This window comes from Nostoc sp. (genome assembly GCF_036917635.1).
Taxonomy (GTDB): domain Bacteria; phylum Cyanobacteriota; class Cyanobacteriia; order Cyanobacteriales; family Nostocaceae; genus Nostoc.
The window spans coordinates 1-57,671 of sequence record NZ_JBALCW010000012.1 but is presented as its reverse complement, the minus strand read 5'-3'; the positions used below and the strand labels follow the sequence as shown (position 1 = coordinate 57,671).

The 57,671-nt window shown below is 41.5% G+C and carries 48 protein-coding genes and 1 pseudogene (1 of these 49 running past the window's edge); 19 read left to right on the top strand and 30 right to left on the bottom strand.

The window, feature by feature from the left end; genetic code table 11:
• Window positions 1-2,088 carry the 3' portion of a U32 family peptidase gene (locus V7K32_RS02760; RefSeq protein ID WP_334990129.1) on the top strand. 558 nt of this gene lie to the left of the window's left edge, so only the last 2,088 of its 2,646 coding nucleotides appear in the window; its start codon lies off the left edge, out of view; the stop codon is at window positions 2,086-2,088.
• 135 nt (window positions 2,089-2,223) lie between these two features.
• Here V7K32_RS02760 and V7K32_RS02755 read toward each other — a convergent pair whose 3' ends face one another.
• Window positions 2,224-2,601: a hypothetical protein gene (locus V7K32_RS02755; protein ID WP_334990127.1), complete on the bottom strand. Its 378-nt coding sequence runs from the start codon at window positions 2,599-2,601 to the stop codon at window positions 2,224-2,226.
• A 127-nt stretch (window positions 2,602-2,728) separates the two neighbouring features.
• Between V7K32_RS02755 and V7K32_RS02750 the strand changes: the two genes are divergently transcribed.
• A complete protein-coding gene (locus V7K32_RS02750) occupies window positions 2,729-2,908 on the top strand; it encodes a hypothetical protein (protein ID WP_334990125.1) in 180 nt (59 codons plus the stop codon).
• Window positions 2,909-2,939: 31 nt separating this feature from the next.
• On the opposite strand, the gene V7K32_RS02745 is transcribed toward V7K32_RS02750, so the two are convergent.
• Both V7K32_RS02745 and V7K32_RS02740 read right to left on the bottom strand, forming a co-directional pair.
• Window positions 2,940-3,557, bottom strand: a complete 618-nt coding sequence (locus V7K32_RS02745) for a Uma2 family endonuclease (RefSeq protein WP_334990123.1) — start codon at window positions 3,555-3,557, stop codon at window positions 2,940-2,942.
• 280 nt (window positions 3,558-3,837) lie between these two features.
• Entirely contained in the window at window positions 3,838-4,737 is a 900-nt protein-coding gene (locus tag V7K32_RS02740; RefSeq protein WP_334990122.1) for a LysR substrate-binding domain-containing protein, read from the bottom strand.
• Between the two features lie 134 nt (window positions 4,738-4,871).
• Here V7K32_RS02740 and V7K32_RS02735 point away from each other — a divergent pair, with 134 nt between their 5' ends.
• A complete protein-coding gene (locus V7K32_RS02735) occupies window positions 4,872-5,648 on the top strand; it encodes a methyltransferase domain-containing protein (protein ID WP_334990120.1) in 777 nt (258 codons plus the stop codon).
• 61 nt (window positions 5,649-5,709) lie between these two features.
• Entirely contained in the window at window positions 5,710-6,255 is a 546-nt protein-coding gene (locus tag V7K32_RS02730) for a hypothetical protein (protein WP_334990118.1), read from the top strand.
• 89 nt (window positions 6,256-6,344) lie between these two features.
• Here V7K32_RS02730 and V7K32_RS02725 read toward each other — a convergent pair whose 3' ends face one another.
• On the bottom strand, window positions 6,345-7,526 hold the full coding sequence (locus V7K32_RS02725; RefSeq protein ID WP_334990117.1) for an extracellular solute-binding protein: 1,182 nt from the start codon (window positions 7,524-7,526) through the stop codon (window positions 6,345-6,347).
• Window positions 7,527-7,882: 356 nt separating this feature from the next.
• Between V7K32_RS02725 and V7K32_RS02720 the strand changes: the two genes are divergently transcribed.
• A complete protein-coding gene (locus V7K32_RS02720) occupies window positions 7,883-8,254 on the top strand; it encodes a hypothetical protein (RefSeq protein WP_334990115.1) in 372 nt (123 codons plus the stop codon).
• Between the two features lies 1 nt (window position 8,255).
• On the opposite strand, the pseudogene V7K32_RS02715 reads toward V7K32_RS02720, so the two are convergent.
• Window positions 8,256-9,227, bottom strand: a pseudogene (locus V7K32_RS02715) (RNA-guided endonuclease InsQ/TnpB family protein); the annotation flags it as partial.
• Window positions 9,228-9,695: 468 nt separating this feature from the next.
• Here V7K32_RS02715 and tnpA point away from each other — a divergent pair.
• Entirely contained in the window at window positions 9,696-10,118 is a 423-nt protein-coding gene (gene tnpA / locus V7K32_RS02710) for an IS200/IS605 family transposase (protein ID WP_334990113.1), read from the top strand.
• Window positions 10,119-10,303: 185 nt separating this feature from the next.
• On the opposite strand, the gene V7K32_RS02705 is transcribed toward tnpA, so the two are convergent.
• The 3 genes from V7K32_RS02705 to V7K32_RS02695 all read right to left on the bottom strand — a co-directional run bounded on the left by V7K32_RS02705 (window position 10,304) and on the right by V7K32_RS02695 (window position 13,058).
• Complete coding sequence (locus tag V7K32_RS02705; protein WP_334990111.1) at window positions 10,304-11,533, bottom strand: nicotinate-nucleotide--dimethylbenzimidazole phosphoribosyltransferase; 1,230 nt, start codon at window positions 11,531-11,533, stop codon at window positions 10,304-10,306.
• A 69-nt stretch (window positions 11,534-11,602) separates the two neighbouring features.
• Window positions 11,603-12,343, bottom strand: coding sequence for a DUF2232 domain-containing protein (locus tag V7K32_RS02700; RefSeq protein ID WP_334990110.1), 741 nt, complete (start codon window positions 12,341-12,343; stop codon window positions 11,603-11,605).
• A 13-nt stretch (window positions 12,344-12,356) separates the two neighbouring features.
• On the bottom strand, window positions 12,357-13,058 hold the full coding sequence (locus V7K32_RS02695) for a Crp/Fnr family transcriptional regulator (RefSeq protein WP_334990108.1): 702 nt from the start codon (window positions 13,056-13,058) through the stop codon (window positions 12,357-12,359).
• Between the two features lie 540 nt (window positions 13,059-13,598).
• Here V7K32_RS02695 and V7K32_RS02690 point away from each other — a divergent pair.
• A complete protein-coding gene (locus V7K32_RS02690; protein ID WP_334990106.1) occupies window positions 13,599-17,717 on the top strand; it encodes a hypothetical protein in 4,119 nt (1,372 codons plus the stop codon).
• A gap of 315 nt (window positions 17,718-18,032) precedes the next feature.
• A complete protein-coding gene (locus V7K32_RS02685; RefSeq protein WP_334990104.1) occupies window positions 18,033-18,686 on the top strand; it encodes a sugar transferase in 654 nt (217 codons plus the stop codon).
• Between the two features lie 55 nt (window positions 18,687-18,741).
• Here the strand turns inward: V7K32_RS02685 and V7K32_RS02680 are convergent, their stop codons facing one another.
• From V7K32_RS02680 to V7K32_RS02650, 7 genes are all read right to left on the bottom strand, one after another.
• The gene (locus tag V7K32_RS02680; RefSeq protein WP_334990103.1) at window positions 18,742-19,578 is read right to left on the bottom strand and encodes a carbohydrate ABC transporter permease; all 837 of its coding nucleotides are present in this window, start codon (window positions 19,576-19,578) and stop codon (window positions 18,742-18,744) included.
• Window positions 19,579-19,664: 86 nt separating this feature from the next.
• The gene (locus V7K32_RS02675) at window positions 19,665-19,925 is read right to left on the bottom strand and encodes a hypothetical protein (RefSeq protein WP_334990102.1); all 261 of its coding nucleotides are present in this window, start codon (window positions 19,923-19,925) and stop codon (window positions 19,665-19,667) included.
• 126 nt (window positions 19,926-20,051) lie between these two features.
• Window positions 20,052-20,627 (bottom strand): 5-formyltetrahydrofolate cyclo-ligase, encoded by a 576-nt coding sequence (locus V7K32_RS02670; RefSeq protein WP_334990101.1) that lies wholly within the window; start codon window positions 20,625-20,627, stop codon window positions 20,052-20,054.
• Between the two features lie 73 nt (window positions 20,628-20,700).
• Window positions 20,701-21,645: a GDP-L-fucose synthase family protein gene (locus V7K32_RS02665; RefSeq protein WP_334990099.1), complete on the bottom strand. Its 945-nt coding sequence runs from the start codon at window positions 21,643-21,645 to the stop codon at window positions 20,701-20,703.
• A 24-nt stretch (window positions 21,646-21,669) separates the two neighbouring features.
• Complete coding sequence (gmd, locus tag V7K32_RS02660) at window positions 21,670-22,749, bottom strand: GDP-mannose 4,6-dehydratase (protein WP_334990097.1); 1,080 nt, start codon at window positions 22,747-22,749, stop codon at window positions 21,670-21,672.
• Window positions 22,750-23,635: 886 nt separating this feature from the next.
• Window positions 23,636-24,394 (bottom strand): sugar transferase, encoded by a 759-nt coding sequence (locus V7K32_RS02655; RefSeq protein ID WP_334990390.1) that lies wholly within the window; start codon window positions 24,392-24,394, stop codon window positions 23,636-23,638.
• Between the two features lie 111 nt (window positions 24,395-24,505).
• A complete protein-coding gene (locus tag V7K32_RS02650) occupies window positions 24,506-25,648 on the bottom strand; it encodes a glycosyltransferase (protein ID WP_334990095.1) in 1,143 nt (380 codons plus the stop codon).
• 117 nt (window positions 25,649-25,765) lie between these two features.
• On the opposite strand from V7K32_RS02650, the gene V7K32_RS02645 reads away from it, so the two are divergent.
• From V7K32_RS02645 to V7K32_RS02635, 3 genes are all read left to right on the top strand, one after another.
• Window positions 25,766-25,945, top strand: a complete 180-nt coding sequence (locus V7K32_RS02645; protein ID WP_334990093.1) for a hypothetical protein — start codon at window positions 25,766-25,768, stop codon at window positions 25,943-25,945.
• Window positions 25,946-25,973: 28 nt separating this feature from the next.
• Entirely contained in the window at window positions 25,974-26,915 is a 942-nt protein-coding gene (locus tag V7K32_RS02640; protein WP_334990091.1) for an NAD-dependent epimerase/dehydratase family protein, read from the top strand.
• A 610-nt stretch (window positions 26,916-27,525) separates the two neighbouring features.
• Window positions 27,526-28,404 (top strand): SMP-30/gluconolactonase/LRE family protein, encoded by an 879-nt coding sequence (locus V7K32_RS02635; protein WP_334990089.1) that lies wholly within the window; start codon window positions 27,526-27,528, stop codon window positions 28,402-28,404.
• Window positions 28,405-28,808: 404 nt separating this feature from the next.
• Here the strand turns inward: V7K32_RS02635 and V7K32_RS02630 are convergent, their stop codons facing one another.
• Window positions 28,809-30,998, bottom strand: a complete 2,190-nt coding sequence (locus V7K32_RS02630) for a DEAD/DEAH box helicase (protein WP_334990087.1) — start codon at window positions 30,996-30,998, stop codon at window positions 28,809-28,811.
• A 390-nt stretch (window positions 30,999-31,388) separates the two neighbouring features.
• Between V7K32_RS02630 and V7K32_RS02625 the strand changes: the two genes are divergently transcribed.
• Window positions 31,389-31,826: a DoxX family protein gene (locus V7K32_RS02625; RefSeq protein ID WP_334990085.1), complete on the top strand. Its 438-nt coding sequence runs from the start codon at window positions 31,389-31,391 to the stop codon at window positions 31,824-31,826.
• Window positions 31,827-32,221: 395 nt separating this feature from the next.
• Here the strand turns inward: V7K32_RS02625 and V7K32_RS02620 are convergent, their stop codons facing one another.
• Together V7K32_RS02620 and V7K32_RS02615 are read right to left on the bottom strand one after the other, a co-directional pair.
• Complete coding sequence (locus tag V7K32_RS02620) at window positions 32,222-33,844, bottom strand: nSTAND1 domain-containing NTPase (protein WP_334990083.1); 1,623 nt, start codon at window positions 33,842-33,844, stop codon at window positions 32,222-32,224.
• 11 nt (window positions 33,845-33,855) lie between these two features.
• Window positions 33,856-33,996, bottom strand: coding sequence for a hypothetical protein (locus V7K32_RS02615; RefSeq protein WP_334990081.1), 141 nt, complete (start codon window positions 33,994-33,996; stop codon window positions 33,856-33,858).
• 90 nt (window positions 33,997-34,086) lie between these two features.
• Between V7K32_RS02615 and V7K32_RS02610 the strand changes: the two genes are divergently transcribed.
• From V7K32_RS02610 to V7K32_RS02595, 4 genes are all read left to right on the top strand, one after another.
• Window positions 34,087-34,488: a CU044_2847 family protein gene (locus tag V7K32_RS02610; protein WP_334990079.1), complete on the top strand. Its 402-nt coding sequence runs from the start codon at window positions 34,087-34,089 to the stop codon at window positions 34,486-34,488.
• Entirely contained in the window at window positions 34,485-35,195 is a 711-nt protein-coding gene (locus V7K32_RS02605; protein ID WP_334990077.1) for a TIGR04283 family arsenosugar biosynthesis glycosyltransferase, read from the top strand. The genes V7K32_RS02610 and V7K32_RS02605 overlap by 4 nt, the downstream gene beginning before the upstream one ends.
• 76 nt (window positions 35,196-35,271) lie before the next feature.
• The gene (locus tag V7K32_RS02600; protein WP_334990075.1) at window positions 35,272-36,045 is read left to right on the top strand and encodes a TVP38/TMEM64 family protein; all 774 of its coding nucleotides are present in this window, start codon (window positions 35,272-35,274) and stop codon (window positions 36,043-36,045) included.
• Between the two features lie 486 nt (window positions 36,046-36,531).
• Entirely contained in the window at window positions 36,532-38,082 is a 1,551-nt protein-coding gene (locus tag V7K32_RS02595; RefSeq protein ID WP_334990073.1) for a mercuric reductase, read from the top strand.
• Between the two features lie 199 nt (window positions 38,083-38,281).
• Here the strand turns inward: V7K32_RS02595 and V7K32_RS02590 are convergent, their stop codons facing one another.
• From V7K32_RS02590 to V7K32_RS02580, 3 genes are all read right to left on the bottom strand, one after another.
• A complete protein-coding gene (locus V7K32_RS02590; RefSeq protein WP_334990071.1) occupies window positions 38,282-41,320 on the bottom strand; it encodes a PA14 domain-containing protein in 3,039 nt (1,012 codons plus the stop codon).
• Window positions 41,321-43,358: 2,038 nt separating this feature from the next.
• A complete protein-coding gene (locus V7K32_RS02585; protein ID WP_334990069.1) occupies window positions 43,359-43,616 on the bottom strand; it encodes a hypothetical protein in 258 nt (85 codons plus the stop codon).
• A 265-nt stretch (window positions 43,617-43,881) separates the two neighbouring features.
• A complete protein-coding gene (locus V7K32_RS02580) occupies window positions 43,882-44,763 on the bottom strand; it encodes an SDR family oxidoreductase (RefSeq protein ID WP_334990067.1) in 882 nt (293 codons plus the stop codon).
• Between the two features lie 680 nt (window positions 44,764-45,443).
• Here V7K32_RS02580 and V7K32_RS02575 point away from each other — a divergent pair.
• On the top strand, window positions 45,444-47,045 hold the full coding sequence (locus tag V7K32_RS02575) for a peptide ligase PGM1-related protein (protein WP_334990065.1): 1,602 nt from the start codon (window positions 45,444-45,446) through the stop codon (window positions 47,043-47,045).
• Window positions 47,046-47,411: 366 nt separating this feature from the next.
• Here the strand turns inward: V7K32_RS02575 and V7K32_RS02570 are convergent, their stop codons facing one another.
• A complete protein-coding gene (locus tag V7K32_RS02570) occupies window positions 47,412-48,857 on the bottom strand; it encodes an alpha-L-fucosidase (protein WP_334990063.1) in 1,446 nt (481 codons plus the stop codon).
• 223 nt (window positions 48,858-49,080) lie between these two features.
• On the opposite strand from V7K32_RS02570, the gene V7K32_RS02565 reads away from it, so the two are divergent.
• Entirely contained in the window at window positions 49,081-49,746 is a 666-nt protein-coding gene (locus tag V7K32_RS02565; protein ID WP_334990061.1) for a GUN4 domain-containing protein, read from the top strand.
• Here the strand turns inward: V7K32_RS02565 and V7K32_RS02560 are convergent.
• Entirely contained in the window at window positions 49,743-50,546 is an 804-nt protein-coding gene (locus V7K32_RS02560; RefSeq protein WP_334990059.1) for an SAM hydrolase/SAM-dependent halogenase family protein, read from the bottom strand. The genes V7K32_RS02565 and V7K32_RS02560 overlap by 4 nt on opposite strands.
• Window positions 50,547-50,657: 111 nt before the next feature.
• Here V7K32_RS02560 and pirA point away from each other — a divergent pair, with 111 nt between their 5' ends.
• On the top strand, window positions 50,658-50,813 hold the full coding sequence (gene pirA, locus V7K32_RS02555) for an arginine synthesis PII-interacting regulator PirA (protein ID WP_194198623.1): 156 nt from the start codon (window positions 50,658-50,660) through the stop codon (window positions 50,811-50,813).
• A gap of 561 nt (window positions 50,814-51,374) precedes the next feature.
• Here pirA and V7K32_RS02550 read toward each other — a convergent pair.
• From V7K32_RS02550 to V7K32_RS02520, 7 genes are all read right to left on the bottom strand, one after another.
• A complete protein-coding gene (locus tag V7K32_RS02550) occupies window positions 51,375-52,124 on the bottom strand; it encodes a Uma2 family endonuclease (protein WP_334990056.1) in 750 nt (249 codons plus the stop codon).
• Between the two features lie 55 nt (window positions 52,125-52,179).
• Window positions 52,180-52,842 carry a restriction endonuclease gene (locus V7K32_RS02545; RefSeq protein ID WP_334990054.1) on the bottom strand — a complete coding sequence of 221 codons (663 nt, stop codon included), beginning with the start codon at window positions 52,840-52,842 and terminating at the stop codon, window positions 52,180-52,182.
• Between the two features lie 3 nt (window positions 52,843-52,845).
• Entirely contained in the window at window positions 52,846-54,018 is a 1,173-nt protein-coding gene (locus tag V7K32_RS02540; RefSeq protein ID WP_334990052.1) for a DNA cytosine methyltransferase, read from the bottom strand.
• 4 nt (window positions 54,019-54,022) lie between these two features.
• Window positions 54,023-54,466: a GNAT family N-acetyltransferase gene (locus V7K32_RS02535; RefSeq protein ID WP_334990050.1), complete on the bottom strand. Its 444-nt coding sequence runs from the start codon at window positions 54,464-54,466 to the stop codon at window positions 54,023-54,025.
• Between the two features lie 98 nt (window positions 54,467-54,564).
• Window positions 54,565-56,352 carry an aspartate--tRNA ligase gene (gene aspS / locus V7K32_RS02530; RefSeq protein ID WP_334990048.1) on the bottom strand — a complete coding sequence of 596 codons (1,788 nt, stop codon included), beginning with the start codon at window positions 56,350-56,352 and terminating at the stop codon, window positions 54,565-54,567.
• A 292-nt stretch (window positions 56,353-56,644) separates the two neighbouring features.
• Window positions 56,645-57,118 carry a DUF29 domain-containing protein gene (locus V7K32_RS02525; protein WP_334990046.1) on the bottom strand — a complete coding sequence of 158 codons (474 nt, stop codon included), beginning with the start codon at window positions 57,116-57,118 and terminating at the stop codon, window positions 56,645-56,647.
• 324 nt (window positions 57,119-57,442) lie between these two features.
• The coding region (locus tag V7K32_RS02520; protein WP_334990044.1) for a hypothetical protein at window positions 57,443-57,671 on the bottom strand (229 nt) is incomplete at its 5' end.

The window sequence follows — 57,671 nt, the reverse complement described above, 5'->3', positions numbered from 1 at the left end:
GTTCACGGTGCTTTGTGTGTGGCATATTCCGGTCAGTGTTTGACTAGCGAGGCTTTAGGGGGACGTTCTGCCAATCGAGGCGAATGCGCCCAAGCTTGCCGGATGCCCTATGATTTAATTGCTGATGGGCAAGTTGTAAATTTAAAAGAACGCAAATATTTACTTAGTCCTCAAGACTTAGCAGGGTTAGATGTTCTCCCAGATTTGGTGAAATCAGGAGTAACCTGTCTCAAAATTGAAGGTCGCCTGAAAGCCCCGGAGTATGTAGCTAATGTCACTCGTGTTTATCGGCAAGCCTTGGATAGGGTGATGATAGACTTGGAAAGACCTAACCCCCTAACCCCCTTCCCTCCGTTCGCGCAGCGTCTCGAAGAGAGGGAAGGGGGGATAAAAGCTCCCCTCTCCGACGCGGAGAGGGGCTGGGGGAGAGGTCAGTTAGATCAAGAACACTACAACCTAGAAATGGCATTTTCTCGCGGACTCTACACGGGTTGGTTTGGTGGGATTAATAATCAAGAACTGGTTCACGCCCGCTTTGGTAAAAAACGCGGGGTTTATTTAGGTGAAGTTACCCGCATTCACAACGAACAGGTGACAGTTAAATTGGAAGCACCTGTTAAAGCAGGAGATGGAATTGTGTTTGATTGCGGTCATCCAGAGGCGAAGGAAGAAGGCGGCCGGGTTTATGGGGTGGTGTCCAAGGGTAAAGAAGCCATGTTGTCCTTTGGACGAAATGACTTGAATCTGCGGCGAGTGCATATAGGCGATCGCATTTGGAAAACCAATGATCCAGAATTAGATAAGCAACTACGTCAAAGTTTTGCTGGCGAAAACCCTCAATTTCAGCGTCCCATTGACATTGAAGTTTATGGAGAAGTAGGTGAGATGTTGATGGCGATCGCTCGCGATCAACTCGGTAATATTGTACAGATACAGTCAGCAATTCCACTAGTTGAAGCGCATACCAAACCCCTAAATACCGACCGTTTACAAGAACAATTCGGGCGTTTGGGTAACACACCTTTCTGTATGGGAACACTAACCAACCACCTCAGCGATACCATCATGCTACCCGTAAGTGAATTAAACCGGATGCGGCGGGAAATCGTAGCACAGTTGGAAGAATTGCGAAGTCAACCCAAACGTTGGCAATTACGTCCTGATGCCTCCTTCCAAGACTTACTCCCCTCATCCCCCTCATCCCCCTCATCCCCCTCACTCATCGTCTTAGTACGAAACCTCAAGCAACTCCAAGCCGCCCTCAAAGCTGGTGTTGAAACACTTTATTGTGAATTTGAAGACCCCCGCGCCTACCAAGAAGCCGTGCAACTGGTACGCAACTCTTGTACAGACGCGATTCATCGCGTCTCCCCAAACCCCACAATTTGGGTTGCACCACCGCGAATTACTAAACCCGGAGAAAACTGGATTTTGCAGCAAATACGTGCCTGTGAAGCAGATGGCTATTTGATACGGAACTATGACCAACTGCAATTCTTTGCCGCAGACCGTTGTATTGCAGATTTCTCGCTCAACGTTGCTAATCCCTTAACAGCAGACTACTTTCAGCAACACTTTAGTTTAGAAAGACTGACGGCATCCTATGACCTAAATATTAGCCAACTCCAAGACCTCCTCACCAGTTGCCCACCACAGTGGTTTGAGGTGACAATCCATCAACATATGCCGATGTTTCACATGGAACACTGTGTATTTTGTGCCTTTCTATCAACAGGTACAGACTACACAAACTGTGGCCGACCTTGTGAAAAGCAGGAAGTTAAATTAAAAGACCGTGTAGGTAGCGAACACGTCCTTAAAGCAGATGTAGGCTGTCGCAATACTGTGTTTAACGGCACTGCCCAAACCGGAGCCGAGTACGTACAGCGTCTCATAGATTTGGGATTACGTCACTTCCGCATCGAATTTGTCAATGAAACGCCAGAACAAGTGAGTAAAACAATACATTGTTATACTCAATTATTGCAAGGTGAGATTACAGGTTCCCAATTATGGCGAGAGTTGAAATTGCAAAATCAGCTAGGCGTGACTCGTGGCCCGATGGGAGTATCAACGCTGCGATCATAATTGATTTTCTGACACAAATAACACAATATCAATACTTTTGGCTTCTTATTCCTTAAAAATGCTCAGGATACATAAAAAAATGGCTTACAAGCTGTGATGCCGTAAACCAAGTGATTACTACTGTAAATAATCCCTCTATTCCCCTAGTAGTTCTATGACCTCTTCAAGCTTGAGTTTTGCCTTGTATAGGTTGAGTAATTTTTCCTGTTCCCAACGTTGAGGTGCTTGATACCGTTTGCCCTCCATCGTCAGCTTAATTAGCGCTGCTTGTTCATCAGTGGGTGAATTCATCTGATCGAGTGCGATCATAATATCCTGATAAACTTCAAAGGATAGTTGTCTCAATCCCTTTCCCTCTTGCAGTTGGGTAAGTGCGATCGCAGGGAATGCCATTAAAGATGTAATCCAGCTAATCTTGTATCCTGCATTCCCAGTAGGCTTTAACCCATATCGCCTACACAAGTCTCTCAACTCAGCAATAGTTTTAATTTCAAGTTCTGACCGTGTGAACATAAAATAGAGTTACCCATTTTCTAAAAGTGGTATCGGTGGTGTACTGTTTTGCTGACTATTATCACCACCGATTTAACTTTATTTCGCTGTTAACACCGTATCAAGCTTTATTTACACTTCTCAACAAATGCCCAATCCTAGAGGTAATCCTCAAAATTTTGACAATCAACCAAGTAAGGAGTTGACCGAACAATTAAACTTTCGTGTTACTAAGGAAATGAAAGAAGAGGTCAAAGCACAAGACGATCCACCACAATTTTGTAGAGAAGCTATTCAAGAGGCACTAGACAAGCAAAAAAGGAAGTAGTCTAGCTACTTCTGTCTATAATCCTGAGATGTTAATTTTCTATTCGCCCAGCTTGAAAAATCTGTTCGGCGGTCAAATTTAATTCTGGGAATGTCGGGGATATGATGCGGTCATTTCCTCGAAACAGGTTAACTTGATACTCACCATCCACTAAATAGTAAACAGAAATAGTCGGTTGTTTGGGATTACCTATGTACCTTCTACCGCCTAAAGCTAAATAATCAACAATCCAGTATTCAGGAATGCCAAAAGTTTCGTAGTCAACCAGCTTGTGTGCATAATCATCCTTCCAATTAGTGCTGACGACTTCAATAACTAAGGGAACCGACGCAGCTTGAGTAACCGTTGATGACTTTTTCCACATCGGTTCTGCTGAAAGATTCTTTTGATTTATCACTATCACATCAGGGGAATAACCTGATTCTTTGTCAGGAATCTTAACTAGTGCTTGCTTGGGTATAATGTATGGGAGTTTTAATCGTTTAAACTGTAAAGTTATTTCACCAGCTAAAAAACCATTAATCTCTTCATGATCTCCTACTGGCTGCATTTCAACAATTGCTCCGTCGTGTAGTTCATAACATCCACCATCTGGCTTCCAATTGAGGAATTCTTCAAAAGCGATCGTTTTTGGTAAGGCTTGAAGCATCACACTTACTCCTGATGATGATTTAGAGTTTAGCAAATTACATGATGTCCGCATAATTAGTTATGATTCCCACAGTCATTGCATCCCAGCCCCTCCCCTTGGCAAGGGGAGGGGAGACCAAGTGTAACTTTGGTTTAATTAAGTAATTAAACGGACATGATAGAACTTGGTATTACTCGATCCGAAATGACTTGAACCTGTGCCGAGTGGATGTAGGCGATCGCATTTGAAAAACCTGAAAATAATCTTTTCCAAATACCGTAAAAAATCAGGCTGACACTTAGGTGATAACTGTTATACTTAGCACTTCTTGTCTAACTATTTCTAGAAACCTCTGCACAGTTGGAGATGTCTCGTTTTTTCGCCAAATCATTGCAATCCCAACTTTTGGGGTATGTTCTTCTAGAGTTTGATAAACTACGCCAATCCGTTGCAGGTTTTGCAAAGATGCTGGCACGATCGCCACACCCATCTCGGCTGCTACTAAGCTGACAATCGTTTGCATCTGGATTGCTTCTTGGGCAACCTTGGGACTAAAACCTGCTTGCTGACAAAGACTAATAATTAAATCGTAGAGTCCTGGTGCTAATATTCTAGGAAATAAAATAAACGGTTCATTAGTAAGCGATCGCCAAGAAACTTCAGATTGACTCGCTAGCAAATGTCCTTCAGGTAGTGCCACCATCAGCGACTCTTGAAAAATTGTTTCCCAATTAAATCTATTTTCTTCCACAGGTGGACGTAGAAATCCTATATCCATTCGACCTTCTCGCAACCACTCTAACTGTTGATCTGTAGTCAGTTCATGCAACTCAATCCTCACACCAGGAACGGAACCCCGAAAAGTTCGCAGAATATTTGGCAAAATATTATATGCCGTAGAACTGACAAAGCCAACTACCAACTGCCCAATTTCGCCCCGACTGGCTTGCTGTCCAACTTGGATTGCCTGTTGTAATTGCCTCATAATTTGCTGAACTTCACCCAGAAACACTTGCCCCGCTTCTGTTAACTGTACTTTTCGTTTCGTGCGGTGAAACAGTTCAAAACCCAATTCTTTCTCTAGCTGCCGAATTTGTTGACTTAGGGGAGGTTGGGCAATATGCAATCGTTCCGCCGCCCGTCCAAAGTGCAGTTCTTCTGCCAAGGTGACAAAGTAGCGCAAGTGTCGTAGTTCCATCTGTTCCTCTAACTCATATCTTTAAAATATTAGTTAAGCTGAAAATATATATTGGACATAATTAAAAATCTTTTTTACTCTGATGAATAGGCGGTCATAAATCCGCAAATTAACACACTGTAATTTCACTACTTATGAACAATCTTTCAATACCTAATAATTATTGGAATACTATCCTTTACGAAGATAAACACGCCTTTGTTTGGCAGTATGGTGAGGACTTATTGCAATTACTCAACCCTCAGCCAGGAGAATCCATTTTGGATCTTGGTTGTGGGACTGGACAACTCACAGAAAAAATTGCCCAAGCTGGTGCTGAAGTCATGGGAGTTGATCATGCACCCGCGATGATAGAAAAGGCCAGAGAAAACTATCCCCATATCCGCTTTGATGTTGCTGATGCTAGGAACTTTCAAGTAGATAAGCCGTTAGATGCTGTGTTTTCCAACGCTGTATTACATTGGGTGAAACAAGCAGATAGCGCGATCGCTTCCATCCATCAATCCCTAAAACCCGGAGGCCGTTTTGTGGCAGAATTTGGTGGTAAGGGAAATGTGCAAGCGATCGCCACAGCTTTAGAAAGCGCTTTAGAAGCAATTAATATCCCCACACAAGCTCTAAATCCTTGGTATTTCCCTAGTATTGGTGAATACGCCACCTTATTAGAACAGCAAGGCTTTGATATAATTTATGCCATACTTTTTGCCCGTCCAACTCCTTTAGCAGAAGGAGAAGCAGGTATGGCAAACTGGATTGAGATGTTCGCCAGCAGTTTTTTAGCAGGACTGTCTGGTGAGCAACAAATAGAAATAATTCGCGTCGTTGAGGAATATCTCAAACCAACACTGTATCAACAAGGAACTTGGATAGCAGACTATCGAAGAATTCGCATCGTTGCCATTAAACTTTAAAATGTGCGAATTTTTACTAGTGCATTAATTACGAATTACGAATTACGAATTAGTATCAGCTATGCATATATCTAAATTGTGCGATCGCCCTTGGCGCAGCCAACGCCAGAGATCACTTTCATTATTACTAACCATTAGCCTTACCACTTTACTAGTCCCGCCCTCGCTAGCGCAAACCCCCGCAATACCATCGCCTTCTAATGCGCCTCTAGAACTAGACTTATTGACTAAGCCAAAAAACTATGTAATCACAGCTAACACCATAAACCCAGAACGATTAACCGTTCCTAGTTTATGGTGGGCAAAACAAAACTCTGAGAGAAAGCTATTGGATAATTGGATAGCATATCCAGCTTCTGAAAAAGAACCTGCACGAGTAGACTTGATTGTGAATCAGCAAATTTGGAGTTTACTAGACTATGTAGAGCGCTACGACTTCGTAAATCGCTTGGGTAGCACTGCACGGAACTTTGGTTACAACGTCCGAGTATTTAATTATCAAAAAGAACCCTTAGCAACCTACACTTGCAACTTTAGTACAAGTCCAGCTTTATGCAGTATCCAAACGGCTGTTAAAAACAAGATAGGGTTAGAGCATTTACTCTAGTAAATAGTTAGGAGTTAGGAGTTAGGAGTTAGGAATTGGAGGAGATGAGGGAGATGGGAAAATTTCAATTCCCAATGCCCAATTCTCAATTAAACCTTAATTTTGGCGAATAAAGACTCGTATTGTTTTATTGCTGATGGGGATAAGGGGAGTAAAAATTCGCTTTTATCAAAAACTTGGCGTAGGCGTAGCCCGTCGTAGACATCGCTTTGTAAAATGCTCCATAATGGCTCTTGGATATCGGAAGCGACAATATTTGTAGAAATTGGCGAATTACTTTTGGTCAGCACCGAAATTTGTTTAGCTATGCTTGGTTGCCAACAAAAGTCAATCCATTGATCTGATAAACTACTCTTAGTAGTAATACCTGCGGGACGTACCCACAAGTCTGCCCAGATTGCTGTTCCTGACTGGGGAATAACTGCGCCAAGTTGCGGATAACGTCCCAGAACAGGCAATACATCGCTTGACCAACCAACCGCTAGCCAAGTGTCTCCCATAATTAGAGGTTCTAAATAGTTATTGGAACTGTAGAACTTTACCTGTTGGTTTAATCTGTGTAATTCCTTTTCCAAGTCTGGTACTTGGTCAAGATTCTCTGTATTATAAGATTTTCCTAGCTTCTTTAAAACCAAACCAATAACTTCTCGTGGTTGATTGAGTAGGGAAATCTGCTGCTGCACTCCATCTCGCCACAAATCGCTCCAATCTTTGGGCGTCCATCCCAATTTTCGCAACTTGTCACGGTTATAAACAATCACTGTGCTACCCCACCGATAAGGCGCACCCCACACCTTCCCTTGAGTATCCAAGTTACCTTGGTCGTTGCGCGTTACAAGTTGTTTCCACCTTTGATCTAAAGCAGGCCACTGCTTTAATTGGTTTCCCTGTACCTCTTGGAGTGGTTGAATCAGTTTCTGCTCAATAGCTGCTTTTAGCCAGTAATCTCCCAATGTCACTAGGTCTACATCAGCTATTTTTTGACCTTGCATAAAGGGTATAAAGCGTTTCCATCCCTGCTCATCAGTGGCTTTTGGTTTCTGCTGCCAATTTTGTAATTGCTGAAATAAATCTTGTATCTGCTCAACTGGAGCAAACTTTAACTGCACCTGTTGCTGCAAACCTTTGTGGAACTGATTAACCACTTGGCCAGGTATAGAACCTTTTAATAACTGTACTTTTAGTTGCTTCTGCTTGTTTCCACCACAGCCAAAAAGCAGTTGTGAAAATGCCAGTGTGCTTGTACCTAGCAAAAAAGACCGTCGATCCATTGATTTGGGATTTGAGATTTTTGATTATACCTAATATTAAGCAGAGATTCACCAGAGGCTGACTAACAGAAAAAGTGGAATTGGAAAATTATCGGTATTTTTTTTTGGTAATAGCGATAAATCTGAAATATTTGCTCAAAATAGCGACTTTATCGGCAAATAACTGCCTAAAGATTAATTTTTATCCATAAATTTACTTATTGGTACTTATGCTAAAATTTTACTTATATTTAGAATTGATGATTAAAATGTCACATTTGCAGCAAAAATTATCAATACTTAAATAATCCCTAAGTATAGTTAACCTTGAGAGTAAATTGAATAACATAAAGAAAATATACGGATGAGGGTATTAAATGGAGCCATTACAGAAGCAAATCCTGACTTTAAGCGAAAAACTGGATACCCTCTGCCAAGTGATTGAGCAGCTTGATGGTAAAGTCGCTCAAGCTTTCTCAGAGTGTTCTCTAGCGAATACACAAGCAAAGCATAATGAGCAGGAAAATAGCGCGGCTGGAGGCTACCAGTTCAAAGGACGTAACAATTTAAATCCAGAAATGGAACACAAGGATGTCTTGATAGATGGCATTTATCTAGATATGCATCGTCAAAGTAGAGATAATATAACACCAGAAATTCAAATACAACGGCTGACAGCACAATTAACAGCAGCATACAATCGCATTGCTGCCTTGGAAGAACAATTACTTAGAGAGAGAATTCAATGAACTACCCCTGGCTAACTTCGTTTGAGCCAGGGGTTTCTACATTCCCTGACATAGCCTGAGATTTTTGACGCTTCGCACGACCAAGTTGCTTCATACTTCCCGCAGTTTTACGGGTGTGTGAAGTAGAGCTACAATCATCCACGTCTGAGAAGCTAGTTCCTAGCTCCTGTAGATTATTTGAGCACCAAGCAAGCATAACTTCAGCGGCAGCAATGTCGCGCTGCTGAGTATATCCGCAGTTTGAGCAAAGATGAATTCTTTGGTCTAAGGTTTTCTTTTCTTGATGTCCACATTTAGGGCAAGTTTGAGATGGTTTTACCTTGCGCGTTGGCACTTCAAAATACTTCCCGCCCACATCATCTAACTTGGCTTTTAGGGCATCTTTTCTCATGCCCATTCCAACATCAAGTATCGATTTATTCAGCCCAGCCTTCTGCTTTCTGCGTTTGCCTCTTTTAGCTTTCGCACTGATATTTTTGACTTCTAACTTTTCTGTGACTACCGTGCTGTTGCTAATTATCCGTGTAGTCTCAAGATGCACCCAATTCTGACGCTGTAAGCCAACTTTTCTGCTCAGTCTACTAACCTGCTTTTGGGCTTTCCTCCATCGCCTAGAAGCCTTAATCTTTTTCTTGAAATTAGGTGAACGTTTACGGCGTTTAACCTTGCTTAATCGTTTGTTTTCTTTATCAGCTTTCCTCAAAAATCGAGGTGCTGGCACTAATCCGTTTTCCACGCCATTAGTCCACGCGATAGCATCGTTACACCCTAAGTCAATAGCGATTATTCCTGTATCGGTTTTGCGGCTATTTTTGAGCAAAGTTTGGTCAATTTGGAGTACCACGGAAGCATACCATTTACCATTACGATGAACGATATCAACTGACTTAGGATGTCCCCAGAGTCTAGCTTTGCCGCGTATCTGTATCTGACCAATCTTCGCTAATTCTAAATAACCATTATCCCCTGTGCTGTGAAGTTTCCAGCCCGTAAATGATGGGTAACTCTACCCTGAATAATGCCTGATTGATTTTAATCTGGGATACTTGGCTAGTCCCTTAAAGAAACGTTGAAAGGCAAAATCAACACGCTTCAAAGTTGCTTGTAATGTTTGAGAATTACACAATGAGTATTCTACCCAAACTTCCTTGAAATCTGGTAAACAATTCTGTTGCTCAAAGTATGAGACAGACTTACCAAATTTTTTGTAAGAATTGATTCTATTGTGTATCGCGGCGTTATAGATTTCTTTGTGCAACTTCCTGTGATAATGCAATATCGCATTCATCTTCTTACTTGGATATAGCCTAAAAGTTGCTCTGCGTAACGCCACCTTGAATTACCTCCCATTCAGTTTGCCGACTTATGATATAATCTCATGACATCATTCAGTTGTGAAAGTGTCCGGGGGGATACTCCCCCCGGCGCATTTCACGTCAAGATGGAAACTCAACTAAGAAAAGGCGCTCATGCTGTTTTTAACATTCAGTTTCATATAATATTTGTTACGAAATATCGTAAAAGTGTTATCAATGAAGCGATACTCTCTAAACTGCGAGAAGTTTTTAGTAGAGTATGCGAAAAAAGAAAGTGCGAATTGGTAGAGTTTAATGGTGAAGATGATCATGTACATTTATTGGTAGATGCACATCCAGATAATAATATTTCCCAGTTAATTAGTTTCCTGAAGTCTGCTTCAAGTCGTATTATTAGGAAAGAGTTTGAAATTTATCTAAAACAGTTTTATTGGAAAAAAGAAGATCCTAGTTTTTGGACAGATGCTTACTGCATTGTTTCGACTGGTGGCGCACCACTAGAAGTCGTGAAAGAATATATCAAAGCACAGCAAAAACCTAAAATGTAGTAATTGCCAAAAACTCAACTGCCCTATCACTTTTTTTACCTGCGGTAAAATTTAGTAATAGGGCGTTTCATTTTTGACTCGCTTACATCCCCTCCCTGCCTTTGGCGCTAGGTTGGGGAATTACGCGATACTCGTTAAATTTAGTTTGTTGTACTAGATAAGGCACGGAGATAAAGAGCTACGAATTAATGAAATGCTGTACTTAGCCGTTCAAGTTGGCCTTCAATGGCTGCCAAAAGTTGGTGTTGCTGCCAATCTTGGCTAAGATGGGCGGCTATGCAAGCACCTCCAGCACCCATACCTTCTTTGACAAAGCCCTGCTCATAAGCTCTCAGTTGGGGATAACGAGAATCAGCAAAGCTTAGATGAGTTGCTAATAGAGGGGGGATTCTTCCACTCTGAGTTAAGCTGGCTTTTCCTAAGTTGAGGGCTAAGTCAACTGTAGCGCCAGTGGGATCTTCTGCCACCCAGCGAGTTGTGCCGACAACGACTTCTTCTGGTTGCCATGATAAAGCATAAGTTTGAGCGATCGCACCCATCAGCGCATAAACCGCCAGCATTTGCGTCCCACCAGCAAGCATTACACCACAACTCCGGCTAGCAGCGATCGCCATCCCAGCTACGACCACTTGCATCGGATCACCCACAGCAGCGACAAGTTGCAAGGGGTCAACTGGGGAACATGAGGAGGATGAGGACGACAAAGTAAAATTTTCTCCCCCTGCCCCCCCTGCCCCCCCTGCCCCCCCTGCTCCCTCATCTCCCCCTGGCCACTGCCCCCTGCTCCCCCTCATCTTCTCCAGCCCAGCTTGCACTAATGCCCACTTTTGCGCGTGGTTACAAATAGGGTGGCTACTGTTAACTTTTCCGGTAGCATCTATACCCAAACCAGTTAAAATTGCCAGGGCAGTTGTAGTGCCTCCAACGACGCACTCACCGAGAATCACATACTTATGTTGGTTATTAGCAGCAAGGCGTTCTCCCCAAAGTAGTCCTTGTTTAAACAAGTGGTGTACCGTTGTAATTTCCATAGCAGCACCACTACTTAAACATCGAGCAACCGTGCCGCCTAAATCAATTACTGGCACAGCAGGAGGCTGGGGCAAACCAGCATTAAACAAATGAACTGGTATCTTTAGTGACTCAAAGACAGCGCGAGAAATCAGCACAGGTGAAGCCCCGGCCGCTAATGGCGGTAAGGGATATTGGGCTTTATGTTCTGGCCCGTAGTACAAAAACTCGGCATCGGCACAAGCAGTATATTTCCGATCCTCTGGAGTGCGACCGGCTGCTGAAATCCCTGGAATTAAACCAGTTTCAGTAAATCCTAAAACACAGGCAAATACGGGTAGATAGCCACGATACCGTCGCAGCCATTCTTCACCCTGTTCTTTTTGCGTATAAATACTAATCATTTGCAAAGTTAGGAGTTAGGAGTTAGAAGTTAGGAGTTGAATTCATAACTTTTAACTCCTAACTCCTCACTATCCCTCATAATCCATGAGGACTTGTACCCAGCGTGGTGGAGGGGGAATGGGGTTACCCAGACGCTCAAAAAGGAACCATGCTGCCAGGTGTACTACAAAAAGGTAGATAAAGTTGTTGAGTACAATTAGAGCGATCGCTCCCACTTGAATCAAAAACACACTGGGACTCGCCAACAAACTCATCTTCAAAAATAGCCACTCTATGAACTCAGTCACCTGGGTAATTACATAAATCCACAGGTCTTCACCTGACAAAACAGACAACAACCACAGCCGAAAAAAGACTCCCAAAGTCCCCAACAGCGTACCCAAGGTGATAGAAACAATCCAGGGTATACGGCGACGATACCAGGTTGCTCCTAAAAGCACGCCCATAAAAGCGTAGGGCATAACAAACAGCAAACTGCGGGCTGGCCCCATCAGTACCGTCAGCAGTAACCCGGAGGTGAGTGCTGACATCCATGCCGCACGCCTGCCCCAACGCAGATAAACTAGAGCGATCGGTATCGGAAAAAATATCCGCAAAACTGGCCCCAAGGGAAAGTAGAAATTAATAAACCAAATCAAGCTAGCGGCACTGGCTAAAAACGCCGTTTCCACCATTCTCAAGGGCGCATCAGCTTTGAGTTGAGGAGGCATTAACTGCTGTTCTTTTTCTAACCAATGATTGTGGGGAGTTGGAGACTCAGGGGATGGATTTTCCTCTGGCTCATCTGGGAGAGAATCTAAAATACTCATATCTGACAAGTTTTTAAACAATCATTCTTTCCAAGGCTGACAAATCGGGAATGCAAATAGTGTCTTGATCCCGTTTAATCAAGCCTTTTTTTTCTAGCCTTGTCAACACTCGTGTCACAGTTTCCCGCGCCAGTCCGCTCAAACTACTCAATTCCCGATGAGGTAAATTGGGGATTTCAGTTCCTGTTTGCCCTTTTTTTCCCTGGCCTTCTGCCAAAAATAGCAACGTATCTGCCACCCGTGACTGGCTATCAGATTCTCGCAACCGCAATCGGCGATTTACTTGCCGCAAACGTCGTGCCATTAGTTGCGCCAATCGAACTCCCGCTAAGGGTTCTATCTGAAGTAACTTGACAAAATCCTGAGCAGGCATACTACCAATTACTGTTGGGGCCAAGGTAATCACATCTGTCGATCGAGGCACTTCATCTAGCGCCGCCATTTCACCAAACAATTCCCCTTTGCCAAGAATATTCAGCGTTATCTCTTTTCCTTCCAGATTGTAGGTGCGAATTTTTACCCATCCGTCCAAAATAAAATACACAGAACCGCCCCAGTCATTTTCCAGCAAAATTACCTGATTAGCTGGGTGAGTGCGGGTAACAAGATGGATAAGTGCTGATTCTACAGCACTTTCTGGCAACCCTTGAAAAAAGGGAGCCGAGGCGATCATCCAGGAATTAGCCTGTGCTTGCAAGCTATATCGGTCTTCCATTACGACATCTTTATTCAAGCGGCTGTATACACACAACAAACAAGAGCGCCATTTTCAGCCTAAGCTATCATTGCACAGTTCCCTTTCAAAAAAAACTAAACTATGCTAAATAAGAAAGCGATAAGAACGTTTTTATAAATAATCTTTACCTATAAGTTTAAACGGGGTAAAAGTTTTGCAAAAAGTAGTTTATAGCCGGCGGTTGTATTACTTAGGGGCTAGCTGCACTGCAAACTTGATTAGTTCAGAATATAGGCAAACAACATTAATGATACTAAAGGGAGTAAATTATTGCTCAGGTATTTTAGCGATTTTCAAAAATAGGCAATTAATGATCTGTAAAACTAAGCTTCCACACAAAAGCTGACTGAAGATTGCCACGACTGGCAGTAATCCATAACATAATGACAGTCACAAGTCCCTTGGGGCTTTTGCCACTCAAAACTTCTCCTATGGGGATCTTGCGTTCCCATAGGTGTACGGTGATTGTAAAGTAATTGTCAGATTAGTTGACATATATATCTAGGTAAGGTAATCAAAGTGACTTCCAGTGCAGACGAAATTCAAAAATTGATCGCAGACATTGACAACTTACTTGCTAGTGGTGGCAAGCGGATGTCTAGATTTCTGTCTGGTCAGGCGCAAGAGCCTAAAGAAGTTTTAGAACGAATTCGCAACTTCTTGGTGAGGCTAGAAGAAAAAGAACCATTAGAGAACGGCATCCCAAATCAGTCTTCTGAAGAACGGCGATCGCCTTTATTAACAAAATTTATTGATCGAGGTAATAACCAGTATCCACTACCCCAGTCCAAATCTAATCAGGAACAGAGTACTGTTGGCGGAGGACAATTAAAAAGTGAATTTTCGAGCTTGATCCAGCCATTGCGATCGGAATTAGAATTGCTCTTGCAAGAGCGAGCCGCTCTCATACAGGAAATTAAGCAGCTAGAGCAAAGGCGATTGCAAAATTACTCCTTAGCGCAGCAGTTGACAAACCAAGAGCAGATAATTACCGAGTTTTTACAGGTACTGATGAGTCGTATTGTGCCAAGTTTAACGCCACTGATAGCACAGACGCGGGAGAATTTTGCCAGTTCTTCAGGAGCAAATAGTAGAAACTCAGAACCAGGAATTTCTGCAACTCAACCGTTATTAGAATCCCCAGACCCTACGGAACGTTTAACTCACCTGGCCAGAGAGTTGGATCAACGTTTATTATCACTAGATGGGACTGTAAATGTAGTCTTTGAGGCACTACAGCGCAACATTAATACTTATCACGAGTCGCTGTCGCAAGCATTAGCAAGAATGCATAGTCAGGGGATGCAAGGCGAACAGTTGATGACTAGCTTTCTCAACAATTTGACCCAGCATTTGCAGGAGCGATCGCCTAGTTCCCAGCTATCTTTGCTTGAGGTCGATGATACATCACCATCATTGCCTGACCCCACCGAGATTACTGCTGGAATTGCACCCGAACCCTTGGAGCTTATACAGCCAGAAACATCTTTACTCACAATTGATCATTCTAAGCAACAGGATACTAATATTACAGAAGATTTAGATGCAGCGCTGTTGCAGCTTGGTATACACTCGTCTCAATCTTCCCAGCAGTCCGAATTACCGCAAGATATTTCTGCATTAATTGGTAATGAAGTAGACCAACTTTTCGCCAGCTTGTTTGGTACTGGTGATGTTAAAAATCAAAGTCTTGAGGTTTCCACCGCCTCAGAGTCAACGTTGAACATCGCTGAGGGCGCATCCCTCCCTCCAATGGATTCTGAGGCTGTAACAGCAGATACGGATTTGTTCGATCTAAGCAACGTTCACCCACAAACAACCCAAGAGACTCCAGTAAAAACTACAGATTTATCAGATTCAGAGGAAGAACTATTTTTTGAAGAAGATACAGATATAGAGCTTGTTATCTCTACTCCACCAGCAGTTTCCGCAACAGACAGCTTGGAGATAGGCAATCAGCCAGCTAAGGCTGATACAATTAATACTCTAACTGAGCTATTGCCTGATACAGGTAACGATCAAGAACTGCTGGAAGTGTCATTTTCTGAGGATAATGGCACAACTACAGCACCAGTTACTCCCGAAGTAACGGAAATTGCGAATAATGGCACAACTACAGCACCAGTTACTCCCGAAGTAACGGAAATTGCGAATAATGGCACAACTACAGCACCAGTTACTCCAGAAGTAGCGGAAATTGCGGAAATTGCGTTGGCAAAGCCTACCGTAGGTATCGGCACACCAAAAGTATTAATTAACGACGATCAGCCAGAACCGTTTTCAGATGACTACATTGCTGCTTCGCCACAAGAAAACTTGCTTTCTCTTGAGTCAAACCAGGCTCCAGCCGTACCTGATATTTCTTTAGATGAAGAACAGTTGCAGCAATTAGATCGGGATTTGGCTAATTTTGATCGGCAGCTGAATTATGAATTGCAGCCAGCTACCAACTTGGATATTTTCCCAGAACTACTTGATGAAAATCAAGACTTAATCCCCATAACTTCCCGTGAGGCGCTAACAGAAAATACCTCAACTGCTGCTTTCTCAAGTTTGGTAGTTCCCCAGGTAGAAACTGAACAACAAAAGCAAGTCACCCCTCCTGTTGAAGAAAGTTCTTTACCTCCAATTTCCAACTCCATCAACAATCCAGAAGTTTCGCTCAATGTTGTAGAATCAGTCTGGTATTTAGGAATTGATTTAGGTACAACAGGAATTTCTGCGGCATTATTAAATCGCTCTACTTTTGTTGTACATCCTATCTACTGGTCAGCAGAAAATCCGCCAGGAACAACTTCCTTCCAGCAATCATTTCGTTTACCAACAGAGGTTTATCTGCCTACAGCTTCTATACCTCACGGAGAGAACGAAAGTATAGAAGTACATGAGCGGACTGCACCGGCGGCTGTTGCTCAAGATAAAGTACCCGATCGCGCGGCCAACCCCAATGCAAGACAAAGAACAGCAGATGCGACGACAAATAATCTCTACTCGGCGCAGTTGAAGCCTTATTTACAAGTAGCCATTCCCTACAAAAGTGAACGGCAGAAATGGGAACCTGTTTTGCAATTAAATGAATTTTCCGCAGGGCCTTTAATTTGGGTTGTGCGATCGCTCTCTAAGCTACTATTAACCCTCAAATCTGAAAAAACTTGTACCACCCCTAGTTTAATGGCTGCTGCTATGGGGATCAGCGAACAAGATTTCCCCAAAATTATCAATAATATTGCTGGTGTAATTTGCACCTGTCCATCTAGTTGGTCGGAACAATACCGCTTTAACGTGCGGTCAGCTTTACTTACCAGTAAACTGATCCAACATCCGCAGCAAGTCTTTTTTGTCGAAGAAGCGATCGCTAGTTTACTTCCAGAACTCGATGCTGCTAACGGTGAGCAAGTAAAATTAAGCAAACATCAGGGTTCTCATCCGGCAAAAACCAGCGAACATCCCATTGTTGGCAATACCCTTGTGATTAACATTGGCACAACTGCCACAGAAATGTTGTTGGTCAATCTCCCAGAAACATTGCAGCAATTGACATACAATGATTTCATGCTCCACAGTTTTGCTTATGCTGGTAAGGGAATTGAACAAGATATCATCTGCCAGCTGCTATTGCCACCTAAATCTCGGCAATCACGCCCACAAACAGAAAGCGATGCCTCCGGCGGGCTACGCCTAGGTAAAACTACCACCAATAATCCTTGGCAATGGCAATCGTCAATTCCCGGTTTAGACCAAATGCGCTGGCAGAGTTTAGGGTTGGAACAATTAGAACTACCCAGAGTCGGAGAGCCAGATATCACCGCTCGGATTCGCCTCCAGCAGCGTCTAGAGAGTTCCCTGCTGGGACAGGCGGTATTAGATGCCGCACTAGCTCTAAAGCTGATTTTGCAACACCAAGACTCGTTTACCCTAGAATTGGCCGATCAGCAATGGATTTTGCCGCGACGAGATTTAGAAAGCCAGGTATTTATCCCCTTTGTGCGTCGCCTGAACCGAGAACTTAACAAGTTGTTGGTAGCTCGTGGCATCCCCACAGAATCCATTAATCAAGCTATCCTGACTGGTGGGGTGGCTTGTGTGGGGACAGTGAATCGCTGGCTCCGGCAAAAACTCCCCAGCGCTAAAATTATTCAAGATTTATATCTTGGCGAAAACGGCGCTCCCAATTGCAGTCGCGTTGCTCATGGTTTGGCGATGCTGCCTCTGCATCCCCAGATTTTAGATATACCCAGGCAACAATATACTGATTATTTCTTATTTACAGAATTGCTGCGGTTGCTACCAGACCGACCCTTATCTTTCGGTGAAGTTATCCAGTTATTTGAGGATCGTGGGATCAATACTCGCACTTGTCAGCAACGCCTGCTGGCTTTTTTGGAAGGTGAACTGCCTTCGGGTTTGATACCTTCAGTTACAGATTCGGCTTGGCTTACTCAAAGTTCACAAGAAAATCCTGACTATGAAGCGATCGCTACAGCACCACTTTTTGAAAAACAAGGCAATCTCACATATCGTCCCAATTCCCAACAACTGTTGTCTTTGCGTCGCTATCTAAATGCAATTAAGGCTAGTAATCAGCAATCACTCGAGGAAGCATATATTGTCAATTTCGCTTTAGAGGTTAATCATTGAGATTAAGTACATCACGGATGTGTCTTTCTAAGTCGGTCACATCCTGATGGGCTTTCTGTCCTCAACACTGGAGTAATATTTTGGATATGTATCCATATTAACTACTTTATTCGATATATTAAATACTGTAATTTTACAATTTTCCACCTTAATTAAAAGATTCTGTAAACTTGGGGTTTTCCGTTTTTATATTGCTTTATTTTTCTGTATGTTAGCACTCAGTAGTATTGGCAAAAGCAACAAAAATCGCCTAAAAATTATGTTCATGTCTACACTACTGATTCAAAAAGTCCTATTGTAGATAATTTAGTCCTTGTGAATCATCTTTATCTTTATTCAGTTAATTGTTCGCAACAGCCTTTCCACCCGTCAACCTTAAGCGTGAGAAAACGATTAATTGACATTGTTGGAGCCATTGTGGGGCTGATAATTACATTTCTCATAGCAATTCCCGTCGCAATTGTTACTTTTATAGATGCTCCAAGTCCAATATTTTATTCCCAAATTCGCTGTGGTTTAAACGGAAAAACTTTCCGCATTTGGAAATTCCGTTCGATGATCGTCGATGCCGATAAATTCAAGCATTTGGTTGAAAACCAAGCCAAAGGTCACATCTTTAAATGTGTTGACGATCCTCGCATTACTTCTGTGGGTAAATTTTTGCGGCGTACTAGCTTAGACGAATTTCCCCAATTTTGGAATGTTCTGGTAGGGGACATGAGTTTAGTTGGGACTCGTCCACCCACTGCTGATGAAGTCAGCAATTATGATCCACACCACTGGGATAGATTGCGAGTCAAACCAGGCATTACTGGAGAATGGCAGGCTAATGGACGCTCTAGCATTGCAGACTTTGAAACCATTGTCAAGATGGATATAGATTATCAACGTAAGTGGTCTGTAGCTTATGACCTGAGTTTGATTGTTAAAACTATCTCGGTAGTCTTGAAAAAGACTGGAGCTTATTGAATTTGTTATTTGTCATTGGTTATTCTCCTTTTTTCCCTCATCTCCACTTTCTTATTCAACCCTTGACGCCGCTACCTGTTTCCGTGGGTACAATGTAACGTTGCAAAAACAAAAATAGTAATAATACTGGGGCGATCGCAATTACTGAACCAGCAGCTACCAACCGCCAATCAAGGGAAAATGTACCTGCTAGCTTTGCGACTCCCAACGGAAGAGTGTATAAATTTTCGTCTTGGATGACAATTAAAGGCCACAAAAAGTCACTCCAAGCACCAATAAATACAAAAATAGCTAAAGTTACCAATGCTGGGCGAATTGCTGGTAACATAATATGCCACCACAAACCTAACTCCGAACTGCCATCCATGCGGGCGGCTTCTTCTATCTCTTTGGGGACACTCATGAAAGCTTGGCGCAACAGAAAAATGCCAAAGGCAGAAGCTAAACTCGGAAAAATCATCCCTAAATAACTATTTCTCAAACCCAACTGGACTGTCAAAATATAAAGGGGAATCATCACGATTTGGAAGGGAATCATAATCGTAGAGACAATCGCTACAAAAATCCAGTCTCGCCCGATAAATGATAATCTTGCCAACGGATAGGCAGCTAAAGCGCAAAACAGCAGATTTAAGCCCACAGTCAGCACTGACACCAAGGTACTGTTATACAGGTATTGCCCAAAAGGTAAAGAGTTCCACACACTAACAAAGTTATCTAGTGTCGGTTGACTGGGTAATAGCTGTGGCGGCGACTGTAAAATATTTTCTGTAGGCGATTTCAAGGCTGTACTAATTAGCCACAGTAAAGGAAAGAGCATCACCAGTGCGATCGCTCCTAATAGCGCATACATTAGCAGAATCTCCGATCGTGATTTTTTCCAGTTCAGCATTTGATTAATAACTTTCCGGTTTTTGTAAATATTTATTACAATTTTATTTATAACGCTACAACTTGCTTTGTATATTTTGCACTTGCTCAAATATTTGGTGGATGCTCACCCATTTTTACCCACATTTTCCGCACACGAGTTAATTGCAGACGATTCATTTTTAAAGTAGAAATTGTTGCTCTCCCAATGGTTGTAAGTCCTAAAATTTCTGTACCATCTTCACTCCAAGTAAAATGGTCTGCCCACAATTGCTGTTGTGGATTAAATAATTTAACCTCATTGTGAGTATTAGGGTCAATTGCTGTTTGACGAGTTGCTTTATAACGATTACAAGATGGACAAGCCAAGCAGAGATTTTCTCTCTCTAGTTTCCCCACCAGATGACAAGGGAATGATATGCTCAAATTCAAAGGTAGATGATGTTGGGTTAGTCATAAAACATTTGATGATGTGTCTTCATCATCCTGAATCCTTCAACCTTTCTGAGTCAATCCGGTTTCCGTAGAAACAGCTTGTAGTGGTTTATCCCAAGGTTCAATAAGTATTTGAGACAAATAGGCAAACTCAAAGACAATTCCGATAGTCGGCTTTGTCTGCCACTGCGGTAAACTGAGCAAGCGATCGTAATATCCACCGCCATAGCCCAGGCGATATCCTTGATAGTCGCAAGCGACACTAGGGACAAGAATCAAATCCACTTCAGCCGGATTTAAAATTGGAGCATCGGGGTGTGGTTCAGTAATGCCATAAGCGCCGCTTTGGATAGAATCATTCGGTGTCCAAATATGCCAATGTAAGGATTTATCAACGCAGCGAGGAAATCCCCAACGGTATTTGGTGTTTACAAATAGTGGACTGAGATCGGGTTCTTGGCGAAAGCTGAAATAAGCAAGTATTGTTTTTGCTTGGGTAAACAAAGTAGAGTTTTCTAAATGAGAGCATAAGCGATCGCTTTTTTCTCTCCACTCTCGAACGGACATTGATTGACGGGTTTTAAGTAAAGTGCGTCGTAGTTCTACTTTATTTAGTTGATGATTAACTTTGTCCATAAAAATTTATAGCTTCAAAGAAATAAGCTGGGCGATGCCCAGCTTATATCAGCCTACACTTACCGATAGATTGTTATACAGCGTGTTGACGATACCACTCAATGGTATTCTTTAACCCTTGCTCAAAGCCCACCTGAGCCGTGAAATTAAAGGCAAGATTCGCCCGTTCAGTATCTAAACAACGGCGGGGTTGACCATTAGGCTTATCAGTTTGCCAAACAATTTCACCCTTAAACTCCATCAATTCGCAGATCAGAGTTATTAAATCAAGGATGGAGATTTCATAACCTGTTCCCAAGTTAACTGGTTCCAAATCGTTATAGAATTGAGTTCCCATAACAATCCCTCGCGCTGCATCTTCTGAATACAGAAACTCACGGGTAGGACTGCCATCACCCCAAACTGGGAGTTGTTTTTCTGCTTTAATTTGGGCTTCGTGAACTTTGCGAACTAATGCTGGAATAACGTGAGAACTTCCTGTGTCAAAGTTATCTTCTGGACCATATAAATTTACTGGTAGTAGATAAATCCCATTAAAACCATACTGCTGGCGGTAAGATTGCAATTGGACTAAAAGCGCTTTTTTAGCAATTCCGTAGGGGGCGTTGGTTTCCTCTGGGTAGCCATTCCAAAGATCATCTTCTTTAAATGGCACCGGGGTAAATTTAGGATAGGCGCAGATTGTGCCAACACAAACAAATTTTTCTATTCCAGCTTGATAGGCAGCGTGAATTAGCTGGGTTCCCATGATCAAGTTATCGTAGAATAACTCTGCGGGTTTTTCGCGGTTCAGACCGATACCCCCAACATGAGCTGCTAGATGGATAATTACGTCTTGCTGGTCAACTGCGCGTTGGCAATTTTCCCAAATACGTAAATCACAATCGCGCGATCGCACTATTGTAATCTTCTCACGTTCAGCCCCTGCAATACACAGTTGATCTATCACCTGACGACCTAGAAACCCCGACCCACCAGTAACGAGAATGCGTTTATTTTTTAATTCTAAGGCAGTCATATTTATTATCCTCTGTGGTGCGAATCAGAAGTGCAAAGCGCCCAGTTGTTGACGAATAGTTGCAATATCTAATGGAAATTGCGAACCATTTCCATTGGGTGAAGTGTGACCCAATGCTTGTAAATCTGCTTCTACCATTAAGGAAACTAGTTCTTCAAAGGTTACTGATGTTTTCCAGCCCAACTTCTGGCGGGCTTTGGTAGAATCGCCAATCAACAACTCTACCTCAGATGGACGGAGGTAACGCTCATCAAACTCTACATAATCTTGCCAATTGAGATTTACGTAACTAAATGCTAGTTCCAAAAACTCGCGCACCGAGTGGGTTTCACCAGTAGAAATTACATAATCGTCTGGCTGGTCTTCCTGCAACATCAACCACATTGCTTTGACGTAATCCTTCGCATAGCCCCAATCTCGCTTTGCGTCTAAATTACCCATGTAAATTTTTTTCTGCTTACCAGCAACGATACCAGCCACTGCTCTAGTAATTTTGCGGGTTACAAAGGTTTCACCCCGGCGTGGTGACTCGTGGTTAAAAAGTATGCCATTACAAGCAAACAAATTATAAGACTCACGATAATTTACAGTTTGCCAGTGGGCGTAAACTTTCGCACAGGCGTAAGGACTGCGGGGATAAAAGGGCGTTGTCTCAGTTTGAGGTACTGCTTGTACTAAACCGTACATTTCTGAAGAACCCGCCTGGTAAAATCGCACTTGAATTCCGGTACGGTGTTGATAGTCCCGAATTGCTTCCAACAGACGCAACGTTCCCATTCCGACAGCATCCACCGTGTATTCTGGTGAATCAAAGCTTACTCTGACATGGGATTGAGCGCCCAGGTTGTAAATCTCTACTGGCTGGACTTCTTCTAAAATGCGTCGCAGCGTCGTACCATCTGTCAAGTCACCATAGTGAAGAAACAACCGCACTCCCTCTTTGTGAGGGTCTTCGTAAATATGATCGATGCGGTCTGTATTAAAGGTAGAAGTTCGGCGAATAATGCCATGAACCTCATAACCTTGTTCTAACAAAAACTCACTTAGATATGAACCATCTTGACCAGTAATACCAGTAATCAACGCTCGTTTCTGTTGCGTCATGCTTAATTATCCCTTATTGTCTTTGATTAAAAAGTTACAGGCAATCTGATACAACCTAGCAGCTAATTGCTCAATTGCCTAATGGGAAACCTACGAGTTCTTGTTCTTAAGAGACTTTCTCCCTAAATAGATATACTTAATAAAAAGTAATTTAACACGTCAGTTTTATGAGATATATCAAGATTGTTTAATTATGTATATTTCTTTTATTAAATAGATAAAAATTCTTTTTGTGTAGGTTATTTTTTTGTCAAAGCTTCATATATCTGGTTTTCTGAAGACTGATTGAAGAATTCAGCAGCAAAGCCGGAGACGTTTTTGTTGTTTTGGTCAGCAATCTTGACGCTCGTTCCTCGCTTATAGCGTTCCCTCTCGAACGCGAGTGCGTCATTGTTGGTGCAGTGGCGACCATAGGAAAATGAGAAGAGAAGGCTTTACGCTTCGCTATCAGTGGGGGTCTGAAACCCACCTATTCATCCGCCTCCGGCTTTGCTTCTGACTCCTGAATTCTGTTTCGATAAAAAAATATTTTTTATTAGACTTTTGGCAAAAATCAGAATCAGAGCAAAGCGAACCACAGATGCACACTCAAAGAAGTTTAAGTTAAGCCTTATCTAAGTTGAGAGCCGTAGTTTTCACCCTCTCCCTAAATCCCCCTCTCCCAAATCTGGGAGAGGGAGTTTGAAATTCTGGCTCTCCGAATCCCAGATTTGGGATTCGGGGTTGGGGGATGAGGGCAAATCCTTTTCATCATGGAAGAACTATAGGCTTCAAGATAGACGTGGTTTAAGTAGAAACGCATAAATTATAGATAAATATATAAATAGGGAAAGAATTGGTACTTAGGGGCATTAACTGCCCCACAGAATCCACCTTAAGTAGTTACTCAGTATGCCCCGTTATTTTTGGGCAGAATGACCACATCAACGGTTTTCAAGATGATCCATAAATCAAGCCAGAAATTCCTAAACCTAGCATAATGCAGGTCTATTTGGACTCGCCGAGGGTAGGGAATATCATTACGCCCAGACACCTGCCACAAACCTGTAATTCCTGGACGGATTGTTAAAATCTCATCAATGTAACAACCGTATTTTGGCAGTTCTTCTGCTACTAAGGGTCGGGGGCCGACCACACTCATGTCCCCTTTTAAAACGTTCCAGAACTGGGGAAATTCGTCTAAGCTAGTAATTCGCAAAAATCGACCAATTTTGGTAATTCGGGGGTCTTGTTTCAGCTTAAAACTGCTTTCAAATTCTTCTCGCAATTCGGGCGATGTTTCCATCATTTGCATGAGGATTTCGTCCGCATTGCTTACCATTGTTCGGAATTTAATACAATTAAAGGGTTTGTAATTTTTCCCTACCCGTTCTTGGACATAAAAAATTGGACCTTCTGAGCTGAAAGCAATCAGCAAAGTCAAAATTAAGTAGACGGGGAAGAACAAAATTAACACCGACAGCGAAAACACTATATCGAACAGTCGTTTGGCAAACTCTCCGTTTAAACCCTGAAAAGATAAACCTTTGGGTTTAACTTTTGGCGTCTTTGTTTTTTGACCGCGTTTTAAGAAAGTCCGCGTAGACGTTCTGGTGTCTTGCCTTACGCCTCGCTTGCCGGAGAGGAGTGAGCTCTGGGCAGTCATCATACTCCTTAATAATCCACACCACACATAGTCCCAATATTAAAGCCAAAATGAGGTGCTTCTGGGGAAAATTGCCAAAAGCCTAAAAAAATCAGACGTTATTCAAGACCATCATTGCAAAAATGGTCTTTTTTCGTTGCATTTGTTTACAAAATCTAAATAACGATCTGCAAAAATTTGCGGTGAGAACTGCGCGGCGTGCGATCGCATATACTCGGAACTGAACGAACCTTCATACACTTCAAACTTTTCCACTGCCTCCACTAAAGCCGCCTCTGTTTGCGTCTTGAAAAATATACCTGTCCCTGTATCCGCACAAGAGCGAATATCCTGCACTGTTTCTAAAGCACCCCCTGCACCGTAGGCAATCACTGGCGTGCCACAGGCTTGTGCTTCCACTAGGGCAATACCAAAATCTTCACAAGCTGCATATACAAACGCCTTAGCCCTAGACATATATTTTTTTACCACATTATCGGGTTGCCATCCCATTATTTGGATATTAGAGTTTGCCATCTCGCGTATCGTGTTCATTTCATCTCCTATACCAATGACTACTAATGGTCGTTTGAGTTGATTAAAAGCCTTGACAATCAACGATATTTGCTTGTAACTCACTAACCGGGAAACTGTCAGGTAAAAGTCATCTTTCTCAGACAAAAACGGAAATTCCGCAATATTCACTGGTGGGTAAATGACTGTTGCTTCTCGTCGATAGCAACGCCAAATCCGCCGGGCTGTATGTTGCGAGTTAGCAATGAAGTAATCAACGCGATTGGCACTCAATACATCCCACTGACGCAAACGATGTAATAAATATCGTGTCACCCACCCAGCTAAACCACTACCCAGTTTGCTGTGGCGCAGATAATCAAAAGTCAAGTCCCAGGCATAGCGCATTGGGCTGTGACAGTAGCAAATATGCATCTGTTCGGGAGTGGTAAGAATTCCTTTGGCAACAGCGTGGGATGAAGACAGAATTACATCATAATGCCGCAAATCAAGTTGTTCAATTGCCAAAGGCCACAAAGGCAAGTACTTTTGTATACCGTTGCGGGCAGATGGAAAGTTCTGGAGAAACGTCTTGCCAATTTGACGCTTATATAAATAACTTTCAGGATTACTGGATTCAAAATCTATGAGGGCATACAAATCAGCATCAATATGATTCAAAATTTCTCGGACAACGAGTTCTGAACCACCGGTGGCTTTAGGTGTCAGCCACTCATGAACCAGAGCATATTTCAAGGACACAGCTAAACAATTCAAATTTCAAAATTTACGCATTCAAAATTGAAGATAGTTTTCTTAGACTCCGACTGAAAAGTTTCCCTTTGTGATTAATTAACGGGAAGTTTCCCAGATTAGCAAATGGGACGCAATCTTTCCCTCCGAGGTTCCAGATGGATGCTGCAACCTGATAATCTCAGAGTGGGGAGTGGGGAGTGGGGAATGGGGAATGGCGCATGGGCAATAGTTATTCTTGCCCTGCAATGCCAGCAACGCCAGCAACGCCAGCTTTTCAACTCCCCTACTCCCCTACTCGCTTGATGACAACTGATATAGAAATGGTGAATTTATGCGAATTCTAATTATGGGTGGTACTCGGTTCATTGGTGTCTATTTAACTCAACTATTAGTGGAACAAGGACATGAGGTGGTACTGTTCAATCGGGGAAATCGGCCAGCACCTTCTTTAAAGGGAGTAGGACAAATTATAGGCGATCGCACTGACGCTACCCAATTAAAGGCAAAGTTATCACAAGAAAACTTTGATGTCATTTTTGACAATAACGGACGGGAACTTACTGATACTCAACCACTGGCAGAGATTTTTCAAGACCGAGTGCAACATTTTGTCTATATGAGTTCTGCGGGGGTATATCTCAAATCTGACCAATTGCCCCATGTAGAAGGCGATGCAGTAGATCCTAAAAGTCGCCATAAGGGTAAACATGAAACAGAAGCTTACCTGACTCAATTGGGTTTACCTTTCACCTCTATTCGTCCTACTTATATTTACGGGCCTCGTAATTATAATGAGTTGGAAGGCTGGTTTTTTGATAGAATTGTGCGCGATCGCCCCATTCCTATCCCCGGAAATGGTTTGCATATCACCCAGCTAGGTCATGTAAAAGACTTGGCGCTAGCAATGACTAAGGTTTTGGGTAATAAACAAGCTATAGGACAGATTTATAATATATCTGGCGATCGCTTTGTTACTTTTGATGGTTTAGCCCGTGCTAGCGCTGTAGCGGCTGGTAAATCACCCGATGCTGTAAAAATCGTCCATTACGAGCCGAAAAAGTTTGATTTCGGCAAGCGCAAAGCTTTTCCGATGCGGGTGCAGCATTTCTTTGCTTCGGTGAACAAAGCACAAACAGAATTAAATTGGCATCCTGAATATGATTTAATTTCTGGGTTACAAGATTCTCTGGAAAATGACTATTTGACTAATGCAAAAGATAAAGCTGAAGTAGATTTCTCTGTAGATGAGGAGATTTTACAAGCGTGTGAGTAAAGATGTTTAGGGACACATCGCTGTGCATTGGTGTCAACTTAACGTAAAAGCTATGTCCCGCAAGGAACTGAAGTTCCTTGCTCATAACGAAAGTCATCAACAGATGACTCAATACACTTGGGTTAAGGCTCAAACTCTTTGTTAAAGTCAATTTTTTTTACGAACCTTTCTAGGCGCAGAGAACACAGAGAGAAGGAAGAAATGCTTAACTGAACTGTATTGCTTGATAACTAAGATATAGCCAAAAATATGAAGTCTACTTAAAGTAGACTTTAGCTAAAAGCCAAAGAACTTTAGTTCGAGGCGGGTGAGGAAGCTAAAAGTTTTCCTACTTTTAGCTTAAGTTGACACCTATGATCGCTGCGTGCATCTACTGATGCTTTTGGCATCTTTACAACTCATCTGGGTTAACGCCTAACTCTCGCAGTTGTGCTGCTCTGGGAAAGATGCAATTTATCGCGTCTTTAGTTTTTACTAGAACAGGAATTCGGAAATGGCATATAAATCCTGAACTTGAATAAAAAGGAAGAAGTGTTGCAAATGTTTTACCTAATGAAAGCAACCATTTAGGTATATACTTTTGAAGATTTAATATTTAAATTAACTGCTTATGGGGCAATATCCACTCCACAATGTTCTAGGAGCCAGGGCCCGCTTAGGTGAAGGCCCCATCTGGGAGTCTACCAGAAGCCTACTGTACTGGGTTGATATTTATAACCATCGGGTGCATCAGTTCAATCCTGCCACGGGGGAAAATCGCTTTTTTGATGTAGGAGATGTCGTCAGTGCGATCGCAACAGCAGGTGCAGATAGATTAATCATGTTACTCAGGCATCACCTGGCATTCCTCAACACCCAGACAGGTGAAGTTAACCCCATTTTGCAAATTGAAGAAAATCTACCAGATAACCGTTTCAATGATGGTAAATGTGACCCTCAAGGACGTTTTTGGTTTGGCTCAATGTGTTCTTTGGAAAAACCCCAGGCTAGCCTCTATCGCTATGATAAAGACGGTTCATTGCATGTAATGGAAACAGGATTGACTATTTCTAATGGTCTGGGGTGGAGTCCCGATCAAAAAACATTTTACTTAACAGATACTCCTCAGCAAAAGATATATGCTTATGACTTTAACTCAGTAACAGGAAACATTAGTAATCGTCGGATTTTTGTTGATTTAACTCATGAATTATTCCACCCAGATGGGTTGACAATAGACAGTGAAGGACATATTTGGTCAGCGATGTGGGATGGATGGTGTGTAATTCGTTTCAACCCCAAGGGTGAAGAGATATTGCGGGTAAAACTACCTGTGCAAGTGCCAACTAGTTGTACTTTTGGCGGCGAAGATTTGCAAACACTCTACATTACCACTGCTTCCGTTGGACTCAGCCAAGCAGAGATCGAAAAAAGTTTCTACTCTGGTGATTTGTTTGCTCTCCAAACTGATGTTACTGGATTACCTAATTATGATTTTTATGAATTATAGCGGTTCTCGACCCAGTGATATCATGTCCGCATAATTAGTTATGATTTCCACAGTCATTGCACCCCACCTCTAAATCCCCTCCCTGCTTGCGGGGTGGGGTTCTTCGGGTTTAATAAGTAATCTAACGGACATGATAAGCTGTTCTGCATTTAATTTGTATAATTAGGGCGGGCAAGATGCCCACCCCACAAGAGTTTTATTTTATTTGATTATTCAATTTAGATGATTTTCAGCTTATGAGGTACAATTTTGCCCTCACTTCTATTCCTCTCTCGTAAAAGGAGAGAGGCTTTGAAATTTTCCCCCTTCCCGCTTCGGGAAGGGGGTTAGGGGGTTAGGTCTATTTGTCTAGCTGTAACTCACAGGGTTGAAAATGGCTATATAGAAATTTCCAAGTAATTAAACTATTGTACTATGTTTTCTTCTCTCCAAAATGCCACTTGCTGTTTGAGTTCTCTCATATCTAAAGAATCGCTAGCAAAAGCTTTTCGCAAAAGTGAATGAGGAACAAATTGATCATATTTTTGAATTTCCGGTGCTTCTGAAGTACTGAGTAAATCTTCTGAGGTAATTCTTTGCTCACACAATGAAGCAATTTCATCATAAAGATATTTAAATTTATCCTTGCCTAATTTAATTGTTAAATAATAAGGATTTACTCCGCCAATACTTGTAATTTCCAATGATTCTCGACAGGATGAGTTAAGTAATCTTTCTAAAGTCCGATAAGCAACTGTACCCATCCAGGGAAAAATACAGCATTTACCTTTTTCTAATTGCAAGATATTTTGTTTATCTAATCCAATCTGCTGCACCAATTGGCGAACTTCACGTAAACGTTGCAAAGCATTTTTTTGCAAATAGCTGTACTCAACATTCTCAAATAGAACCTGTTGCATTCGTTGCAGAACTTTGGTATGAATAGTACCACCACTACCACGCCAATAAATACTAGCTTTTCCCTCGGATTGTTTAACAAAAATAGCCTTTTTTTTAAAGTCAACTTCTACTACTTCCCAAGTTCTCCCAGCTAAAGCAAATTGATTTCCAACAGCAGGCGGCGTGACTATACTGCCAATTTGGGTTGCACCTTGCTTAACAATATATTCTTGCTGTTCAGCAAAGACACCATAAAACTGGAATTTTCTCACAATCTTTTCTCCTGCCAAACCCAGGATTAATTTACCTTGCTCAGTATGCTGAATATGACCAATATCAATTAAATAGCACAGCAATAGTTGGAAATCTTCTTTTAAAATAGCAGCAAAGGGCGGCAAGCTAAAAATTTGTTTAGCTAAAGCATTAGGTGATATTTCCCCTGCTGCTGTTAAAATACTCATTGTTTGGTGATAAAGCAAACTTAAAGGATATTTAATCGGTCTGATTGGTTCAATCCATTGTTCCTCTAAATAAAGTTGAATGATAGCAATAGACTGCAAAAGCTGCCAGGGTATTTGTTCTGGTAAAGAAGCTTCTAATAATGGTTTCTCTTCAGCACAAATAAAGCGCATATCGGCAGCTTCACCTCTTCTACCACTACGTCCTAAACGCTGTAAAAAGCTAGCTACAGACAAGGGTGATTCTAACTGAATAACTCGCTCTAAATGACCAATATCTATGCCTAATTCTAAAGTCAGAGTGGCGGCGGTAACTGCTGGATTGTTGGGTTCACGCATCGCATTTTCAGCTGCTTGCCGCAAGCTAGCAGATATACTCCCATGATGCACATGATATATATCTGGTAGCCTTTGTTCTGTAGCAATTTGTCGCAAAGATGCTATTACAGATTCAGTTTGCGTGCGATTATTCGCAAATATCAGGCATTTGCGAGATTTGCTGAGGTTGAAAATATATTTTTCATAAGCTGTCGCCTCTAATTCATCTTCTTCATCAGTAATATAAAAATGTTCTACAGCTAGTTTAATTTGGCGTTTTATCCCATCAGCTTCCGGTGTAATCACTGGCTTTTCTGTTCCAGAACGCAACCAATTTTCCGCTATTGAGTAATCACCAAGAGTTGCCGATAAACCAATACGACGCGGTTGTTTTTGCGTCAACTTTGCTAAACGTTGTAATTGGCAAATAATTTGACAACCGCGTTCTGAACCCATAAAAGCATGAATTTCATCAATGATCACAAATCTTAAATCACCAAATAAGCGAAGGAGGTCGTTATTTTTGTTGATTAACAAACTTTCTAGAGATTCGGGTGTAATTTGTAGAATACCTTGAGGCTTTTTTAAAAGCTTGTTTTTTCGAGTTTGAGAAACATCACCGTGCCAGTGCCAAACTGGAATATCTGCTTCTTTGAGTAAGTCGTTAAGGCGCTCAAATTGATCGTTAATTAAAGCTTTGATTGGACTAATATATAATACCCCTATAGTTGCAGCCGGGTTAGCGTGTAATAAAGTCAAAACTGGTAGAAAGGCTGCTTCTGTTTTACCCGCAGCAGTTGCAGCAGTAACTAGCAAATGAGCATCGGTGTCAAATATAACTTGACAAGCGGCAATTTGAACTGGTCGTAATTCAGTCCACTGGTGATGATAAATATATTCTTGGATGAAGGGTGCAAGTCGGTTAAAGGCATCGCTCATGTTTTTTATGAATAATTAATAACAGGTAATGAATTGACTATTAGATTATTACCATCAAATAAATCTGAGATGATATTATACTAAGCGACTAACATTGAATAATCGCTGACATCGCTATAAAATGTGATGGACAATTAAGTAAGTTGATAAAATTAAATATAAAACCTCACCCTGCCTCTGGCTTCCCTCTTTGAACGCACAAAGAAGGATTGAGGGTGAGGTTTTATATAGATGTTTAATTACGCCTACCTATTTAAATAAATCTCTTAATTAAATATTAAATGGTATTTTGAAAAATTTTGCCGATTTTTCCTCCTGTTGACTCAAGACAGATTAACATCTATAAATCAAACTTAAGTAATAGGACAAGTATATAATCAGGCAAAACCCATGAATAAATATAAGGAAATCTTACGAGTCATCCTTGCTATATGCATCATTGTGGTTGGAGTGACACACTTTCTTGTTCCAGGAGAATATGTCAAAATTGTGCCGCCGCAACTACCTTACCCTTTAGGATTAGTTTATCTGAGTGGTTTTTATGAAATTTTGGGTGGTATTGGTTTATTAGTCCCGCCTGTAAGTCAAGCTGCTGCTTGGGGACTTCTTATTCTTTTTATTGCTGTTTACCCTGCCAATATTTATATGGCAGTTAATCTTATTAAGATTGAACATATACCAAATTCACCTTGGGTACACGTAGTCAGGCTTCCCTTTCAAGCAGTTTTAATTGCTTGGGCTTGGTGGTACACCAAATCTTATGATGGGGAAAAACAAGCTTCTATTATTCCCAAGTCACTCATTCCCAAAGAATTAAAATTGAAATAAGTTTTTGTTTACTGCGATCGCTTTAATCATAAAAACTCATTGAGATCGAAGCAATCTTTGAAAAGAGCGATCGCTCTTTGATGCCATTTTTTCAGATTAGATGCAGAGTTCCCGGAAGTGACTTCAAGGTTAACGGGAATCGTTTCAGGGTTAACGGGAGTCGTTTCAAGGTTAACGGGAATCGTTTCAGGGTTGACGGGAGTCGTTTCAGGGTTGACGGGAGTCGTTTCAAGGTTAACGGGAATCGCTTCAGGGTTGACGGGAATCGCTTCAAGGTTAACGGGAATCGTTTCAGGGTTGACGGGAGTCGTTTCAAGGTTAACGGGAATCGCTTCAAGGTTGACGGGAATCGCTTAATTATAAAAACTCATTACCAGCAAAGCAATCTCTGAGCGTTACTCGCTCTGACAAATAAATCTTTTTGTTTTGCTGACTCCACCTAGTTTGCTATAGGTAGTCAGGGTTAACCCTTCTTCAGTTCTTTGCTGCCATAGTTCTGTCAGCGTGTACTGCAACAACGGTAAACTTCCTGGTGAATTTTCTACATATGCAATCATTTGAGAAACTAATTCCGGTTCTACTGCTAAGTTCATATATTCAGCAGGTTTAATAATTGCTGTTTCTAATTCCTCCCGAATCATCGGTGTTACTGTTACTAAATGCTCTTGAATTTTCTTAGCTAGTCCGCCATACTCTTGTTCCAGACATTTGCCAAAAAAATCAGCCCGCATTGTGATTATTAGGCAGAGTTTATTGTCATCGCGTTGTAAAGCACCTAACACACATTCAAAAAACTGCTGTCGTTTTGTAATGTCTTGACATTGAGTAAAAGTTTCTTCAAATTGGTCTATCACTAACATGACGCGCTGAGTTTGTGCAGCAGTAATCAACTGTCCTAAACCAACTGCACCTTTCGCAATTAATCCTTCGGCTTTTGCTAATTGTGATGCGCGTTCAATATCTGATAATTCTGATTCTACAAATGCCAGTGCTAAATTTTGTAAGGGGTTTATCCCTGGTCGAAATATTTTCAACTGCCAAGTATCGCTACCTAATAACTTGCGTCCTAACTTTAATTGATAAAGTAAACCGGCTCTCACAACACTAGATTTACCACTTCCTGATGCTCCCAACACAGCGAGGAAATTACCCGATCGCACTTTTTCTAATAATTTGTCGGTTAACGCTGTTCTGCCATAGAATAAGTTAGCATCTGCTTCGGTGCAATCAAAATATGACAACCCTTTGTAAGGACAAATAGCTGATATCTGTACTGTGGAGTTAACAGGAGAGGAATTCCATTTGCGGGTGAGATTAATTGCTTCACCAGAGTTAGCAAAAATTGGACGCTGGGGAAACGGGTGATGTTCTTGATTAAGCAAGTCTACTAAAGTGTAATTACTCACCCAACGGTCTTGTTTTGGTTCCAAACCTTTCAGCAGTGCGGCGGTGAGAACGCTGTGTTGGCTGTTAATCTCTTCAAAAGCTACTTCAAAATCACGAGAAGCCGCTATAAAACACCTGTCTCTACCTTTACCGCGATCGCCTGGATCTGCCTCTGCAAAATTTAGCACCTCTCCGCTATAGCAGCAATCCAAAATTACAATTTGTTGTCTAACTTCACTTTCTTGCAGCAGTCGCCGCAGCCATTGCAAAGATAATCCCCAATTACCCGCATCAGGGTTTACTTCACTCGTCGCTAAAAAGCCTTCTTGAATTCCTAAGTTTTTCCGCAATCCATGACCAGAAAAATACAGTAACGCTGTGTCTGGCGGCTTACCGTCTGGCTTAAATAATTGCACGATCGCTCTTTCTAACTGAGTTAAACTAACTTTAGTTTGCTTACCAATGCGAATTGTCTGGTTTTCCTTATCTTTGACTGCTGGGAGCCGCGTTACCTGAAATTCGCCATATTGTTGTAAAATTTGAGCGATCGCCTCACCATCCCCGGCTGGTGCATTGAGACTCTTTAAGCGGTCATACGTATTAATTCCCACCACCAAAGCGTCTCGACTCATCCTAGAAAGCCCTATGATAGTTGTGCCGAATTATTTCCAGCTTCTACAAGAAATTTACCGCATTTTCCGTAAAAATTTGTAGGGTAGCTGTCATCGGTGGGGTGGACATCTTGTCCGCCCATGATTACGGGCGGACAAGATGTCCACCCCACAAGATTGGATAATTTATTTCTTGGTAATCTCTAACCGCCCATTTCGCGTTAATTTGACTACACGCAATTCTTTTATCTAAAATTTATTCCATGACTCAACTCACACCTATTCATTTAGAAGATGGCACGATTATTTATATTGAAGCCACAGATAATGTAGATGCACCACCAGTTAGCATCGAAGTTTCACCAGAAGGAGAAGAAAAAGCGCTAATTGATAAGGGATGGAATGCTGATGTTGCACAAAAACAAATAGTGCAAAATTTCCAAGCAATTGAAGGTACAATTCGGGCTTACACTGTTTATTCACTTAATGCTTTTAAAAAAATCCCTGTTGCCAATATTAATAAAGTCACTCTAGAATTTGGCATCAAAGTTGGCGGGGAAGCAGGTATACCCTACGTAACTAAAGGCACGGCTGAGAGCAATCTGAAGATAACGGTAGAGTGTTCATTTCCTGAGCAAGTGGAAAAGAAAACTCAGCAATCATGAGTGATAATATTGACGCAGCCAAAATTTCTATTATTATTCCGACTCTTAATGAAGCGGGGAATATCAAAAAAGCCATTGCAACTACTCAACCCAATACAAATATAGAAGTAATTGTGGTAGATGGTGGCTCTAGTGATGATACTGTAGCGATCGCTCAGTCTTTAGGTGTCAAAGTTATCTCATCATCTCCCGGTCGGGCTGTACAAATGAATACGGGTGCTGTAGCTGCTACCGGGAAAATTCTACTGTTTCTCCATGCAGATACCTGTTTACCGACTGGGTTTGATGACATGGTTCGCACAGCCCTACAACAGCCTGGGACTGTGGCTGGTGCATTTAAATTGCGGATTGATGCATCACTTTTAAGTTTACGATGGGTGGAGTGGGGAATAAATGTGCGATCGCATTTTTACCAAATGCCCTATGGCGACCAAGCAATTTTTTTAACAAAAGCAGTATATCAGCAAATTGGTGGTTTTCCCCAATTGCCTATCATGGAAGACTTTGAACTCATGCGTCGTTTAAAACGCATCGGACGGATTATAATTATTCCCACACCAGTTATTACCTCAGCCCGTAGATGGTTGCAAAAGGGAGTGTTTAAAACTACGCTACTTAATCAAATAGTAATTATTGCTTATTTACTCGGCGTTTCACCTGAGCGAATTTGTCGCTGGTATCGCCGAGAAAAATTTAAGAGAATTTAAGCTGTTTCTAATATGGGTAGTATATCTTAAGGGCATTAGATTTGAGGTGTAAGTTTCAAAGTTGAGCCTCAGACCGATGACAAAACTAACAATCATTCAGATATTTAAAAGTATTGATGCCAGAAAATTGCAGAGGTTTTTTAGCTTAAGTGGATTAATATTACTGATATTGGCGAGTGTTTTCTTATTAAACACAGGCTTTGCCTTGGCACAAGAATCTGCAAATCCAAATTCTTTCAATCCCCAAGCAATTTTACGGGACTCTTTGCAGTGGATTGATAGCCTGGGTGCGCTGGGAGCCATAGCTTTTATTGCTCTTTACATTATCGCTAGCATCGCTTTTTTCCCAGGTTCTATTCTCACGTTGGGGGCTGGTGTGATTTTTGGTGCAGTTTGGGGTTCTCTTTACGTGTTTATCGGTGCAACTTTTGGCGCTACTGCTGCTTTTCTTGTAGGACGTTATTTAGCAAGGGGCTGGGTTGCTCGGAAAATTGCAGATAACAAAAAATTTGCTGCCATTGACCAAGCTGTTGGTAGAGAAGGATTAAAAATTGTCTTGTTAACGCGACTGTCCCCGATATTTCCTTTTAATTTATTAAACTATGCCTTTGGTATCACAGGAGTTTCACTTAAAGATTACTTTATCGGTTCTGTAGGCATGATTCCGGGAACTGTGATGTACGTTTATATTGGTTCCCTTGCAGGAAATCTTCCCATGATTGGTACTGAGACTCAACCCACCAACCCTACTTTACAATGGGCAATTCGCATCTTGGGTTTGATTGCTACAGTAGCTATAACAGTTTATGTAACCCGGATTGCGCGGAAAGCTTTAGAAGAGGAATTGTAAGGGCGCACAACTGTGCATTGGTGTCAACTTAACGTAAAGTCATGTTCTGCAAAGAACTGAAGTTCATTGCTAATAGCTAAAGTCATCTGAAGATGACTAAATATAGCCAAAAATATTTAGTCTACTAAAGTAGACTTTAGCTAAAAGCCAAAGAACTTTAGTTCCAGGCGGGTGAAGAAGCCAACAGTTAAGCTATTTCTAGGCTTTTGTTGACACGTATGATAACTGTGCGCCCTTACTGTGGTCTATTCAACTGCAAATTGCTGTAAATTATCAATTGTTGAAATGTTTATACAGGAAAGCTTCAATTGTATCTGTCAATTCCCAAACGGACAAAATAATTCAAAGGCTGTATTCCTTATTAAACAAGCATAAAAAATAAAAGACTGAGCCGCCTAAATTCATCGGGATTCTTAATTTTTAATTTTGAATACCCCAAAAGACAGTTGACTTTAGTATTTTCAATTCTTAAAAGAGGTTTTGCCAATGACCAATTCAGATTTAGAGAGAGTCACAGTTCGCCCAACTGATGAGTATAACCAAAAGTTGGTTTCTTACGTTCATCCACCAAATTGGGTTAATCCTCAACCGGCTGATGTTTACGATTTGGTAGTAATTGGGGCTGGTACGGCGGGATTAGTAGTGACTGCGGGTGCGGCGGGTCTGGATTTGGGTTTAAAAGTGGCATTAATTGAAAAGCATCTCATGGGTGGAGATTGCTTAAATGTTGGTTGCGTACCATCTAAAACTATTATTCGGTCGGCTCGCGTTGTTGGCGAAATCTGGGATGCTCAAGACTTGGGAGTTAATATTCCTCAACATAATATTGATGTTGATTTTCCCAAAGTCATGGCAAGAATGCGGCGGGTAAGGGCTGGTATCAGCCATAATGACTCGGCGGAGCGGTTTCAAAACTTGGGTGTCGATGTCTTTTTGGGTAGCGGCCGATTTGCAACTAAAAATACCGTGGAAGTTGGCGAGAAAACCCTCCGGTTTAAAAAAGCTGTAATTGCTACTGGCGCAAGAGCTGCTCAATTGTCGATTCCGGGAATTGAAAAGGCGGGTTATCTAACTAATGAGACGGTTTTTTCGCTGATTCAACGACCGGAACGTTTAGCGGTGATTGGTGGCGGTCCCATTGGTTGCGAATTGGCGCAAGCTTTCCGGCGCTTAGGTTCTGAGGTGGTAATTTTCCATAGCGGTTCTCATCTTCTGAATAAAGAAGATGCTGAGGCTGCTAAAATTTTGCAAAAGGTTTTGATTAGCGAAGGAATTCGCGTCGTACTGAATTCCAAGTTGGAAGAAGTGGTAACTGTTACCGAGGGGAAACGGCTTTACTTTTCCTCTAATAGTCATCGAGATTCGGTGACAGTAGATGAAATTTTAGTCGGTGCGGGGCGATCGCCAAATGTCGAAGGTCTGAATTTAGAAGCAGTGGGTGTAGAATACGATCAGCGCCAAGGTGTAAAGGTAAATGATTATCTCCAGACGACGAATCCCAAAATTTATGCAGCTGGTGATATCTGCATGAACTGGAAGTTTACCCATGCTGCCGATGCTGCGGCGCGGATTGTGATTAAAAATACCCTGTTTTCTCCCTTTGGCATAGGACGCTCTAAACTCAGTAGTCTGGTGATGCCGTGGGTAACTTATACTGACCCAGAAATTGCCCATGTAGGCTTGTACGAACACGAGGCAGAGAAATTGGGTATTGAAGTGACGACAATCAACATCCCTTTTAGTAGTGTAGACCGAGCGATCGCAGATGGTGAAGAATCAGGATTTCTCAAAATCCACCATAAAAAAGGGTCTGATGAAATTATCGGTGCAACGATTGTCGCCAGTCACGCGGGTGAGATGATTTCAGAACTAACTACGGCAATGGTGAATAAAATCGGTTTAAGTAAGTTAAGCAGTGTAATTCATCCTTATCCCACTCAAGCCGAAGCTATTAAAAAAGCTGCTGATGCTTATCGTCGAACCCTCTTGACATCAAATACTAAAAAATTGTTGGGATTTTTAACAAAGTTATCTTGAACTGGGGATTGGGCATCCCAACTCTTGGAGACGCTACGCGAACGGCTTACCTCGGCTCCGCTCGGCACAAGTCGCTCAGGGCAAGTGGCATTGATTATTGATTCTTCTCCCCCCGCCTCCCCTGCCTCCCCCGCCTCCCCCGCCTCCCCTGCCTCCCCTGCCTCCCCTGCCTCCCCCGCCTCCCCAAACATATTAGTCTCTAAACAGGTCGGAAGCGGTCAATCTCACCCCCGGTCAAGTTTGCATAGTACAGATTACCATCCTTTCCAGTGGTGATTTGTGTAGGGACTCCTAAATTTGGCGTGTCTGCTTGAGAAGCAAACCGCTTAACTGAGACAATTTTACCCTGACTATCGAATGTCAAAGCATCGATAGTTCCTTGACTAAAATCACCAACGAATAAGGCACCTTGATAGATTGAAGGAAAAGTACTGCCTGTGTAAAAGTCACCCAAGACGATCGAATTAGAACCAAAATGCTTATAAGTGTAAGCTGGTGCTGCAACACTTTCCCCACTACTATAGAAGGCTTTCGCTGCATCTAAGTTAGAATAGCTTGGTTGTTTCAGACTGACGATATTACCATTTGCATCAAGGCCACCTTCATAGAATGGCCAGCCAAAGTTAGCTCCTGGTTTTCCGATATTGACCTCTTCGTAAGAATTGAAGCCAACATCACCAATTACGGGGGTATTGGTGTTTTTATCAATTGTGAAACGGAAAGGGTTACGCAGACCTAAGTCATAAACTTTGGAACGATTGCTATTAGAATCGCCGTTGTAGAAAGGATTACTTGATAAGCCTTGACCAGTAATTGGATCAATCCGTAGGATTTTACCGGACAAATTATTGACATCCTGGACGCGAATTGCTCGGGGATCTATCCCATTGTAAGAAGTACCATCTCCTAAACTCACAAACAGAGAACCATCGGTGCCAAAGCGCACAGAACCAACTGAGTGAGATTCACTATCGTTGGCTATAAAATTTTGGACATTTTCGACTTTATCCTGATTATTGAGATAATCCTGCAAGGTGGTAAACGCCTTACCAGTATCTTTGTTGATAATTCCTGATGGTGCATAGCCAAGTGAGACATTTGTACTATTTCCATCTGGGTGGCTAATATTCTGCCAAGTGCCATTAGTACCTAGCAGCACAACTTCACTGCCTGCAATAGCAGTAGTGTAATTAGTCTTGGGGTCAGCTTCTACCCTAATTAGGCGTGCAGTCCGATTCCCATTCTGATCGGGATTGTCTAATGTGCTATTGGGATTGTTTTTAGAGTTGTTTGGATTGGTTTCTGGTGGATCGTAGGTATACAACAGGTAAACGTAGTTTTTGGGGTTTGTGGCTTTGCCAAAATCTGGATGTACGGCAATGCCTAAAAGACCGCGATCGCGCGTATCATTAACCTGTCCAGATATATCGATAAATGGTGTTGATAATAAAGTGCCGTTGTTCAAAACTCGCACTACCCCATTTTTCTGGGCAATGAACATGCTCTTACCATCAGATGTCCAGTCAAAAGCTGTGGGTTGATTCAAACTAGAAGCTACTGTCTCTAAAGCAAAGTTACCATTGTCATTATCAATAATAGTGATAGTTGTCTGTTGAGTATTTAGTTGCACTCCAATTGCATTACTGAACTTCAAAGTAAATTTTTCATTTACCTCCCCAATGGTGTCATCCTTAAGGGCGATAGAAATGGTCTTGCTGGCTTGTCCTGCTGCAAAGGCTAAGGTTCCAGATGTAGCATGGTAGTCAGATCCAGCTTTAGCAGTCCCATCCACGGTTATGTAGTCTAAGCTAGCAGCACCCGAAATGTTACCCCGTGTAACTGTCACCCTAGCAGTACCGTCACCCTCATTAACTACTGGCTGAGTGAAATCGAGGCTAGAGCGATCGTTATCTTGAATCGTAATTCCGAGAGTTCTTTGAAGCCCTAGTGTTGCTCCATCTGGCTGATCGATGACAAAACTAAAGGCTTCATCTGGTTCTGCTAAAGAATCGTCATTGATCGGAATGGATATCTGTCTGGTGCTTTGTCCTGACGCAAAAATAAGTGTTCCAGCGCTTTCGGTGCCTTCACTCCCGTAGTCAACTCCTGCTTTGGCGGTACCAGCTATGGTTGCATACTTGATTGAAGATGTGCTGCTTAAATCACCAGTTCTCAACAATGTTATGGTCACATTACCAGCACCTTCGTTAACTGTTGTGGAAGATGATCCTAATGTGATCGCGGTCTGAATATTTGGTGAATACAGTTGGGACTGAGGAATGATTTCTTTGGACTGAGAGGAACTTGACCAAGACAGTCGAGAAACGGCATCGCGTGTATTTTCGTAGTACTCAAGTTTAATATCGTACTTCTGACCTGCAACCAGTGCGATCGCGCCACTCGATTCTGTAGCTGATTGATCGACAAACTTATTGATGATTTGCTGACCATTGACCCACAGTCGCACCCCATCATCAGCAGTGCTGTAGAAGTTGTAAGTCTCGCTGTACTTGGCTTCCACCTGACCTGTCCAACGCGCACTGAAGGTTTCTGCACCGATGGATGGATCTGGAGAACCAGTACCCCAGTTAAAGTTGACTGTCGCATCTGTGCGAGTTTGCTTTAAGTTGGTGAAGTCGATGTTGTCGTAGTACTCTGCTTTGAGTCCGTTGCCATTACCAGCTGTATTGAGATTACTATACAGTTGAGACTGAGGAATGATTTGTTTGGTCTGAGAGGAACTTGACCAAGACAGTCGAGAAACGGCATCGCGTGTATTTTCGTAGTACTCAAGTTTAATATCGTACTTCTGACCTGCAACCAGTGCGATCGCGCCACTCGATTCTGTAGCTGATTGATCGACAAACTTATTGATGATTTGCTGACCATTGACCCACAGTCGCACCCCATCATCAGCAGTGCTGTAGAAGTTGTAAGTCTCGCTGTACTTGGCTTCCACCTGACCTGTCCAACGCGCACTGAAGGTTTCTGCACCGATGGATGGATCTGGAGAACCAGTACCCCAGTTAAAGTTGACTGTCGCATCTGTGCGAGTTTGCTTTAAGTTGGTGAAGTCGATGTTGTCGTAGTACTCTGCTTTGAGTCCATTTCCTTGAGATAGCACGCTGGCGCTACCGGAAATACTGGGTTGTACTCGATCAATGCTTTGTAGAGATGATTGAGTATTAATTATTGGACTTGGAGATGTTGACAACTGTTGATTTTGTGAATCATTCATTGAGATATATGCCTCGCAATAGTGCTAAAACTAATTCCATAATCAATGTTCCAGAATTCGGTTTTATATTGGCTTTTTAAAAAAAATTAACCATGTTAATTGTGAATATATTTATTAGTGTTCACATGTATTACTTCAGTTAAATCTTGATATAAACTCCTTATTTCATATTTGCTTTTATCCTCATTTTCTTTACGAATTTTCAGCCTATTAAAAAATAGGATGAAGTGATATACCTTGCTTTATCTTCCAGAAAAACAGGTATATAGAAAAATGTGTTGAAAAATACAAAAAAATCTTAAAGGGCGTGTAAGTCCTTATGAATCTTTGTTTTCTTTCGACAACTTTTTGGATTTTTGATGTTTATAAATCCAGGTTAGTGAATATAATCAAAAATTACCAATCACTATCCTTCAGAGCTATTAACAAAGTTTGGGGGTTTAATTCCCCAGTAAAACAGGCAGCTAGAATTGAATACCTAAGCTAAATCCCCCGAAGTTTTAGTTTTGTGGACTCAAACCATCCCCACAACAGCACTCTTGTTTACAAAACGTAATTGCGAATTAGTTTAATCTCACTCATGTGCAGGTGCATAAAGTTGATATAAAGCAACATTTAATCAGGGCAGATACATACTTAAGTAGTTAAAAGTAATGAATTTACATATTATGCTTAGATATTGGTTGTGAATTAAAAAAATACACATTTGACACTATAAAATGCTGTTACATTTATGTTTCTTGGGGAACTTTATTTAAATATTCACATTGATATATCCTTTATAAAGTAATAGCAAAGTTTTGATGAACTTTAAATAAAAGTCTCTAACATATTTGATAATCTCATGTTTTTTCTCTAGTGGAATATTAATTTTATAAAATTTCTATAAAGAAGACTTTTTATATTTAAAGATTTGAAAAAGTGTTATTCATCTATGCTTCATCTTGAGTGTTAATTCATATCTTTGTTACAAAAGCCACCAGAGATATATAGCGCTTGGAGTTTGCATGAAGTACATTTCTAAACCTCACCCCCAACCCCTCTCCAAAGCATCAAAGAGGGGAGTATTTGAGTAAAGCAAATAGGGGGTGAGGTTCAGACTGTATTGCACCCAAGTGAGAACCGCTATATTTTTTGGGTTTAACCGAACCGTATTGAGAAACTATCAGCGTCCGAAACCCTGGTTATTTATTTACAAAAGTTTTCAATTTACTGCAAGTCAGAAAATCACAAGTTTAACGTTGCACGCTTTGGCTTTTCGCCAGTATTGCCACCGTGGATGATGTGATTGATATTCTGCAACCAATACGCTTGGGTTAAGAAAATTGCTTTGTTGGGTAAAACGAATGTTGTACCCAACAAAGTCACGGAAGTGTTGGGTTTCGTTCCTCAAACGCCACTTGCTTCTTCTAAGAGGAGACGCGCAAGGGACAAGTCGGGAAACCGCAAGGCACAGTAGCCCCCAACCTAAGTAAGTGGGGGCAAATAATCTTTAGCGAAGACAGCGCAACTACGAGGCAAATAGAGAGATTTTAGTTTTTGTTATATAGTTTGGTTTTATCTTGCCTACCTACTTACGTAGAAGTTGAGTTTTAGGCTTAATTGAACTATATTGATTCTGCAACAAGAAACCACCGAAGATATCTACGCCTTGGGTGGTGTCCAGCTAGGGGGCAAGAACTATTTTTAGATGACGACAAGCCGAAGAAGCGTCTACGCAGAGGCATTATTAGGATAAATATTAAGTACGATAGCTACTATCTGGGCTTATTTTCTGCAAAGACAATTAGAAGTAGCGATCGCTGTCGGCACTAGTAGTCTGTCAATTTGATTTTGTTATTTGTTTTTACTATCCAAAACCTTGTAGAGACGCGAAATTTCGCGTCTCTACATCCGTCATTTTTATGTTGACAGACTACTAGTCTGGTGGCTATTTATCTTTTAGCTTCTATCTCCGGTTCAGCATTGCCGTTAATCATTAGTCATTAGTCATAGGTCATTGGTGAAGAATAAAGTACAAATGACAAATGACTAACTTTTACAATTCTGATTCTGTATCTGGAGCAACAATTTCGCCAGTACCCAATTGCAGCATCATGTCTTGGTCAGTAATCAATCCACTAAGTTCTTTTACTTGTAAATTCATTTCTTCACAAGCTTGTCTGAGTTCTCGGGCAAATTTGTTGAGGTCTTGACCATAGCCACATTGATGAGCAGCAGTTTCAATTCCTTGCTTGGCATTTGCTCTAGCACAATCTACTAGTTCCGTGCCATGCAGTGGTGTAGGAGATGCCATAGACGTACTTATTATTTCTTAAATGTTTGCTGCTAGATAGATTATCAATATTCCCGCATTTACTCATCCCTCCAATGGAAGACCATCAGGGTAGAGTCATTTGTCATTTGTCATTTGTCCAAGACATACCACACCGACAAGGGACATGGTTTGAATTAGCCCGATATGATTAGTTTTTTCGCCCACAAGGGGCGAGGTATCTACCAAAAACTCTTTATCAATGACCAATGACTAATGACTAATGACCAATGACTAACTATTTTACTTACCCATTGACAACATCTCCACCATTGACATGTAACACTTGACCAGAGACATAAGAAGCATCATCAGAGGCTAAATATACGTAGCTAGGAGCAACTTCTTCTGGTTGTCCGGCTCGTTCCATTGGTACTTGTTTGCCAAAAGTTTCAACTTTATCTTCAGGAAAAGTTGAAGGAATTAAAGGTGTCCAAATTGGCCCGGGGGCGACAGCATTAACGCGAATTCCTTTTGATACCAAATTTTTTGATAAGGAGCGAGTAAAAGCAACGATCGCACCTTTTGTCGAAGAATAATCTAGTAGCTGTGGACTACCTTTATAAGCTGTTACCGATGTGGTATTGACGATAGAACTGCCTGCTTGCAAATGCTTGAGTGCAGCCTTAGTCATGAAAAACATCGAGAATATATTAGTGCGGAAAGTTCGCTCTAGTTGTTCTTCGGTGATTTCTTCGATACTTTCTTTTGGATGTTGTTCGGCGGCATTGTTGATGAGAATATCGAGTTTGCCAAACTCACCAACTGTTTGTTGAATAGCTTGCTGACAAAAAGTTTCATTGCCAATATCACCTGCAATGGTTATTGCACGACGCCCTTGTTTTTCTACCAATTGTTTTGTTTCTTTGGCATCATCGTGTTCATTGAGGTAAAGAATTGCCACATCTGCACCTTCTTTAGCAAATGCGATCGCTACTGCACGACCAATACCACTATCTGCACCCGTAATTAATGCTACTTTATCTTGTAACTTGCCACTACCCCGATATTGGGCATCATCTGCTTTGGGTTTTGGTGTCATTTCTGATTCAACACCTGGTGCTTCTTGCTGCTGTGGCGGTTGTAATTTTTGCTCTTTTTTGTCTTTTTGCTCTTTTGATTTAGCCATAAATTTTGTCACGGTAATTTAATATTGAATGTAACTGAATGTTGGCAAAAGCCGTTTCCAGTCTCTAGTCCCATTTCAAAAGTAAACCTTGGATCGAAACTTCAACCCAAGGTTTATTTTTTGCTTTGGCTCACACTAGTCATTTACAACTTTAGGCGTTTATACCCCCTATGCTTACCAAACGTACTTATCACTGGCAATTGTACGCGGCTTACATTATTTCTCATCACACCTAACAGACACTATTTACATAACCACCAAAAACAAGTACATAACTTTCATGCGATAAAGAATTTATGCTTCCCATCTGCTTTTAAGTTAACTATTATGTTGCTCTACTTTATCACTCCATAGAGATAAAACCAGTTGAAATTTGCTCAACCTTAAGACGTAAAATAAATTAAATAAATTATAGTTACTCAATTAGTCTATAATTATTGATTTGCCTTAAATATTGAACCATTTTCGCTAAATGAAAATCAAAATTTATACTTTCTTACTTCATGGTTGCAAAAATACTTACTTCAATACCATCAATTTTTGTTAATGTTAATATTTATTTAGGTAGATATCTGCATAGTTGCCTTGTTGCAGACTAAATGGTATCTGAGAACTAGTTTGCATAATAGCCCAAAAGCCTGCATGGTACGCTACATTGAGATTATTAGAGGGTAGGGATTATGCCAATACTAAATATTTCTGAGTCAGAGCAGGTTGAAAAGTTTCACCACTTACAATTAACCCTAAGCGATCGCTGGAAAACGAGCGAGTCATTTGACAATAATGAAGCGGATATTTTAATTATTCCCTCCCTGAGTATCGACCAGCGCGAACTCCAAAAGATCGAAGGTTGCGAACATTATGAAGAAAGATTACTATTTTCCTTAATTCGGTTGCAGAATCCCCGGACTCGGCTGGTTTATGTAACATCAGTACCGTTGCATCCTAGTATCATTGATTATTACTTGCAACTGTTGCCAGGAATTCCCTTTTCTCATGCTCGCAACCGTTTGTTGCTACTTTCTACTTACGATTCTTCCCTTAAGCCTCTGAGTCAAAAGATTTTAGAACGTCCCCGTCTGCTAAAGCGGATTCATGAAGCTTTAAGGCTAGATAAATCATTTATGATTTGTTACAACTCTTCGCAATGGGAAGGCGAATTGTCTGTAAAATTGGGTGTACCTCTGTATGCTGCTGCACCAGATTTACAGATTTGGGGGACAAAAAGTGGTAGTCGGCAAATCTTCGCAGAAAGCGGAGTACCGCATCCAGATGGTAGCGAAAAAATTTGGAATCATACAGATTTAGCAGAAGCTACTGGTGATTTGTGGGAACGACAACCGACATTAAAACGGGTAGTAGTAAAACTCAACGAAGGCATTTCTGGAGAGGGAAATGCGCTGCTAGATTTTAGACCGATTGAGAATTTAGCACCGGGTAAAGCGACTCATGCCGAAAGGGTAGCAGCAATTAGCGATCGCTTTTCAACAATGCGCTTTCAAGCAAAACTTGAGACTTGGGACAATTTTTCCGGCAGAATACCGGAATTAGGGGGAATTGTCGAAGCATTTGTGGAAGGAGAAATTAAGCGATCGCCCAGCGTCCAAGGACGGATTACGCCCCAAGGTGAAGTGGAAATCCTTTCAACCCACGACCAAATTCTTGGAGGACCAGATGGTCAGATTTATCTTGGTTGTAGCTTTCCGGCTGATGAAAGATATCGATTGCAATTACAGCAATTGGGGTTACAAGTTGGCAGAAAGTTAGCAGAGAAAGGCACTTTAGAGCGATTTGGTGTAGATTTTATCGCCGTTGACAAAGGTAATGGAGAGTGGGATATTCAGGCGATCGAAATTAACCTGCGTAAAGGCGGTACAACTCATCCATTCATGACCTTGAAATTATTAACGAACGGTCGCTATGATCTTTCCACCGGCTTATTTTATAGTCAGCAAGGTCGTCCAAAATATTACATAGCCACTGATAACCTGCAAAAAGAGCGCTATCAAGGATTATTGCCTAATGATTTGATGGATATCATCGCTGAACACAGACTGCACTTTGACAGTGGTAGTGAAACAGGCACAGTATTTCATCTTATGGGTTGCCTTTCGCAGTTTGGCAAGTTGGGATTAACCAGCATCGGAGATTCCCCGCAACAAGCACAAGATATTTATAACAAAGTTGTCAAAGTTCTCGATGAAGAAACCCGCAGCGAAAATCCTGATTTATCGGCGGTTTCAGATTATTCTTTTCCCGTGGTTTGGGATGAATATAGTTAATAAATGTCGTTTGTAACACATGAATCGGCTGTAGGGGCGTACAGATTTACGCCCCTACCTATCTAATTTTTTACCGGATGTGGAAAAACAAGAATGGTTCGAGAATGATGTGACTGTGTTGGCAAATTGCGATCGGCTATTCTTAAACCCTTGAGGTGTTGTAGCAGTTCAGCGAAGAAATTGGGGTTTGCGATCGCTCCAAATACTCCCTTACGTCATTGGCGGTTAATTCAGATTGGTGACGGGCAAAGTTAAAACCCTAGTAGACATATCCCAAAAAGAAACTAGAGACGCTTTCTTCGTAGCGGGACGAAGTACAATTTTGCCTACATTCATTTTCGGAGATGTCTAATGTCTATCCGAGCTTCAGGAAAGAGGTATCTGGCTTATTTTCAACGTGTAGGCTGGTGATTTTTTCACCGCAGACATATCCGGTAGCGTGACAAATAAATTCTGTCCGCACTGATGCCACTCAAGTTTACCTTTTGCCCCTAGCATTGTAATCTTTGCATTTTTCGGCAGAATTAGCCCTGGGATTGTCAGCATCTGACTCATGGGAGTATCAAGCAAGACAGCATACAAATTACCTTTGTTTGTGGTGTAGCGCACTCGGATGCCTTGAGTGGATACATCTTCTGAGCGTATCCAATAGCGCGAGCCAAAGATGGCTTCACCATTTACATCTAGCCACTTGCCTAAACCGAGCAACCGTTCAGTTTGCAGTTTGGAGATTGAACCATCGGCATTTGGGCCAATGTTGAGCAGTAAGTTGCCGTTTTTACTAACAATGTCAACGAATGAGTCAACCAGTTCATCTACTGAAATCATGTTCAAGTCGGTATCATTCTGGTTGTAACCAAACGAGTAACCTAAACCCCTTGTGCTTTCCCATTTCTTTGGTTCGATTTTTTTGAGTTGACTGTATTCAGGTGTGGAGAAGTCGAAGTGTAAACCGAATTGTCCATTTAAATCAAAGCGGTCATTAACAACACCGTTAGGTACGTGATTGTAAAAGTAAGCCATAATCTCGTTCGCCTGACCAACAGGGTAGCCAAGGTCATTCCATAAAATAGACGGCTGATAGCGGTCAATGAGTTCGCGCCAGTGAGCGTTAGCATATTCAGCGTAAGCTTTGTCTTGGATAATGGCTGCGACCAAGGTGTTAAAGTCTGTCACGGTTGTATCTTGTTTAGACCAATCAATACCGCCGGAGTAGTACAGACCCATACGCATACCTTCTTTACGAACAGCTTGTGTCAGTTCGCCCACAAGATCCCGCGCCGCCACTCGCCCTGACTGGTTTGTGGTTTTACTAGGCCATAACAGGAAGCCATCATGATGTTTGGTCGTCAGCACAACGTAGCGCGCACCTACTTGAGAAAACAGTTTTGCCCATTGGGATGGATTCCACTGTGTGATGGCTGCGTTGAACGTAGGGATGAAGTCGTCATAGGTGAAATTTTCACCGTAGACCGCACGGTGATGCTTATAGGTATCGCTGCCCTCAAGTTTCATGGAGTTGTAGTACCATTCAGCATAAGGGTTATGCTGGAACCAATATTCCCAACCACGTTCTGCAACTACTTTGTTCAGTTCACCAGTTAGTGGTGCCCAACCAGGTACAGAGTATACGCCCCAGTGAATAAAAATGCCGAGTTTAGCGTCTTTGAACCAGTTTGGAACTTCATGCTTTGATAGCGATTCAGTTGTTGATTCATATATCTCTTGTGCAAAGGCAGTAGAGGCTGTCAGATTCAAAAAACTACTTAAGAATCCTGTAATAATTAGTATAAATAGTAAAAGTCTAAACATCACAATTCTCCTGACTGAGGGATATATAATTTTACAACTGGATCTCTTCAGCACCAATTAAGCGTTTAAAAGTATCACGAAAATTATTCTCTCCGAAAAGATGACATTGTAAAATAGACCAGTCAGGAAAGAAGAGAGATAATATTACAATATATACATCTATGTGGTAGCGGTTAGTCTAAATAACACCTGGGGCATTCAAAGTAATCAGAAGCATCTAAAAATGGCAAAGAATAATCAGACTGTTCTGGCACTAACCTTACTAATCACAGCAAGTCTTATCGGTATATTTGCTGTTTTGGGCTGGATTGGATATTCGTTAACGCGGTCTAAGTCTGAGAGTAAAAGCCCAAAAAACACTGATATAGTTAACACAACCACTAATTCTAGCTCATTGAAGCAAGTAGAAATTACCACAGCCCGCAATGTCGATTACAGTCAGTTGCAGAAATATTTACAAAGCAAAGATTGGCAAGCATCTGATAGAGAAACTTACCTGAGAATGCTAGATGTTGCAGGGACTAAGGCACAAGCAGAGGGTGCTATTGGAAAAGATGAAATGAATGCACTTTCGTGTGTTGATTTGAAAACCATTGACAAGCTTTGGAGTACAGCCAGTGATGGTAAATTGGGCTTTAGCGCTCAAGAAAAGATTTTGAGGGAGCAAAAAAACGACTATCGCAAGATGTATGACGCGGTTGGATGGCAAACCTTAACAGGTGAGTGGCTGATTCAGTGGAACTATAATCAGCAAACTAAAAGATATGAGTATAAACCTGGTAAGGAACCAAACTTTAAAACCTTCCCCCCAGGACATCTGCCAACTGTGGAAAGAGGATATAACTTTGATGTTTCTCTTGATGCGGCACTCACTAAGTGCGGTATTTAACTTAGTATAACTTGAAGCGGATCTTGCCAATTTAACTGCAACTTTGAGTGAGCATTACCGCTATTAATGGCAATTTCTACCCAGCCGTGACTGCCAACTAAAGCTATTATCTCTCCCACGTTGACATCACTGTAAGTTTCACAGCCTGGTATACTCAATCCAGCGACTTGCACAGACCAAGTTTTGCCTTGTACATAACTCCCTGCAATGTTGCTGACTAAGTTGCCAAAGTGGTCAATATATTGAATGCAACCCACTAGACCATTGCTTGTTTGCTTGGACTCGCCTATATCCAGTTTTACCAAACTTGCTGGATCAATTTCTTGTCCTAGCTGTTTGAGAGGGACACCACTAGCAAGATTAGCTCCCACTGGTGCAAAAATATCTCTACCGTGAAAAGTTTTGCTTGGTTGAGGAGTTCGCCAATAGTTAAGATTTGTAAGTTCGACGGCTGCTCCCGCCAGACTTTGACTTAGTACCCCGCTAAATATACCATTATCTGGGCCGACGAGAAACCCTTGAGCAAATTCTACTGCGATCGCTCGTCGCTTGCTTCCCACACCCGGATCTACTACTGCCACATGCACTGTCCCAACAGGGAAATAGGGATAAGCATTCATCAAAGAAAATCTGGCTGCTTTGATATCTTGCGGCGGAATTTGGTGGGTTAAGTCTACTACCGTAAGTGTGGGGTTGATTTGGGCTATCACACCCTTCATTATGCCTACATAAACATCGCGATCGCCGAAATCGCTCGTTAAAGTCACGAGTGGCTGTTGACCTATATACTTGTTAGACATGTTTTTGCTAAAATCTACATAAACTCGTAAAATTCTGTAGCAACAGCTACAAAATATATGCTATGTTAAGAATACAAGATATAAAACGAAAAATTAAAGAAGGTAATTACTATGAATCAAAGTAGACTACAAAGTGCAAGGAAAGCACAAGAAGCTCACAGAGAGAATATTCAAAAAAGCCTAGAGCATCGCTTGCAAGTAGCCAGAGCAAACGGTGACGAACAGCTGATTCGTCAACTGGAAGCTGAGATGAGGTATTCGGGCTAAATCAAGTTTTCATTGTTCATAGTTTGTTGTGTAACCCGCTACGGCGGGTTTTTTTTTGTTTTTAAGGAGTTTTCTAGTAATTTCGTTACAGCTATTTTCAGGTAAATAGACCACGCGGTAGGGGCAAAGCACATTGCTCATACGTGTAAACTTAAGCTAAAATTAGCTTTGTTAGCTTTCTCACCCGCCTCGAACTAAAGTTCTTTGGCTTTCAGCTAAAGTCTACTGAAATAGACTAAAGATTTTTGGCTATATTTAGTCATCTCTCAGATGACTTTCGCTATTAGCAAGGAACTTCAGTTCCTTGCGGGACATAGCTTTTACGTTAAGTTGACACCTATGAGCAATGTGCTTTACCCCTACGATAGATGTGGTTCAAATACATAAAAACTGCTGTAAGTAGGTAGGCGTAATTAAACATAAGACAAAACCTCACCCTCAATCCCTCTCCAAAGCATCAGAGAGGGAAGTCGGAGGCAGGATGAGGTTTTATATTTATTTCAATTTGACGCACTTATCTTATAGCCTTTTCAATTAATTGAATTAGCCCATTCCCCACCCTCACACTTCCGGCTCAACACCCAAGGCTCGTAACTGTGCTGCCAAGCGTTCAGCCCGTTGTAAGGCAACTTCTTTGGCTTCTCGCTCAAGTTCTGCTCGTAAACGTTCAAGTTCTGCTCGTTCTGCACCAGTAGGAATTATATTCCCTGTTGCGTCACACCACCTCAGCCAAACATCCCGCTTACCTTCATACGCACCTTCCCACAAACATAAACCTAGTTCAACTTCAGTCAGCCATTGCTCACTCATGGGTATATATTGCCGCCCACGCAACTCGTACATCTGTAGAACTTCACCACCAAGTTGCTGAGTTGGATCGAAGATAATGTAGTACATTACCCGCATCCTGGCATACTCTAAAATTTTCCGTCCTGTTTCATTGCCTTCTCGATTTGAAACAATTTCAATCACCACCTCTGGCGGTTTCCCAAAATCCCAAAAGAAATAAGAGCGATGCCGTCTTTCCCACCAGTTTTCAGCTACTTGTACATCCAGGCTCAAAAATACATCAGGCACAATCGGCGGTTGCTTGTTACTGGGAAACAACCCCACATTGGCAGCTACGAGAAACCCTTGAGCATTACTAGCCCCGTTCCAAGAACTGTAAAGTGTTTCTGTTAGTAATCTTTGTTGTTTTTCTGATGGTAGATTATCCAAGGGTTCATCGTCCTCTGTCACCACAAGACTAACATCTGGTAACAAATCTTCTGGTAATAAGCCAGCGTCTGTCAAAATGATAGATTCACTCATAAGGAATTCTGGGGGTAGCAGCTTAATTCTATTGTGGCAGCAGCATTAATTCCCTTCATCCTACCAGTAGATTTTCTACACCTACTGTTGTCGTCATAGTTGCTACCTGAATAATCCTACTGTATTGCAACCGCCACTGTAGTGCATTAGAAATTGTTAGATAACCAATTTCTGGCGGTTGTTGCAAAATTCTTTCTGCAAGTATTTCACGCCCAATTTCATCTAAAGGAAGGTTGCGTTCCTCTAAAAATGCTATTACATCTTCTTTGTTACCATTACGGCGTAAGATTTCTCTTAAACCGTAGGTTGTTTGATAATCTCCAGTTCTTTCTCTTGATACAAAAACAACATTCTGAAAATTTAAATTAGCAGTGCGAGAACTATGATCATCAATTTTTTCATACGCCAATATCAGCAGATTATAGCCCAATCCATATACTTTTTGACTGGCATTCCGAAAGGGGCAAGAAGATTGGGGCTGACGAATTGATGTCACTTTTAAATCAACTTCTAATCCGGGAAAATCAATTCCTAAAGCAGCACTACTAAGGGTGTATTCATAATTTGTAGACAAATATTGATTAAAAGTCAACTCAACATACGTCCCTACTGCTTTGCCATCTGTAACCCCATACAGATTAGGAATCGGTGTTGTGCTAAGTACAATACAAAAATCCCGTGCAGCAGTTTTGAGGGAAGATAAGGTTAGCACTTCCATTTTTTAAATAGCTAAAGTTAATTGTTGCCAACCAGATTTACTCAATTCAAAATTTGTTTGACCGATTCTTTTACACACCCACTCTACACAAGCTGGTACAATAGCATTCCCAAATAATGCGTATTGATCGTAGATTCTGGCAACTTGACACCAATCATCAGGAAAACCCATCAGTCTGGCATATTCAATATTAGTTAAGCGTCGAAATTTATCACCTACTTGGTAGCGTTCATAATGCCTTGATGTTGAAGCAGTCAAGGTTGATGCAATGCCATTAGTTCCGAATATAGTATAACCAAGTCTCGCGCCTCCATCTTGGTTGTATAAAATTTCAACTCCATTACAATAACGATTTACAGGCTTACTTTGCTTAATCCGCTCCAGCGTATCGGCAGTAAAATCAAACTGGGTATCCACGATTGACTCATTCTGAAGAATATCCTGAAGCTTCTTACTCGGCTTGATATTAGGCAATGACGAAATATTTTGAGTGAACATTTGATTTTTATAGGCAATTCCCCAATTATCATTTTTCTTTTTCATCGTCCTGATTGGTAACATATATTTTTCCAATGGAACTTCAATATTTGGCAATAAAATATTGTCTTCTTTAGTTAGAAAAACTGAGAGTTTTTCTAAAATATTAGGTCTTATATCTGTTGAGTTTAATTTTGTACCAAAGATAAAAATTCTATCTCTATTTTGAGGTATACCAAAGCTCAAGGGGCTAATTATTCGCCATTCAATAAAATAATCTAATTCAGAAAGCGCATTTAAAATTAATCTAAAATGATAGCCGTTTTCCATTGTCAAAAGTCTTTTGACATTTTCCAAAAAAAAGTATTTTGGCTGTTTATGGTCTAATATTTCTATAATGCGCTCAAATAGGGTTCCCCTAACTATATCTCTCACACCAAGTTTTTTACCAGCAGGGCTAAACGGTTGACAAGGGAAGCCAGCAGTTAAAATATCGTGATTGGGAATGTCTAATATGGAAATTTTGTTGATATCGCCTAAAACAATAGAGTCTTTGCCAAAATTACTTTCATAAACTTTACAGCAAAGTTCGTTAATATCATTCGCCCATACTGTTTGAATATTAGCATTTGCCATACCCAGGTGAAACCCACCGATACCAGCAAAAAGCTCTAAGGCTTTGAGTTTGTTTGTTGTCATGCTACTACTGCAACGGTAAAGCGTAATGATAAAACTCTTCATTTTTAATATAATCTCGCGCTTCATAGAGTTTTTGCGCGGTTATGTTAGAAATTTGAGTAGATAGAATTACTCGAATTGCTCCACTTTCTTTTGCGTATTCTTCTGCAATATTCATCAATAATTTTGCAATTCCCCTTCGGCGATGCGACTCTTCCACATACAAATCGTTCAATATCCATACTCGTTTCATCGACACTGAAGAAAAGCTGGGATAAAGCTGAGTAAATCCAACTAATTCCCCATTGTCATTAGCTGCAAACACTAGCGAGTCATTATTATTGAAACGTTCTTTGAGAAACTCTTTAGCAGCTTCAATATTTGATAGCTGATTGTAAAAAATACGATACCGATCAAATAGTACTGAAACACTTTCAAGATGATTAATATTAGCTAAGAAAACTTCCATTGCATTTGAGACTGGGGATTCGATACTGATTGTACTAGGAAGATTTGAATGGGGATTCGTACCCCAAGCAAATCTTACTTAGACAATTTTTTAGTTCGCTAAGACTTTGGTTTATAAGTCGAAGCAACGTGCAATTCTTTCAACTGTTTTGCATCTACACTCGAAGGTGCATCTGTTAACAAACAACGCGCTTGTTGTGTCTTCGGAAAAGCAATGACGTCTCGAATAGATTCTTCTTTAGCTAGCAACATTACCAAACGATCTAAACCGTAGGCGATGCCACCATGCGGCGGTGTACCATATTCAAATGCTTCTAAGAGAAAGCCAAATTTACTTTGTGCTTCTTCAGGAGATAAACCAATTGCTTCAAAAACCTGCTGTTGAATTTCTCGCTGATAAATCCGCAGACTTCCACCGCCAACTTCTACACCGTTGAGTACCAAGTCGTAAGCTTGGGCGCGTGCAGTTTTTAAATCGCTCAAATCATCAGGGTGTGGTGCTGTAAATGGGTGGTGTAGTGCTTCTAGACGTTTTTCGTCAGCATTCCACTCGAACATGGGGAAATCTGTAATCCACAGCAAGTTGATTTTTTCTGGATCGATTAAGTTAAATTCTTTAGCGATCGCTTGCCGTAATCTATCTAATGTCTTATTAACTGTAGCAGCTTCCCCTGCCCCAAACAATAGCAAATGTCCAGCTTTAGCACCTGTACGGCGTAAAATTTCTTGTTTTTGTTCCTCGCTGAGGTTGTCTTTAATCGCCCCAATGGTGTCAATTTCGCCATCATCCCTGACGCGGATATAAGCTAAACCTTTAGCACCGGCTTCGCTGGCTTCTTTAAATAAATCACCGCCTGGTTTAATGCGGACATTAGAAATTACATCGTTACCGTTGGGAATGGGCAAGATTTTGACGATACCACCATTTGTAACAGTGTCCCGAAAGACTTTGAAACCAGAGTCTTTCACAACATCTGAGACATCAACTAATTCCAAACCATAGCGTGTATCTGGTTTATCACTCCCGTAGCGTTCCATCCCTTCGGCGTAAGTGAGACGGGGAAAAGGGCGCTGTAACTCAATTCCTTTAACGGTTTTGAAGATATGACAAACTAAGTTTTCATTCAGTTCGATAATTTCTTCTTGGGACATGAAGCTCATTTCCATGTCCAACTGGGTGAATTCTGGTTGTCTGTCGGCGCGTAAATCTTCATCACGAAAGCAACGCGCAATCTGATAATATCTATCTAAGCCGGATACCATCAGCAATTGTTTAAATAGCTGGGGTGATTGCGGCAAAGCATACCACTCACCAGGATTAACGCGACTGGGTAGAACATAATCCCGCGCTCCTTCTGGGGTAGAACGGGTAAGTATTGGGGTTTCGACTTCGATAAAACCTTCCAAATCTTCCAGATAACGACGCATGGCTTTGACAATTTGATGACGCAGTTGCAAATTTTGCGCCATCCGTTCGCGTCGCAAATCCAAATAGCGATATTTCAGCCGCAAGTCTTCCCGCACTGTCTCGGTGTCAGCTACAGAAACTTGAAAAGGTAACTGTTTGCGAACAGCATTCAGGAGTTTAATTTTATCGGCGTAGATTTCTACTTCGCCTGTGGGGATGCGGGTATTGAGCGATTCTTCGGGACGTTGTGTTACCCTACCAGTGATTTCAACAACATATTCATTTCGCAGGGCGTTCGCATCTTCATAAGAATCTGGGGTGCGTTGCGGATCGCTGACGATTTGGACAATTCCAGAGCGATCGCGTAAATCTAAAAATATCACACCACCGTGATCGCGGCGACGGTCTATCCATCCGTAAAAGGTAACAGTTTCTCCAATATGTTCTTTTCGGAGTTCGCCGCAATAGTGAGTTCGCATAAGTCTTAGTTATTGTTTCCGGGCTAGATTGGCAAGCAAATGTCAAAGCTTTCCCATTATCTAGCATCAATAGTAATTGTAGTAATAAACATACAATAATCTCACGCCAATTTGGCAAAGGTCGATTGGGGGAGTGGGTGAGACGTAAAAACTCAAAGAAGACGCGATCAGGCAAAGAAATTATCGGATACTCTAACCCTATCCCAGCACTAGCATTTTTTCCGTAATGTAATGTTTCCATTTTTACAATACATTTTTGTGTAACTTAACTATCAAATACAACTAATAACTGTTAATCACTGTCTCCATAAAAATCCTCATCTAATAACTGTTCTATCAGAAAAGGACAATCGAGAGGATATTCTGCGTCGGTTGGTTTTCTCACTCCTAATTTAGCTTTTTTACTTTCTTTTATTGCCAGTTTGCGAGCATCAATATAGGCTTGAGAAATAACTTCAGTAATATAGTTTTTAAAAGAAGGATTTTCTTCTAAATCCTTTTTTACTCGAAAACGATGTTCTGTAACAGAACTATACCAGCTTGTTTTTATCATCTCAGGAGCATCAGATTGAACGGTTAACTTGAGTAAATGAGCAATCAAGATTGTTAAATTACTCATGAATGACCGTTTCTCTGACTTTCCCATGTCTTCTAATTCTATAAGCAAATGCTCCCAATCTATGTCATTAAAATGATGTTGTTTAATCTGCTCAATAATGCTTTCTCGCCACAGATTAAAATCTTGTTCATATAGTTGATTGTTCATATACAGCAATCCTCAAAAAGGAGACGGTGAAAGGGAACTTTAATCAGGCTTTTAGTGATGATTTTGCTTTTGAGGTTTAACAATTCTTTGGCGCACAGTCTGACGAACATCGTCTTAATCTTAAGCAACCATTTTAGTTACAGTTCTAGAGTTCAAACCTTCTAATAGCATACATAAACTGGGTGTTAGTGAGTAACGTTGTAAGGAAGACCGCTCCTAATACGGTTCGGATAAAATCCCCCCGCTTGTGGCGACCCCCGATAAATTGGGGGTAAATAAGGAAGGAAATTAGCCCCCCAATTTATCAGGGGGTTGGGGGGATCTTCACAGGGTAAACAAGCTAACCGAACCCGAAGACCGCTCCCGTGAACCCGAAGACCGCTCCCGTGAACCCAAAGACCGCTCCCGTGAACCCAAAGACCGCTCCCGTGAACCCAAAGACCGCTCCCGTGAACCCGAAGACCGCTCCCGTGAACCCGAAGACCGCTCCCGTGAACCCGAAGACCGCTCCCGTGAACCCGAAGACCGCTCCCGTGAACCCGAAGACCGCTCC

What these genes read in the sequence shown, in the direction of transcription:
- V7K32_RS02580 (WP_334990067.1), bottom strand. Translation starts at nt 44,763, where the DNA reads ATGGCTAAATCAAAAGAGCAAAAAGACAAAAAAGAGCAAAAATTACAA.
- V7K32_RS02600 (WP_334990075.1), top strand. Translation starts at nt 35,272, where the DNA reads ATGACAAAACTAACAATCATTCAGATATTTAAAAGTATTGATGCCAGA.
- gmd (WP_334990097.1), bottom strand. Translation starts at nt 22,749, where the DNA reads ATGACGCAACAGAAACGAGCGTTGATTACTGGTATTACTGGTCAAGAT.
- V7K32_RS02625 (WP_334990085.1), top strand. Translation starts at nt 31,389, where the DNA reads ATGAATAAATATAAGGAAATCTTACGAGTCATCCTTGCTATATGCATC.
- V7K32_RS02630 (WP_334990087.1), bottom strand. Translation starts at nt 30,998, where the DNA reads ATGAGCGATGCCTTTAACCGACTTGCACCCTTCATCCAAGAATATATT.
- V7K32_RS02610 (WP_334990079.1), top strand. Translation starts at nt 34,087, where the DNA reads ATGACTCAACTCACACCTATTCATTTAGAAGATGGCACGATTATTTAT.
- V7K32_RS02525 (WP_334990046.1), bottom strand. Translation starts at nt 57,118, where the DNA reads ATGAACAATCAACTATATGAACAAGATTTTAATCTGTGGCGAGAAAGC.
- pirA (WP_194198623.1), top strand. Translation starts at nt 50,658, where the DNA reads ATGAATCAAAGTAGACTACAAAGTGCAAGGAAAGCACAAGAAGCTCAC.
- V7K32_RS02575 (WP_334990065.1), top strand. Translation starts at nt 45,444, where the DNA reads ATGCCAATACTAAATATTTCTGAGTCAGAGCAGGTTGAAAAGTTTCAC.
- V7K32_RS02730 (WP_334990118.1), top strand. Translation starts at nt 5,710, where the DNA reads ATGCATATATCTAAATTGTGCGATCGCCCTTGGCGCAGCCAACGCCAG.
- V7K32_RS02605 (WP_334990077.1), top strand. Translation starts at nt 34,485, where the DNA reads ATGAGTGATAATATTGACGCAGCCAAAATTTCTATTATTATTCCGACT.
- V7K32_RS02620 (WP_334990083.1), bottom strand. Translation starts at nt 33,844, where the DNA reads ATGAGTCGAGACGCTTTGGTGGTGGGAATTAATACGTATGACCGCTTA.
- V7K32_RS02680 (WP_334990103.1), bottom strand. Translation starts at nt 19,578, where the DNA reads ATGCTGAACTGGAAAAAATCACGATCGGAGATTCTGCTAATGTATGCG.
- V7K32_RS02640 (WP_334990091.1), top strand. Translation starts at nt 25,974, where the DNA reads ATGCGAATTCTAATTATGGGTGGTACTCGGTTCATTGGTGTCTATTTA.
- V7K32_RS02705 (WP_334990111.1), bottom strand. Translation starts at nt 11,533, where the DNA reads ATGATTAGTATTTATACGCAAAAAGAACAGGGTGAAGAATGGCTGCGA.
- tnpA (WP_334990113.1), top strand. Translation starts at nt 9,696, where the DNA reads ATGGAAACTCAACTAAGAAAAGGCGCTCATGCTGTTTTTAACATTCAG.
- V7K32_RS02700 (WP_334990110.1), bottom strand. Translation starts at nt 12,343, where the DNA reads ATGAGTATTTTAGATTCTCTCCCAGATGAGCCAGAGGAAAATCCATCC.
- V7K32_RS02550 (WP_334990056.1), bottom strand. Translation starts at nt 52,124, where the DNA reads ATGAGTGAATCTATCATTTTGACAGACGCTGGCTTATTACCAGAAGAT.
- V7K32_RS02635 (WP_334990089.1), top strand. Translation starts at nt 27,526, where the DNA reads ATGGGGCAATATCCACTCCACAATGTTCTAGGAGCCAGGGCCCGCTTA.
- V7K32_RS02645 (WP_334990093.1), top strand. Translation starts at nt 25,766, where the DNA reads ATGGGACGCAATCTTTCCCTCCGAGGTTCCAGATGGATGCTGCAACCT.
- V7K32_RS02735 (WP_334990120.1), top strand. Translation starts at nt 4,872, where the DNA reads ATGAACAATCTTTCAATACCTAATAATTATTGGAATACTATCCTTTAC.
- aspS (WP_334990048.1), bottom strand. Translation starts at nt 56,352, where the DNA reads ATGCGAACTCACTATTGCGGCGAACTCCGAAAAGAACATATTGGAGAA.
- V7K32_RS02565 (WP_334990061.1), top strand. Translation starts at nt 49,081, where the DNA reads ATGGCAAAGAATAATCAGACTGTTCTGGCACTAACCTTACTAATCACA.
- V7K32_RS02665 (WP_334990099.1), bottom strand. Translation starts at nt 21,645, where the DNA reads ATGACTGCCTTAGAATTAAAAAATAAACGCATTCTCGTTACTGGTGGG.
- V7K32_RS02745 (WP_334990123.1), bottom strand. Translation starts at nt 3,557, where the DNA reads ATGCTTCAAGCCTTACCAAAAACGATCGCTTTTGAAGAATTCCTCAAT.
- V7K32_RS02725 (WP_334990117.1), bottom strand. Translation starts at nt 7,526, where the DNA reads ATGGATCGACGGTCTTTTTTGCTAGGTACAAGCACACTGGCATTTTCA.
- V7K32_RS02655 (WP_334990390.1), bottom strand. Translation starts at nt 24,394, where the DNA reads ATGACTGCCCAGAGCTCACTCCTCTCCGGCAAGCGAGGCGTAAGGCAA.
- V7K32_RS02595 (WP_334990073.1), top strand. Translation starts at nt 36,532, where the DNA reads ATGACCAATTCAGATTTAGAGAGAGTCACAGTTCGCCCAACTGATGAG.
- V7K32_RS02695 (WP_334990108.1), bottom strand. Translation starts at nt 13,058, where the DNA reads ATGGAAGACCGATATAGCTTGCAAGCACAGGCTAATTCCTGGATGATC.
- V7K32_RS02590 (WP_334990071.1), bottom strand. Translation starts at nt 41,320, where the DNA reads ATGAATGATTCACAAAATCAACAGTTGTCAACATCTCCAAGTCCAATA.
- V7K32_RS02585 (WP_334990069.1), bottom strand. Translation starts at nt 43,616, where the DNA reads ATGGCATCTCCTACACCACTGCATGGCACGGAACTAGTAGATTGTGCT.
- V7K32_RS02720 (WP_334990115.1), top strand. Translation starts at nt 7,883, where the DNA reads ATGGAGCCATTACAGAAGCAAATCCTGACTTTAAGCGAAAAACTGGAT.
- V7K32_RS02750 (WP_334990125.1), top strand. Translation starts at nt 2,729, where the DNA reads ATGCCCAATCCTAGAGGTAATCCTCAAAATTTTGACAATCAACCAAGT.
- V7K32_RS02535 (WP_334990050.1), bottom strand. Translation starts at nt 54,466, where the DNA reads ATGGAAGTTTTCTTAGCTAATATTAATCATCTTGAAAGTGTTTCAGTA.
- V7K32_RS02755 (WP_334990127.1), bottom strand. Translation starts at nt 2,601, where the DNA reads ATGTTCACACGGTCAGAACTTGAAATTAAAACTATTGCTGAGTTGAGA.
- V7K32_RS02740 (WP_334990122.1), bottom strand. Translation starts at nt 4,737, where the DNA reads ATGGAACTACGACACTTGCGCTACTTTGTCACCTTGGCAGAAGAACTG.
- V7K32_RS02670 (WP_334990101.1), bottom strand. Translation starts at nt 20,627, where the DNA reads ATGGACAAAGTTAATCATCAACTAAATAAAGTAGAACTACGACGCACT.
- V7K32_RS02545 (WP_334990054.1), bottom strand. Translation starts at nt 52,842, where the DNA reads ATGGAAGTGCTAACCTTATCTTCCCTCAAAACTGCTGCACGGGATTTT.
- V7K32_RS02560 (WP_334990059.1), bottom strand. Translation starts at nt 50,546, where the DNA reads ATGTCTAACAAGTATATAGGTCAACAGCCACTCGTGACTTTAACGAGC.
- V7K32_RS02540 (WP_334990052.1), bottom strand. Translation starts at nt 54,018, where the DNA reads ATGACAACAAACAAACTCAAAGCCTTAGAGCTTTTTGCTGGTATCGGT.
- V7K32_RS02570 (WP_334990063.1), bottom strand. Translation starts at nt 48,857, where the DNA reads ATGTTTAGACTTTTACTATTTATACTAATTATTACAGGATTCTTAAGT.